This window comes from Pradoshia sp. D12 (genome assembly GCF_008935075.1).
Lineage (GTDB): Bacteria > Bacillota > Bacilli > Bacillales > Pradoshiaceae > Pradoshia.
In genome coordinates, this window is sequence record NZ_CP044545.1 from 242,501 (window position 1) to 300,171 (window position 57,671).

Consider the following 57,671-nt stretch of genomic DNA (forward strand, 5'->3'; position numbering starts at 1 on the left):
GGCACAAGGGAGCTTGACTGCGAGACCTACAAGTCGAGCAGGGACGAAAGTCGGGCTTAGTGATCCGGTGGTTCCGCATGGAAGGGCCATCGCTCAACGGATAAAAGCTACCCCGGGGATAACAGGCTTATCTCCCCCAAGAGTCCACATCGACGGGGAGGTTTGGCACCTCGATGTCGGCTCATCGCATCCTGGGGCTGTAGTCGGTCCCAAGGGTTGGGCTGTTCGCCCATTAAAGCGGTACGCGAGCTGGGTTCAGAACGTCGTGAGACAGTTCGGTCCCTATCCGTCGTGGGCGCAGGAAATTTGAGAGGAGCTGTCCTTAGTACGAGAGGACCGGGATGGACGCACCGCTGGTGTACCAGTTGTTCTGCCAAGAGCATAGCTGGGTAGCTACGTGCGGACGGGATAAGTGCTGAAAGCATCTAAGCATGAAGCCCCCCTCGAGATGAGATTTCCCATAGCGCAAGCTAGTAAGAACCCTGAAAGATGATCAGGTTGATAGGTCCGAGGTGGAAGTGTGGTGACACATGGAGCTGACGGATACTAATCGTTCGAGGACTTAACCAAATGATTCAAGCATACTTGCCAAACTTACATTATCCAGTTTTGAAGGAATGATTTCTTTCTAACCAAATAGTCTGGTAATGATGGCGAAGAGGCCACACCCGTTCCCATTCCGAACACGGAAGTTAAGCTCTTCAGCGCCGATGGTAGTTGGGACGCGAGTCCCTGTGAGAGTAGGACGTTGCCGGGCAATTTAAGAAACCAGTTCAGTTGATGAGCTGGTTTTTTTGTGCGTTTTTTAGGGAGCAAGGAGGATTTTGGATACTTGTTGGAGCTGGAGGAGTGAGGAGTCGGGATCAATCCACAGTCAATGGAATACCTTAAAGACGTGAATAAGGTATGGGAAAGGTGCGCTATTCTGGGTCTACCATCACCTATACTGCACTTAGCCCGGGCAAAGATTGGTTGAAAGGTAGGCGAAGTGTGGAGGAAAGCAGCTATGTTCCACCTATGGGACACCTATGCCCGACCTATACCCGGGCAAAGGTGGTTAAAAGGTAGGTGAAGTGTGTAGGAAAGCAGCTATGCTCCACCTATGAGGCACCTATGCCCGACCTATACTGGGGTAAAGGTGGTTGAAAGGTGGGTAAAGTATGGAGGAAAGCAGCTATGTTCCACCTATGGAACACCTATGCCCGACCTATACCGGGGTAAAGGTGGTTGAAAGGTAGGCGAAGTATGGAGGAAAGCAGCTATGCTCCACCTATGAGGCACCTATGCCCGATCTATACCGGGGTAAAGGTGGTTGAAAGGTAGGCGAAGTGTGTAGGAAAGCAGCTATGCTCCACCTATGAGGCACCTATGCCCCGCGGTGATCTATCCGCGTAGTCGTACCGAAGCCGTGTCACACTGTATTAAAGCTATGCGAAGTATACAGCAAATCTGTAGTAGCCAAGACCTCATCTCAAGCAATAAATCTATACGTAAAGAGTCAGATATTCCATTACCAAATTCATATTTCTAACCTTGCGCTAACCTAAAAAAACGAAATTGGATTTACACACTAAAATAATGTAAACTTTAATAATAAAATATAAAGCATGGTGAATGACTGTGACCGAATATATGAGAATTTGTAATAGTGAAGAAGAGACCAGGAAGCTGGCAGAGGAAATTGGAAGTCGCCTGATTCCCGGATCTGTAATTGCGCTTGAGGGAGACCTAGGTGCAGGCAAAACAACATTTAGCAAGGGAATTGCTAAAGCAATTGGTGTAACAAGAAATGTAAATAGCCCGACCTTTACCATTATGAAAGAATATAAAGGGAAATTTCCACTTTATCACATGGATGTTTATCGAATTGAAAATGAAGAGGAAGATTTCGGGTTTGAAGAATATTTTGAAGGTGAAGGAATTACGATCGTCGAGTGGGCTCATCTGATAAAAGGACAATTGCCGGAAGAGCTTTTGACCTTATATTTATATCATGATGGGAATGATAGACGGAGAATTGTAGCTGAACCAAAAGGTGAATTTTATGAAAAGCTATGTGAGGAGATATTTTAATGAATGTATTAGCAATTGATACATCTACGAATGTCCTGGGAGTGGCTGTTGCTAATGAAAAAGGGATTATCGGAGAGCAAATAACATTTACAAAACGAAACCATTCAGTACGGGCGATGCCTTCCATAGAAGCAATTTTGAAGGAATGTGGGCTTAAACCAGGAGACCTTGATAAAATAGTGGTGGCAAAGGGTCCTGGCTCTTATACTGGCGTAAGAATTGGCGTAACGATTGCCAAGTCTTTGGCCTGGAGTCTAGGCATTCAATTATCAGGCGTATCAAGTTTAGAGGCGCTTGCCCTGAATGGCAGATATTTCAATGGTTTGGTATGTCCACTGTTTGATGCAAGAAGGGGACAGATTTATACAAGTCTTTTTAAATGGGATAATGGAGAGTTGGTTAGATTGGAGGAAGACCAGAATGTGTTGGCCATTGAGTGGGCTGAGCATTTAAAATCACTCAATCAACCTATACTATTCATAGGCAATGATGTTCCTATTCATATTGAGGCCCTAACAGAAATTCTTGGAGATAAGGCTATTATGGCACCATTATCATTGCAGCAGGCTAGACCGGGTGAATTAGCAATGCATGGCATGAATCTACCTGATGATGATATCCACACCTTTGTCCCCAATTACGTACGTTTAGCAGAAGCTGAGGCGAAATGGTTAGAAGCTCAAGAGAAACAGAGGGAAGAGTAATGAATCAGACGATTACATTTCGTAAGATGACTATAGAGGATCTTGATAGTGTGATTGAGGTAGAGCATGCTTCTTTTACTTTGCCATGGAGCAAAGAAGCTTTTTATAATGAGCTGATGAACAATCAATATGCGTATTATTTGGTAGCAGAGGACCAGGGGAAAGTAATTGGTTATTGCGGTACATGGTTCATCCTCGATGAGGGCCATATCACGAATATTGCTGTATTGCCGGAATGGAGAGGCAAAAAAATCGGGGAAGAATTAATGGTGCGTATGTTGGGCAAAGCACAAAGCATGGGAGTGAAAAGAATGACTCTCGAGGTACGGATCGGAAACCAAACTGCTCAAAGTCTCTATCGAAAATTGGGCTTTAAAGATGGTGGCATAAGAAAGTTTTATTATACAGACAATATGGAAGATGCATTAGTAATGTGGGTGGAATTATGGTGAATAAAGAAAATCAAATCATATTAGGTATAGAAACCAGCTGTGATGAAACAGCAGCAGCAGTCATAAAAAATGGCCGAGAAATCCTTTCAAATGTTGTAGCTTCTCAAATCGAGAGCCATAAACGTTTTGGCGGAGTCGTTCCTGAAATTGCTTCAAGGCATCATGTTGAAGCAATTACCCTTGTAGTTGAAGAGGCATTGGAGAAGGCAGAAATCTCTTGGGATGATCTTGATGGAATTGCGGTTACTGAAGGTCCTGGGTTAGTGGGAGCTCTCTTAATAGGCGTAAATGCGGCAAAAGCATTGGCTTTTGCTCATGGAATTCCACTTATTAATGTACATCATATAGCTGGGCATATATATGCAAACAGAATTCTCACTGAGTTTTCTTTTCCCCTCCTTGCATTGGTTGTATCCGGTGGCCATACGGAGCTGGTGTTGATGAAGGAGCATGGAGCTTTTGACGTTATAGGGGAAACAAGAGATGATGCAGCCGGTGAAGCATATGATAAAGTAGCTCGTACGCTAAAGCTACCTTATCCGGGCGGCCCTCATATTGATCGACTGGCGCATGAAGGTCAGCCAACAGTTAAACTGCCTCGTGCATGGCTAGAAGAGGATTCATATGATTTCAGTTTCAGTGGATTAAAATCGGCTGTTATAAATACATTGCATAATGCCAACCAAAAAGGTGAAGTGATAGCTCCTGAGGATCTGGCCTGCAGCTTTCAGGAAAGTGTAATTGATGTCTTAGTAACTAAAACCGTAAAAGCAGCAGATGAGTTCCAGGTGAAACAAGTACTGTTAGCCGGTGGGGTTGCTGCCAATAAAGGATTAAGAACTAAATTAGAAGAAGCTTTTATAGACAAAAAGGAAGTAGAATTGATTATACCTCCACTTTATTTATGTACAGATAATGCAGCAATGATTGCTGTAGCAGGTAGTATTGCTTTTGAAAAAGGCAAACGAGCTGCCATGGACTTGAATGCAAATCCAGGATTGATATTGGAATAAAAAATAAGAGGGTTACTTGTATTAAGTAATCCTCTTATTTTATTGGTAAAAAAATTGATTGAAAAGTAAAAGCACTCGAATAATTGTGGATAACTACGTGTTATCAACAGATTCTGTGGATAAAAGATTTGAAATCTGTGGATAATGTGGAAAAATCAAAATAAACCTTATTTTATAACTTTTTTAATGTGGATAAAAATGTTGATAAAAACCAAGCCATCCCTAACTTGGTTTTTTATCTTGATTTATTCGTCTTGTAGAGAAGTCCACTCTTCCATTAATGCTTCCAATTCTTCTTCAGTTGCTGTAAGAGTTGTCTGGATTTCCAATGATTTCTCATGGTCCTGATAGATTTCCGGATCACATAATTGTGTATTTAAATCGGATATCCGTGTATCAAGTTCTTCAATGGTAGTTTCAATTTCTGCGATACGTCTTTGGCGTTGGCGCTCTTTCTTTTTAAGCTCCTTGTCCTCCTGATAAGTAGTTTTATCTGAAACAGGGCGATTGTTGGAGATAGAATCCGCTGGTTTTTCCAGTTCAGCGAGTTCCGCTTGTTCTTGTTTTTTCTGAATATAGTAGTCATAATCTCCCAAGTATTCAATTGTACCATCTGCTTTCATTTCCAATACTTTATCGGCAATTCGATTGATAAAGTAACGGTCATGGGATACAAAGAGGAGAGTGCCTGAATAATCAACCAGTGCATTTTCAAGCACTAATTTACTGTCCAAATCCAAGTGGTTGGTCGGCTCATCTAAAATTAAAAGGTTGGCTTTTTGCATCATTAATTTTGAAAGAGCCAGCCGTGCTTTTTCACCACCGCTCAAGGTAGAGACAGTTTTCATTACATCGTCTCCGCTGAATAGAAAGTTTCCTAATATGGATCGGATATCCTTTTCAGGTTGGTTAGGGAAGTCATCCCATAACTCATTTAGCACAGTTTTGTTGGACGATAGATTAGCCTGCTCTTGATCATAATATCCGAGTGTCACATTGGCACCGAGCTGAAAATCTCCATGCAAAGCCGGAATTCTGTTAATCAATGTTTTTAATAAAGTAGATTTCCCTACCCCATTAGGACCAATCAGTGCAATGCTTTCTCCTCTAGTGATTCTAAAGTTCAAGTGGCTGGCAACAGGTGCTTCATATCCAATAGACAAATCATTTGCCTGAAGAACTTCATTACCACTTTGCTTTTCAATCTCAAAGGTAAAATTAGCTGATTTTTCATCGCCCAAGGGCCGATCCATTACTTCCATACGCTGCAGGGCCTTTTGCCGGCTCTGGGCTCGTTTAGTTGTAGATGCTCTGGCCATGTTTCTTTGGACAAAATCTTTTAATTTTGCAATCTCATCCTGCTGTTTTTCATAAAGCTTTGCATTACGTTCGTATTCCTCTGCCTTTTGCTCTAAGTATCTGCTGTAATTCCCTGTATATTTCTTAATTGATGTTCGGGAAAGCTCCATTACTTGATGGACAACCTTATCAAGGAAATAACGATCATGGGAAACAATTAGGATAGCGCCAGGGTAAGATTGAAGATAGCCTTCGAGCCAGCTTAATGTATCGATATCAAGATGGTTGGTCGGCTCGTCTAGAATCAGTAAATCAGGTTTCGTTAATAATAATTTACCTAGTGCAAGCCTGGTTTTTTGGCCGCCGCTTAAGGAATTAATAGATGTAGTATAATCATAATCCGAGAAACGCAGACCGTGTAAGACAGAACGTACATCTGCTTCCATTTGGTAACCGCCAGAATTTTTAAATTGCTCCTGGAGACGATCGTAATCTTTTAATACCCGGTTATATTTTTGTTCATCATTGTAGACAGAAGGATCAGCCATAGATTTTTCCAATAATCTCAATTCATCTTCTTGTTTTTGTAAGCCTTCAAAAACAGAGATCATTTCATCCCAAATAGAGCGGTCTGATTGGAGACCGGTATTTTGAGCCAAATATCCAATCGAAACATCTTTTGGCTTATAGATCTCCCCACTGTCATGTGAAAGGTGACCTGCAATGATCTTAAGCAGGGTGGATTTTCCTGCACCGTTTCTGCCAACAAGTGCTATACGGTCTTTCGTTTGAACTTCGAGCTTAATAGTAGATAAAATTGCTTCAGCTCCATAATATTTGGATACATTATTAACTTGTAAAATAATCATATTCTCACCTCAAGAAGTACATACCTTAAGTGTAGCCTACTCTTGATAAGCACCGCAACTTAATAGAAAATTTGTGAATACTCACACAAAAATTACCAAAAATGATAGAAATATTATAGAATAGGAATAGGAGAATAAACTTTCAGTGAATTTACGTGCTTTATTAATCAGGAAAGATCCCATATGATTGGTACCGCGGAGGTAACCTGGAAACAATCAGAACCGCTAGTCCTAGTATTTTGCTCGAATATAAAATTAACGAATCATTGATAAAAAAGCGGCGTATTATACATAGCTAAGATAGTTAGAATTATGGTAGTGAAGAAAACTTCTGATATAATTTCTATGTGGTACCCGGGCACTCCAAGGATTAGATATTGATTTTATATGGAAAAAAGCTGAAAATATGAATAGATTAATTATTCGTATAATCTTAAAAACGAAAGTAAGAAATAACAGCTGTTTCAGCAATACTTGATTAACCTTATATGTTATGTGCAAAGCAATCGAAAAATCAATGGTTATTGAAGGAAACTATTTTCATTGGAAAACCGGGGGGGTAAAACCAGTCGGGATTATCAAAGGCAGTTTTGATATATGGAGTAACGATTGACAAGAAAGAATAGGGAGAAGGGAATTAATTTTGCAGGAAAATACTAAAATACCGCAGGCTACAGCCAAACGACTTCCATTATATTATCGTTTTATACAAAATCTACACGCGTCAGGAAAACTACGAGTTTCTTCCGCAGAACTAAGTGAAGCTGTTAAAGTAGATTCAGCTACTATACGAAGAGATTTCTCGTACTTTGGTGCTTTAGGTAAAAAAGGGTATGGTTACAATGTTAATTATCTATTATCCTTCTTTAGAAAAACTCTCGATCAAGATGAGATTACAAAGGTAGCTCTAATTGGAGTCGGGAATCTAGGTACAGCTTTCTTAAATTATAATTTTATGAAAAATAATAATACAAAGATTGAAATGGCGTTTGATGTTTCTCCTGATAAAGTAGGAACCCTTATAGGGGATGTTCCGCTCTATCATATGGATGAACTGGAGAAAAAACTTGAAAAGCAAGATATTAGTGTAGCTATTTTAACAGTTCCATCACAGGTTGCCCAATCTATTACAGATCGTTTAGTGGCTGCGAACATTAAGGCTATTTTAAACTTTACGCCGGCACGTCTGAATGTGCCAGACAGCATTCGTGTCCATCATATTGACCTTGCAGTCGAATTGCAATCATTAGTATATTTTCTTAAACATTATCCATCCGGAAATACGGAAGATACAGAATAAAAAATCTCGAAGGTTTTCCCTCCGAGATTTTTTTTGTTATTCTTTTGGTTTTTCACTTTTCATTTTCTTTATTTGCTTATGAATCATCACCAAGCGGATTCCTGAACCAACATCAAGTGTAGCCAGTATGATCAGGAAATAGGTAAAGAAATCCCAACCGCTGCGTGATACATTTTGAACAGCAAAAAATATAAAAATAGCACCTAAAATTAAGTAAGTCGTTGCCATATACAACGGTGAACGTCTCATAACAAACCTCCGATAAAGCTTTGAACTTTATTAAGCTCTTCCATATTTTTTAATATATCATCTTTGTAAAGTGATTGTACGATTACAACTAATGTATTCATAGTAATGTGGGCAAAAATAGGAACAAGGATTCTCTTTGTTTTAACATATAAATAAGCAAATGTGAATCCCATTGCTGTATAAAGCAGGATATGTACAAATTCCATGTGAGCAACGGCAAAGATCAGTGAACTGATTAACGCGCTCAGGAAGAAATTCAATCGCTTGTGTAATGTGCCAAAGATAATTTTCCTAAAGACAATCTCTTCTAAAAATGGCCCAAGTACAGAACTGACTACCATAACAAGCGGTACTGCCTCAATGAGACCGAGTATATTCTGTGTATTTTCAGACCCGGTAGGAATACCAATAATTCGTTCGATATTACCAGCTATAGATTGTGAAAACAAAGCAAGAAATACTCCGCCAATTGCCCAGCCGATCGAAGCTCCCACACTTGCCTGATCGCCTAAGCTTCTATTATTTTTTTCATATCTCAGTAGGACTAGAGTAATGATAGAAGCCAGAATAAAGCTTATAACAATCCAATACCCTGCAGCCAATACTTCTATCCGTTCCGCGGGGATATTCGTGTTCGATAAGAAAACCAGCATAATTGGGATACCAAGAATAGAAGAAAATTGCATGGCAATATAGGTAATGAGAATTGACCAGTAATATTTTTTCAAATAGAAAAACTCCCTTAATCTTTTATATAGATATTAGATTGCGTATATCTTTAATTTTAACCGTTTTTACCTCATAGTTACAATTGCGAAACATTTTCCTTCTCTTCATCTACCAAACTGAAATAAAAAGGATATTTAGACCTTATTTGGGTAAGATAAATAAATGGTGATAAAATTTAAAAATTTTAACTAATATTACTTGCAAATCATTGGTTCTTTATTTAAACTATAAATTGTGTTAGCACTCAACGATGATGAGTGCTAATAAAAATGGAGATAACTTTAAGGAGGTAGTTTTACTTGTTAAAGCCACTAGGAGATCGCGTTGTGATTGAACTTGTCGCACAAGAGGAAAAAACTGCAAGCGGCATCGTGTTACCAGACACTGCCAAAGAAAAACCATCTGAAGGCAAAATTGTAGCGGTAGGAACAGGCCGTGTCCTTGAGAATGGTGAGCGAGTAGGATTGGAAGTATCTGAAGGCGATCATATTATCTTCTCTAAATATTCAGGTACAGAAATTAAATACGAAGGTAAAGAATACTTAATTTTACGTGAAAGCGACATTTTGGCCGTTATTGCTTAACGAAAATGTCGATTAAAAAATAAGACATAACAAAAAAATCGAGGAGGTAATTTACGTATGGCAAAAGATATTAAATTTAGTGAAGAAGCTCGCCGCGCTATGTTACGTGGGGTAGATGCATTAGCTGATACAGTAAAAGTTACACTTGGACCAAAAGGACGTAACGTTGTTCTTGAAAAGAAATTCGGTTCCCCACTTATCACAAATGATGGTGTAACAATCGCAAAAGAAATCGAGCTTGAAGACGCGTTTGAAAACATGGGTGCTAAATTGGTTGCAGAAGTAGCAAGCAAAACAAATGAAATTGCTGGTGACGGTACAACTACTGCAACAGTTCTTGCCCAAGCTATGATTCGTGAAGGATTGAAAAACGTAACAGCTGGCGCTAACCCAATGGGCGTTCGTAAAGGGATTGAAAAAGCTGTTTCTGTTGCAATTGAAGAATTACAAGCAATCTCCAAACCAATCGAAGGCAAAGAATCCATTGCACAAGTTGCTGCGATTTCTTCTGCTGACGAAGAAGTTGGCGCTCTAATTGCTGAAGCAATGGAACGCGTTGGTAACGACGGAGTTATCACAATCGAAGAATCCAAAGGATTTACAACTGAACTAGATGTAGTAGAAGGTATGCAATTCGACCGTGGATATTCTTCTCCATACATGGTAACAGATTCCGATAAAATGGAAGCTGTACTAGAAAATCCATACATCTTGATCACAGATAAGAAAATCTCTAACATCCAGGAAGTACTTCCTGTCCTTGAACAAGTTGTTCAACAAGGTAAACCTTTATTGCTAATTGCTGAGGATGTTGAAGGTGAAGCACAAGCAACTCTAGTTGTGAACAAACTTCGCGGAACATTCAATGCAGTAGCTGTTAAAGCTCCTGGATTCGGTGACCGTCGTAAAGCTATGCTTGAAGACATCGCTGCATTAACTGGCGGTGAAGTAATCACTGAAGAACTAGGCCGTGACCTTAAATCTGCTACATTAACTTCTCTTGGACGCGCTGCGAAAGTTGTTGTTACAAAAGAAACAACTACAATCGTTGAAGGTGCTGGAGAAACTAGCGAAATCGGTGCACGTATCAATCAAATTCGTTCCCAATTAGAAGAAACTACTTCTGAATTTGATAAAGAAAAATTACAAGAGCGTCTTGCTAAACTTGCTGGCGGCGTAGCCGTTATCAAAGTAGGTGCAGCAACTGAAACAGAATTGAAAGAGCGCAAACTTCGCATTGAAGATGCTCTAAACTCCACTCGTGCTGCTGTTGAAGAAGGTATCGTAGCCGGTGGTGGTACTGCACTTGTAAGTGTGTACAATAAAGTGGCTGCTGTGGAACTTGAAGGCGATGCACAAACTGGTGTTAACATCGTACTTCGTGCTCTTGAAGAGCCAGTTCGCCAAATCGCTCACAACGCAGGCCTTGAAGGTTCTGTAGTTGTAGAACGTCTTAAAAAAGAAGAAATCGGCATTGGCTTCAATGCAGCTAATGGCCAATGGGTAAACATGATCGAATCCGGTATCGTGGATCCTACTAAAGTAACTCGTTCTGCACTTCAAAACGCAGCTTCTGTTGCAGCTATGTTCTTAACAACTGAAGCAGTTGTTGCTGACAAGCCAGAGCCAGCTGGTGCAGGCGGCGGAATGCCTGACATGGGTGGTATGGGCGGAATGGGCGGCATGATGTAATCAGCCCCAAACCCTTGATATATAAGGATTTTGAATAGGGGATAAGAGAGATGCTAACATTTCTCGCCCGATTAGAGGCTTCTCATTAATTTATGAGAAGCCTCTTTTTATTTCTTTAAATAGTTTGGTAAAAATGAATTCTTCTTTTAGGAATTACACCACCAGTACCTATGTTTTTCCATATATAACTGTCTTGGAATTAAAATAACGCTATCTCGATATATATTTAAAAGAAACCAACTAACATTTGTATAGTTGTTTTTTATATTACTTGTTAAAAGTTTGGAAGACTTAAGAATATAGATCTCTAAAACTTTTTTAATATAGTAAATAACAGAAGAGAAATCACCTTTTTTTGGAGGTGTGGATGATGAGAAGGTTAAAGGGAATCGTATATTTTAAAGATTAACAGGAGATAAAAAATTCATACAAAAATGTTAAGTTTGGTTTTTAAAAATTTTATTGCTATAAAAAATTATGTTGATATAATAATAAAAGATAAAGAAACTCCTGAAAAGATAGATTTTTCCGAGAGGAAGATATATTGGAGAAAATATAAAACTTTTACAATTAATAATATATAAAAAATAGGCTTTTTATGGAGATAGCAAGTAACATACGAGCTAGCATTAAATACCTGGTAAATTAATTGAAAAATGGACTGTACAAAATTAAAGGGTACTCTTTTGGAAAAAGAAATAACTGTCATTTTAATGTGTATTCCTTTAAAAGTGGAATGCATTTTTTATTACTAATGAAAAAAGGAACAAGGAGGAAGGTAGAGTGGAACGTGATAAAAAATACAAAAAGATAATTACCATCTTATTGATCCTACTATGCATAAGCCTTGTTGCTCTAATAGGAATAGGGATATATAAGCATTTTGCATCGAAAGAATCGACATCTGTCAGTGTGCCTGAAAATTATATTATCCCTGAAGATGGCGGTAATACAAACAATCAAACAGAGAATACGGAAAATAATACTGGAACAGATAACAGCAACTCTTCGAACGAAGACCATATTACTATAGAAAGTAATGGCACTAACGGTGGCTCCAACGATGGCTCCAACGGTGGCACCAACGGTGGCACTAACGGTGGCACTAACGGTGGCACTAACGGTGGCACTAACGGTGGCACTAACGGTGGCACTAACGGTGGCACTAACGGTGGCACTAACGGTGGCACTAACGATGGCACTAACGGTGGCACTAACGATGGCACTAACGGTGGCACTAACGATGGCACTAACGGTGGCACTAACGATGGCTCTAACGATAGCTCTAACAATGGTTCTAACGATAGCGATAGCGACAGTGATAGTAGTAAACCTACATCAACTGTTATATCACTCCATAAAGGACAATTCACTGACAATGAGCCTTTTAAGGTAATCAATATGTTGCCCGGTGATTCAGAAGTAAAGAATTTCTGTCTTAAGGTTTCATATAAAAACTCCGGTACAATTAAATTTTTGGTAGATATACATAACAAACCAGAAAAATTATTAGAAGTATTGAAGCTAAAAGTTGTTCTTCTTAATAGTGGAGATGTTCTCTATGACGGATTAATGAGAGATATGGGTGAATTAGAAACATATACGTTGGAAAAATCAGATACTGCAAAAACGGAAGAATTGTATTACGAAATATCCACCTATCTTGATACTTCGGTTGGGAATGAGTATATAGATAGTACGGAATTGAAGGCTGATTTTAAATGGTGGGTAGATGAAAAAGCTAATTTAGTTCGTGCACCTGGTAAGCTAGATTATTCAAATGTAGCCTTATCGCTTGGTTTAATAACAGGTTCACTGCTGATACTGAAACTCTCCTTCCGAAAAAACAAAAAAATAGGGGGCGAGCCGGATGCAAAATAATCAACAGACAGGCAAAAAGTTGAAAACAAGTGTTGCTGCAATTGTCATACTTTCTATTTGCCTTTGTATTACTACCTTTGCTCTTATATGGTCGATGGTGTGGGTAAATAACAATATTTTTAGTACAGGGGAAATAGATATTGATCTTAATGATGGTAAACCAGTCATTGAGGAACATGAGTATCTTTTTAAGCCAGGTATGACCGTTGCAAAGGAATTCTATATTCAAAATAACAGCACATGTGAAGCTTATTACAAGATATATTTTGACGACATAACAGGTGGACTTGCTGATGTAATGGAAGTGACCATCCGAGACGATAAACAAGTTTTATTCTTTGGAAAACCAAGTGAGCTCACAAAACAGATGGTATCTTCAGCTAAGGATCCGTTACATTTAAAAGAAAAAAAAGAATTGGAAATTGAGTTCCATTATCCAAAAGAAAGTAGTAGTACGAAAGATCCAACACTAACATTTACCCTTTGCGCAGATGCCGTACAGACGAAAAATAATCCGAATAGAGAATTTGACTAAGGAGGAAACAACAAGGACATGAAAAAGGCATTACATATTTTGAAAGCCATTGTGACGTGGCTCCTTGTGCTGGTGAGTATAGGAATTATGGTGTTTACCATTATCTCTGTAACGACCTTTGACCAGCCAGACCGAAATCTTTTCGGGTATAAACCCCTTATTGTACTATCTGATTCCATGAGTAAGACAGATTTTAATGCAGGGGATTTAGTTCTTATAAAAGATACCGATCCTTCGACTTTGAAGGAAGGAGATATTATTGCCTATACTTCTACAGGTACTGATAATTACGGAGAAATAGTTACACATAAAATCAGAAGATTAACGGCGGATGCGAATGGCGATCCCGGATTTATTACATACGGAACAACGACAAATACAGATGATGAAACAGTAGTCACATATGAATATGTGCTAGGGAAATACGAAACGCATATTCCAAAAATCGGTACATTTTTTCAGTTTTTAAAAACAGTACCAGGGTATATTTGTTGTATTTTCATTCCGTTCATGTTGTTAATAGTCATTCATTTAATGGATAGTATTCGGCTATTTAGAAAATACAAATCCGAACAAAAAGCCGAGCTGCAAGCAGAGAGAGACGAAATTGCAAAAGAACGAGCTGAATCTCAAAAGATGATGGAAGAGCTATTGAAATTGAAAGAACAGCTTAGAACGACTAACAATGGTGTAAACAGCAATGCTGCTGCTACATATACACAAGGTAACGGCGAAGAGGGGATTTTCTCGACCGATACCAAAAATGTTTTAGGAGGAGAAAGGATATGAAAAAAGGATCAACTAAAAGAGCATTAGTTACGAGCATCGTATCAACATGTGCGAGCGTAACAATGTTAGCCGGTGCAACATTTGCTTGGTTTACGGATACAGCAAGCACAGGTGTAAACGAAATTAAAGCAGGAACTCTAGACATTGCGCTTTTAGATGCAGAAGGTAAGAAGTCTGTTGAAGGTGATATTCTTAACTGGAAGACTGCTGATGGAAGAGAACAGGATAAAATCCTTTGGGAGCCAGGGGCTACATACGATTTAGAAACTGTAACTGTAAAGAATAATGGGAACCTAGCGGCCAAGTATAAAGTTCTCATTACTGGCATCAATGGTGATGAAGAGCTAAACGAAGCTATTGATTGGAAAATCGATGGCGCGGACATTGATAAAGAATACAAATTAGCTACTGGTGCTTCTGAAGAAATTACGATCAGCGGTACGATGAAAAGAACCGCTGGTAATGAATATCAGGGGAAATCAATTGAAGGTATTGGAATTACAGTAGTTGCAACTCAAGATACTGTAGAAAAAGATAGCAAAGATAACCAATATGATAAAGATGCAGCATATACATATCAAGTGGTTACAAACACTAAGGATACACAAGCTGCAGTTAAAGCAGGTAAAGATGTTATTTTTGATTCTGATATAGCCGTAAAGAAAGAAGAGCTTGGTAGTTCAGGATATGGTGCAACAGGTATTGCACAACATAATGGTGGTGTAATTGACGGTAACGGAAAAACTCTTTCTATTGAAGGTGCAAACGGTACCTGGGATAGTGCTATCTCTACTAAAGGTGGTACAATTAAAAATTTAACCATTGATAGTGGCTTCCGTGGTATTTTTATTGGTGGGGCTAAAAGTGACGTAATTGTTGATAATGTTATTATTGACGGAACTGTTTATACGATAAGCTGTGACGATGGTGGAGGCAAAAAGCTTATTGTTACTAATTCTACATTAAATGGTTGGACTTCTTATGCAGGTACCCTTTCAGAAGCTTCTTTCACAAATTGTAACTTCGGTGAAGGTAGTGGTTATGCGTTTATGCGTCCATATGCTAAAACAATTTTAACAGATTGTGAGTTCTCTGCAGGATTTGAACTTGATAGTAGACAGGCTGCAATCACATTAAAAAACTGTAAAGTTAACGGCGAATTGGTTACTGCAGATAACGTTACAGATCTATTAGGTGAAGATGCTCAATATGTAACTATCAAAAATTCTTAAAGTTAAGTCCTCTCCCGTATCCCTTCACGGGAGGGGCAATCAAAGGGCATAAACCGTATTTGTGCCTTTTGATTGCTCAATTACTGCGTATTTTAAGGGGCGATAAAATTTGAAATTATTATATAAATATAAATTAGTAAAAGAGAGTAGTAGTACAGTTAAAATGCTTATGCTCTCCTTGTTGGGAATAATTTTATGCATAACCTGTTTAATGGGTACAACGTGGTCTTGGTTTAACGACAACGTTACCACTTCTATTCAAAGTATAAAAGCAGCCAATTACAGTATTACCGTTGATATTCAAGACAGAGAAGCACTGGAAGACGGCAAATATAACCTTTCTGAAATGATAGAGGGAAAAGGTTATATGGTTACTGTAAAGGCAAGCGGTTCGGCAAGTACAGGGTATTTTAGAATATCCGGGCCGGATGGTTTTGCTCCATTATATAGTACTCAGTTAGCACCAGGAGAAGATATTACTTTTACATTTTATCCTAGTATAACGGGGGAATACTCTTTTGAAAGTGCATGGGGAACTTATATTGGAGAAAATACAATTAAAGATTCTGATATAATAGGAACACCAAAACAATCAGAAGAGAACATTGAGGCTATGGAAGAATTGGGTGACACAGAAATATCGAATGATCCGGTAGATTCTCCATCTGTGCCTGAAACAAATGAAGAAGAAAATTTAGATAAAGATTTAAATGAAGATTCAGAGGAAGAAATAAATAAAGATTTAGATGGAGAATTAGACGAAATAACTTCTACTGTTCAGCCATCTGAAGTTCCTGATGATACAGAAGAAACGTTTGGAAATACTGAGCAGAACCAAGAATAATCAAACAGAAACCCGGCATTCATATGTTTGAGTGTCGGGTTTTTGGTTGAACAAAAAGTGAAATACTCACATTTTGTTCGCATCGCTTTTAGAAAGGTGAAACCGTCTATATTTATTTGCTAACCAAATGCTAACATTTTGCTAACGAAACCTAATAAATCATAGTAAATCTATGTTAAAGATATTACACCTAAGACGAGTGAAACATTGATTTGATGCAGTTTCGTTCCACTATGGGGATATATATTACACTTCAAAACCATATGGGCGGCATGATGTAATCTGCTTCCCCCATTTAAAGAAGTATCCTACAAGTTGAAAAACTTGCGGGATGCTTCTTTTTTTGGTTTTTAATGGTGAAAAAAGGATGTACAGACACCATTTAAAAATACATAAGTTAACTTGCACTATAGCAAACAGCATTAGCGACGATATCTTAGAAACTAACAATGAATATTGTAGTCCCTTTTATAAAGGATGAATTCAACAAGAACTTTCCATTAACTATTAATCATCGAATTTTCTCCACTTAGGCACCAATAGGTATATAAAAAAATAAAATGGAGTTGAGTAAACAATTTCAACATATTCTTTGCGAAAAGGAGCTATCAACTTGGAAAAGAAGTCAAGTACAACAAAGATGGTTATTGTGATGAGAAAAGATTTACAAATGACAAAAGGGAAATATGTAGCCCAAGGAAGTCATGCTTCTTTAGGGGTTGTGAAGTGGATTGAATATAATGGAACTGAAAATCACAAACAAATTTTAAACAAATGGTTTAATGAAACATTTGTAAAAGTGACTGTTTATGTAGAAAGTTTGGATGAATTATATTCGATTTATCACCTTGCGAAAGAAAAAGAATTACCTGTAAGACTTATCACCGATAACGGATTGACCATGTTCAACGGTGTTAAAACAGATACGTGTCTTGCTATACTTGGCGAGAGAGGGAAAGTGGATGACGTAACTGGTCATTTAAAATTATTATAAATCTTGTAATGATATAGTTTTTGCTTACGTAATCCCATACAATACTGAAAATCACCGTTAAAGATGTTGTACCTCAAATATAGCGAAACCTCAATAGAAGGTACTTTTCGCGCACTTCATTAAAGATTTTACACAATTTCATTCTTAGGGCGGCCATTATGATGTTTAGAATCCGACGTTCGTTAAATAGTAGAATAGGATGATATAAAAAAAGCGCTCCTAGTGTAGCGATGCAGTCCTAACTTACGGATCCAATACACTAGGTACGCTTCTTTTTCTTTATATACATTACGTATATTAAAAATATTAAGAACATTGATGTTGGTTTAAATGGCCTTCTAATAGTTGTTTATAATGCTTTGCTTTCTTATATTGAGTAACTTTGTATAGATATTCAGCTGGATGCTTAGCACTGCTAACAGCGTATACAGCGTTCATATATTCTATGTTAAGTTGTGATTTAGTTTTATTGTCAATTTTGATTGTATTCATGGTAACACCTCATAAACTATTAATTAACTATAACGGAGTATACACCAAATTTTTATCGATTTTTTATATCTAACAGCCTTGTTAGGATGCGAAAAGTCTTTGTTATTTTCCAGAGTTGTGGTTGTTTTTTGAATTTTTAATTATAAAAAAGGATGCAGTACAAGCAATCTTTAATAGTTATGATAAAAGTATTTTCGACTAGAGTCCTCCTTTATTTAGAGATGACTATTAGGTTCAAGTTGTATTACCTATTAAGTTGAAACAGTCCTCTGGGTTACTCCTCAATATTTCTATATTTTACATATCGCCCAGCTCAGCAGTTTCCTGTTACCCTAAGATAATGTGGATTATTTTCGTTAACAAACTAACGACGGCGTTTATTGAATTATTTTTTCATTTAATCTTAATAATCCATGTAATCATTAGGAAGATAGGAAGATGTCAATGGAACAAAAATATTTAAAAAAGGGCGGGCTTATTGCTTTCATCGCGCTATTATCGATGACGCCTCCTCTGGCAACAGACTTATATATGCCTTCGTTGCCTGAAATGACAAACTATTATCAAACAACCTCGTCAGTTACAAGCTATACAATGACGATATTCTTTATTTTTATGGCAATTGGTATCCTCATTCTTGGCCCGATGAGTGATAAGTACGGACGAAAGCCAGTCCTGTTGGGCAGTATCCTTGTGGCACTGACCTTTAGTATCATCTGTGCAATTTCACCGTCGATTTGGATCTTGATTGCAGCCCGGGCAATTCAGGCATTTGGTGCAGGAGGGATGGTTGCCATCTCTACAGCTTTGATTAAAGACAGCTTCGAAGGAAAAGAGATGTCTAATGTTTTGTCAATCACGCAGGCGATCGTTCTGCTTGCTCCAATGCTAGCGCCTATTTTGGGCGCGGTTATTTTAGCCTTTTTCAGCTGGAAGATGACATTTGTTGCTCTAGCTGCTCTATTCCTAGTATCACTTATAGGAGGATTTCTTTTAGAAGAAACTTTGCCGCAGGAAAAGCGAGTATCTGGCAGTACATTTAAATCTATCTTAGGGCTTACAAGTATTGTGAAGGATAAGAAGTTTACCAGCCTATTGCTTGTTGTTGCTCTCTTAATGGCACCGTTTATGGCATATCTAACACTCGCTTCATACATTTATATAGATGGATTTGGCATCTCGGAATCTGCCTTCAGCCTTTACTTTGCCGGTGCAGCTTGTATAGGTTTGATTGGACCATTTCTTTATATGCGTGTTGGTGGCGGTTCGATAAAAAAATCGATCAATATCGCCTTTGTAATTGTCACAATATCTATCTGCCTGCTCTTCTTAGTAGGTTCCATCAGCCCATTTGTATTTCTTGTATGCTATGTGCCCTTCACGGTTATCACGACATATCTCAGACCGATGGTGTCAAATACGCTATTATCTATGCAAAAGTCAAATGTCGGAGCAGCTTCAAGTCTAATGAACTTTGGCTTTACAGTGATCGGCAGTGTAGGGATGATGGTTGGGTCACTCCAGTGGGGAGATTATATTAATGGCTTGAGCATGACAATGCTGATTTTCCTCGTTTTATCCTTGTTATTATGGATCTATTGTTTGCAAAAAAAAATTATTACGGATTAAAGGCTTGATTTTAATAAAAGAGTTGCCACAGGATGATGTCTTGTCGGCAACTTTTTTTTATTTGGATTATTGGCCATCTCAAAAACCTAATTTATTTTCCGCTGTACTTAGTCTTTGGATAATTTAAATTGGGTCAAGGTGAAAATTTCCGGGCTTCTTCTGCTGTCTTTTTTGCATAAATCCATATTTCTGTAAAAGACTAATTCTGATAAGAAAGGGGAGAAGATTGAATGCATTATGGATATATTGGTCCTGGTACACACTCTGGCCAGCTCGTACAAAAAAAAGGACGCTATATAACAGGATTTTCTGTGGGGATTTTATACCTAGATGAAGATTCCTATCCGGTTATTCCCGGCAATGTCGCAAATTATTCAACCTACCCTTTTCCCGTCCATTATAAACTGGTTCCGGGCTGTACGGGTCAGCGTCTTTTAAATAATGATCGAACACTGGAAAAAGGGATTATTGATGCAGCTATGCAACTTCAAAGTGAAGGAGCAAAAGTTATTTCAAGTGCGTGTGGGTTCTTTGGAAACTTTCATAAGCAAATAGCAAATGCATTAGAAATTCCTGTCTATCTGTCTAGCCTCGTTCAACTGTCTATGATTCAGGTTGGATTAAAGCCAGGACAAAAAATTGGTATATTAACAGCCTATGAAAAAGGATTGACGGATTCCCTTTTGAAAACGTGCGGAGTTACAAACAGATCTAATTTGATCATTGGTGATTTGAGCCAGGGAGAAGAGTTTTCATCCATTTCGAATGGAGCAGGTACGTTTAATAATGAAAAGCTGAGGGATGAGGTTGTTAAAAAAGCAATTGAGATAAAGGAAAAGCATCCTGAAGTCGGAGCCATCTTATTAGAATGCAGTGACCTGCCTCCCTATGCATTTGATATCCAGCAAGCAGTGCAGCTGCCTGTGTATGATTTTATTACACTCATTAACTGGGCACATTATGCAAATAGCCAAAGCCCATATTATGGATTTATTTAATAAAGTGAATGAGTGAAGACAAACACAAGTCCAAAGAGCTTGTGTTTTTTAATATTTATCTTTGCTGGCCTTATAAAATTATATTATTTTTCTGTATCTTATGGCAAACAAGAGAGAGCAATATGAGTCAAAAAAATGGAAGTAGAAAGCACTTTCATGAAATGATTTTTTCTTGTTAGTATACTAGTATAATAAAAGGTGTTCCAAAAAGATTCCTCTAGAACACTGACTTCCGGGAGTGTGAACAGTAGTGAAAAATAGGGCGAGGGATTTTTATCAACCTAAAGTGTTGAATGAATCCATCTTGGCTTTTTATCGTCTTCAAGGATTGAATAAACATATGACTGGGTTTCATCAATTCGAATCACACAGTACATATGAGATTTATGTACTTGAAGAAGGGCAATGCAATTATTTTATTCATAATAAAATATATGATCTGCAGCCAGGAGATATCATTCTTTTGGATGGATTAACTTTGCATAAGTCAAATACCACATCTCCTGATACCTATGTACGGAGTATGGTTCATTTTTCTCCAGTGTGGTTGGAGAGTATGTTGTCTGTAATAGGAATGCCAAATCTTTTGGATCCTTTTCAAAAGCTGAATAACTGTATACTGCGGACAGGATTTGATTCCTCAGGTCAGTATGTGGCTGAGAAAATTAAGTGGCTTGAAAAGCAGTTGGAAGCTATAGACGAGGAATATAAATGTACAGGTAAAATCAATGTCCTATTGGAAACTGAACTGAAGGTTGAATTTCTTCAACTGTTGATAAAAATTTATAAAATGAGCGAATGTCAACAACTCCGAGTCGTACAGAAGAAAACGGAAAAAAAGCGACATGCTGAAAACATTGCCTCGTGGATTAATCAACACTACTGTGAAAAAGTCAGCTTGGAACGTATTGCTAAAGAGTTAAATTTAAATAAGTACTACGTTTCTCATGTTTTTAAAGAGGTTACCGGATATACAGTCATGCAATATGTAATGGAATGATTAGAAGCAAAATGTAATTTAGTATGCTCACAATTGAGCAATATCTGTTAGATTTTAGAAGATTATAATAAGGATGGGAACATAGCATTCTTATAAGAGAAATAATGTGTAAATAAGGAATTTTTTCACTAAATATGCTCAAAGATGAGCAAACTTTAATGGATTAAGGAGGAAAACAAATGAGTATGAGAGAACCAGCACTCCAACAGGAGGAACAAGTTGAATCTAATTCAGTAAGACCATTCGGATTACGAGATAAAGTCGGTTATTTGCTGGGTGATTTTGGAAACGACTTCTTTTTCTTGCTTGCCAGCACATTCTTAATGGTATTTTATACAGATATTTTCCATATTAATGCTGCAACAGTCGGGGTATTATTTATGGTTGCCCGACTTTGGGATGCATTTGCTGATGTGGCTTGGGGCCGATTCATTGATACAAGACCAGCGACGAAACATGGAAAGTATAAACCATGGGTTCTGCGCATGTCTTTCCCACTAGTATTCACAGGTGTTTTAATGTTCACGACAATACCTGGTATGTCTGATGGTTTCTACCTGGCATGGGCATTTGTGACTTACATTGTATGGGGTACATTGTATGCGACTGTTAGTATTCCATATGGATCAATGGCATCCGTTATGACAGCTGATTCTGTAGAACGTACTTCATTATCAACATGGCGTACAGTAGGGGCAAGCTTAGCAGGTTTAATTATCAATGTTTTGGGACCAGTGATTGTGTTTGTAGACAATAAAATTGATGCAAACCGTATGTTCATGGCTGCGGCTGTGTTTGGCGTTTTGGCAATTGCATGTTATTTCGGTTGTTATAAACTCTCTACAGAACGTATCGTGGCACCGACAAAAGAAGTGGAAAAAGGTGCTTTCCTTCGCTCCATGAAAAGCTTAATGACTAATAAACCATTTGTTTGGGTCTTGTCAGCTTCGCTTATAGCTATGTTAGTACAATACCTACTAACTACTGTTAATATTTATTTGTTTAAAGATTATTTCGGAGATGCATCTGCTTTAAGTTTGATTGGGGCAATACAAATGGTATCTATGTTTTTATGTCTTCCATTAGTAAAGCCGTTAGTTGCGAAATTTGGTAAAAAAGAAACAGCTTTAATCGGTATGTCAATTACTACTATTGTCTATACACTATTATTTTTCTTAAAAGGTCTGTCAGCAATTCAATTTGTGGCCTTTGCGGCAGTGGGTACATTTAGTATGTATCTCTATAACTTTGTGACTTGGGCCTTCATTACTGACGTTACGGATTACCATGAATATAAAACTTCAATGAGAGAAGATGCGACCGTTTACTCTGTCATTGCAATGGCAAGAAAAGTAGGTCTTGCTTTAGCTGGCGGTATCGGCGGTGCTGCAATTGCCGCTGTTGGTTATGATGCAACACGTGGAACACAAACACAAGAAGTGCTAGATGGAATCTATGCGTTAGGTACAATCGTACCAGCCATTCTTTATGGTCTAGTTGTTTTAGTCTTGTTTATGTATCCATTAAATAAAAAGAAAACAGCTCAACTTGCTGAAGATTTAGCAGCGAAAAGAGCAAACAATTAATCAGTTGAATCATCTAGGATAAAAGATTGGACCGAATTACTCCATTCGGTCCAATCTTAAATATTTTTATTGCGGAGGATCCAATAATGATAGAGTTAAAGGAAAGAGCGGTAACGGTAGATTTAAAAGCAAAACCTTTTAATTTAACAGATGAAGCTATTAAATGGGTTGAAGAAACCATTGCTAATATGACAATTGAGGAGAAAATCGGTCAGTTATTCGTAAACATGGGTGCTAGCCGTGATGAAGAGTACTTAAAAGGAGTATTAGATAGCTACCATATCGGTGCGGTTCGTTACAACCCGGCTACAGCTGAGCAAGTATACGATCAAAATAAAATCTTACAAGAAAATAGTAAAATACCTTTATTAATCGCTGCAAACACGGAGAACGGCGGAAATGGCGCTTGTATAGATGGCACATATGTAGCAAACCAAGTTAAAATTGGTGCTACAAATGATCCTAAGTATGCTTATGAATTGGGTAGAGTATCTGGTGAAGAAGCAGCTGCTATCGGATGTAACTGGAGTTTTGCACCAGTTGTTGATATCGACATGAACTGGAGAAACCCAGTAATCTCTACTCGTTGCTATTCCAATAAAGCAGAGCAAGTTTTAGAATACTCTTTAGAATATATGAGAGGAATTATGGAAAGTGGTGTAGCTCCGGCTGCTAAGCACTTCCCAGGGGATGGTGTAGATGAAAGGGACCATCACTTATCATTTGCTCCAAACACATTAACAGTAGAAGAGTGGGATAACACATTCGGAAAAGTTTATGGAGGATTAATAGAAGCTGGACTACCGTCTATCATGACAGGACATATGGCTTTACCGGAATATGTACGTCATTTCAAACCAGATGCGACTATTGAAGAGTTAGCAACACCAGCAAGTTTAAGTAATATCGTATTACAAAATCTATTAAGAGATAAATTAAACTTCAATGGTGTAATCGTATCTGATGCTTCCCATATGGTAGCTATGACATCTGCTATGAAGCGGAAAGACATGCTTCCTACAGCAATAGCTGCTGGTTGTGATTTATTCTTATTCTTCAATGACCCAGAAGAAGACTTCAAGTGGATGATGGAAGGATATGAAAAAGGAATTATCACTGAACAAAGACTTGAAGAAGCATTAACTCGTATTTTAGGATTGAAAGCTTCTTTAGGATTGCATGCAAAAGCTAAGACTGAAATTTTACAGCCAAAAGAAGTAGCAATGGCTAAAATGAGAACAGAAAAAAATATGGCTATTGCACCGGAAATTTCAGATAAAGCGATCACATTAGTGAAGAATAAACAGGAATTATTACCAATCAATCCAGAAAAGAATAAGAAGGTTTTACTTGTTGAAGTAAAAGGACCAGAATCCGCATATGGTAAGTTAATGGCTGCTATGACAGCTGGTAAGAAGAAACCAATCGAATTAATGAAGGAACTGCTTGAGAAAGCAGGATTCGAAGTTGAAATCTACGAATCACCAATCGATAAGCTGATGAAACTTCCTCCACAAGAAATGATGGGTGCAATCATGAACGTATACGCTCAAAAACGCCCAATTGCTGAACTGACAAATAATTATGATTTAATCATCAACATAGCAGATGTAGCACCGACTACAGACCAACGTATACAATGGGCTCCTCTGAAGGGAACTCCAGATATACCGTTCTATGTAAATGAAGTACCGACTATCTTTATTTCTTTACAATGCCCGTTCCACTTGGCAGATGTACCGCAAATTAAGACATATATTAATGCATATGATAGTCATGATCATACGGTGACTGCGATCGTTGATAAATTATTGGGACGTTCAGAATTCAAAGGTGTAAGCCCTGTTGATGCATTCTGTGGATTTATCGATGCACAACTTTAATTAGAATTTTTTATAAAAATTCGTTGATTGTGCGATTTAAATCATAATCTTTAAATAAGAAGGTAGTTAGAGCGAGGTTAACTTAACTGAACTTAACTATCTTCTTTACTTTTTATAAAGAGTGAATAGTGTACTAGTAGAGAGGAGTGATAATGAAATATGGTAAAAATGGTATCCAGATTATCTGGTGAGAACAATAATAGCTATGCATACAGAGCCATAAAAGAAGGAATCGTATCATTGAATTTACTGCCTGGACAATTATTGAGTTTGGGAGAACTAACAGAGGCTCTTAACGTCTCAAGTACACCTATTAAAATTGCTATATGGAAGCTTCAGCAGGAACACCTCGTAGATGTAATCCCCCAAGTAGGATCCTATGTTTCAAGAATCAATTTGGAATTAGTTGAGGAAGCAGCATATATGTGGTTCGACTTAGAAAAAGAATACTTGAAATCAGCTTGTCATTCTTTTTCTAAAGAACATATGAATCAGTTGAAGATGAATCTTATTCTTCAAGAGACGCTGTTGGGTCAAAAGGACATAATGAATCAAAAAGAGCTGGCCAGGAAATTTAATGAGTTGGATGATCAGTTTCATTCGATTATCTTTCATGCACATCATAGAACTAATACATGGAAAGCAATTTCTCATATGACGCTGGATTATCACCGAATGATTAGCTTTAGCCAACATCCTTTTGAACAAATGATTGCCGAACACAAAGAAATTATTTCCATAATCGAAAATAAAGAGATAGAAAGAGTAGAAAGAGCTCTTGAAAAACATATATTTAAACCAATAGATGATTGGAGAAATGTATATAAAGAGGAAGTATGTTAGAAAAGTGTTAGTGAAATGAGAAAGAAAGCATTACACAACTGAAAAAGCCTCAAAACAAAGATATCCAAATATAAATGGATGATATATCGATTTAATCATGTTGAAGCTACCCAAAAGTTTCGAAAGGTTAATCTAACCAATAAAAAGAGTTGCCAGAAGAATATTTCCTGACGGTAACTCTTTTTATATTTGATGGGTTTTCCAACATGCTTAGATTATACAATCAAGTCTATGTTTCAATGTCTAACCTTTAACGGGATTGTGTAAAATAAATATTTCCTATATCAATATAATTTTAGGTCTCAATACGTATTAGCAAAATAAATCAAAAAACTTAAAAAAGTAAGCACTTTCATGTAATGAATTTTATTTATTGATATACTAGTATAATAAGTAGGTGTTCTAAAGAATGCCCTTTAAGAACGCTGACTTCCGGGAGTGTGAAAAGTAGTGAATAAATGGGCAAAGGATATTTATCAACCTAAAGTTTTAGATGGATCTATTTTGGCTTCTTATCGTCTTCAAGGATTAAATACAGATGTGACTGGATTTAATCAATTTGAAACACATGGTACATATGAGATTTATGTCTTTGAAGAGGGGCAGTGTAATTATTTTATTCATAATAAAATGTATGACTTACAACCAGGAGATATCATTCTTTTGGACAGATTTACTTTACATAAGACAAATACTGTTTCTCCTGATACCTATGTAAGGAGTACCATTCATTTTTCACCAGCTTGGTTAGGGAGGTTATTTCCTGTTTTGGGCATGCCAAATCTTTTGGACCCTTTTCAAAAGCTGAATAACTGTATTTTGCGAACTGGATTTGATGCTTCGGGTAAATATGTTGCAGAGAAAATTAAATGGTTCGCAAAGCAACTGGAGATAATCGATCAGGAGTTTCAATCTACAGGTAAAATAAATTCGATATTAGAAACAGAACTGAAAATAGAATTTCTCCAACTATTGATGAAGATTTATAAAATGAGCCAATGTTCACAGCTGCACGTCGAACAAAAGAAGACAGAAAAGAAACAGCATGCTGAGAATATTCTCTCATGGATTAATCAGCACTATTGCGAAAAAATCAGCTTAGAACGTATTGCAAAAGAGTTTAATCTAAATAAATACTATGTATCCCATGTCTTTAAAGAGGTTACTGGCTATACGGTCATGGAATATGTAATGGAATGCAGACTGATTCAGGTAAAGTATTTATTGGAAATGAAGCTTGATCAATCACTGGAAGACATATTCCGCTCGACGGGTTTTGGAAGTGCCGCCCACTTCAGTCGCTTTTTTAAAGAGAGAATTGGGATGACACCAACTAGTTATCGGAAAATGAAAGGAAGACAAACTTTTGGTTAATTATGCTCAGTACTGAGCAATCTAAATTTTCTATATCAAAAAGTTAGAAAACAACACTCATACCAATTTATAAGTAACTTTGATTGAATATGCTCAATATTGAGCAATATCTCGATTTATGTAACAAAGAAAGAAGAACACAATATACATACCAAATTATAAATAAAACTTTAATAAATTATGCTCAATATTGAGCAAATGTAAGGCTGTTCCGTTCATAAGAGTAAACACCCTTCTATCTTAAGAAAAAGAAGGTATATGTTTAGTTAATTATGCTCAATACTGAGCAAATTATATTTGTTGGATAGATTAAGGAGGATAACTAAATGAGCATGAGAGAACCAGTACTCCAGCAGGAGGAACAACTTAACTCTAGTACGGTAAGACCATTCGGCTTACGAGATAAAGTAGGCTATTTACTAGGTGACTTTGGAAACGATTTCTTTTTCTTATTAACTAGTACATTTTTAATGGTATTTTATACAGATATTTTCCATATTAGTGCTGCAACAGTAGGGGTATTATTTATGGTCGCTCGACTATGGGACGCATTTGCTGATGTAGCTTGGGGACGTTTTATTGATACACGACCAACAACAAAAAATGGAAAGTTTAAGCCTTGGATATTGCGTATGTCATTCCCATTAGTATTTACAGGTGTTTTAATGTTCACAACCATTCCTGGAATGTCAGATGGATTCTATCTAGCATGGGCATTTGTGACATATATTGTTTGGGGTACATTATACAGTACAGTTAATATTCCTTATGGATCAATGGCTTCTGTTATTACAGCTGATCCAGTTGAAAGAACAACATTGTCTACATGGCGTACAGTAGGTGCTAGCTTAGCAGGTCTTATTATTAATGTTCTTGGACCAATGATTGTATTTATTGATAACAAAATTAGTGCAGATCGCATGTTCATGACAGCTTGTATCTTCGGTGTGTTAGCAATTGCTTGTTATATTGGTTGCTACAAACTTTCAACAGAACGTATTGAGGCACCAGCAAAAGAAGTGAAGAAGGGTGATTTCCTGCGTTCTTTGAAAAGCTTAGTGAAAAATAAACCATTCCTATGGGTACTAACAGCATCACTCATGACTATGTTAACATCTTTTATTGTTATGGCAGTTAATACGTACTTGTTCAAAGATTATTTCGGTAATGCAGCAGCGCTAAGTATAATTGGACTTGTTCAAATGGCGTCAATGTTCATTACAGTTCCATTAGTTAAGCCACTAGTTGCAAAGTTTGGTAAAAAGGAAATCTCAATTGTCGGAATGGCATTTGCAAGTGTTATATACATTGCGCTATTCTTCTTAAAAGGTATTGAAACAATGCCGTTTATCGCTATTGTAGCACTAGCTATGATGGGCATGAGTTTCTATAGTTTTATTACTTATGCATTCATTTCAGATGTTATTGACTATCATGAATACCTAACATCATTACGAGAAGATGCAACGGTTTATTCTATTGTTTCTATGTCTAGAAAAATAGGACAAGCAGTAGCTGGTGGTATCGGTGGGGTGGCAATCGCCGCTGTTGGTTATAATGCTACATTAGGTACGCAACCACAAGAAGTATTAGATGGTATTTACATGCTAGGTACATTAGTGCCGGGTGTATTATACGGAATCATTGCAGTTGTTTTATTCATGTATCCTTTAAACAAGCAAAAAACAATTGAATTAAGTAAAGAATTAGAAGCAAAACGTAATGCAAATAGTTAATGAATTGAAGATTAAGGATGAATTATTGGCTCTAATTGGTATGAATAATCATTAGAGCCAATTCTAGATATTTTACGGTGGAGGATTTAGTTAATGATCGACTTAAAGGAAAAAACAATGATGGTAGATTTAAAAGCAAAACCGTTTAATTTAACAGATAAAGATATTAAATGGGTAGAAGATACAATTGCAGAGATGACAATCGAGGAAAAAATCGGTCAGTTATTCGTAAACATGGGAGCCAGCCGCGATGAAGAGTACTTAAAAGGAATGTTAGCTACTTATCATATCGGTGCCGTTCGTTACAATCCAGCTACAGCTGAACAAGTATATGACCAAAATAAAATCTTACAAGAAAATAGTAAGGTTCCTCTATTAATAGCTGCAAATACAGAGTGCGGTGGAAATGGTGCTTGTATAGATGGTACATATGTAGGTCATCAAGTAAAAATAGGTGCTACAAATGATCCTAAGTATGCTTATGAATTGGGGAGAGTATCCGGAGAGGAAGCTGCTGCTATCGGGTGTAACTGGAGCTTTGCACCAGTTGTTGATATCGATATGAACTGGAGAAACCCAGTAATATCTACTCGTTGCTACTCCAATAAAGCAGAGCAAGTTTTAGAATACTCTTTAGAATATATGAGAGGAATAATGGAAAGTGGTATAGCTCCAGCTGCTAAGCACTTCCCTGGAGATGGCGTAGATGAAAGGGATCATCACTTATCATTTGCTCCAAACACGTTAACAGTAGAAGAGTGGGATAATACATTCGGAAAAGTATATGGAGGATTAATAGAAGCGGGATTACCTTCTATCATGTCAGGACACATCGCTTTACCGGAATATGTACGTCACTTTAAACCAGATGCAACGATTGAAGAGTTAGCAACACCATCAAGTTTAAGTAATATCGTCTTACAAAATCTATTAAGAGATAAATTGAACTTTAATGGTGTAATCGTAACGGATGCTTCTCACATGGTAGCGATGACATCTGCTATGAAGCGCAGTGAGATGTTACCTACAGCTATAGCTGCTGGTTGTGACTTATTCTTATTCTTCAATGACCCGGAGGAAGACTTCAACTGGATGATGGAAGGCTATAAAAAAGGAATCATCACTGAAGAAAGACTTGAAGAGGCATTAACTCGTATATTAGGATTGAAAGCATCTTTAGGATTACACACAAAAGCTAAAACTGAAATTTTACAGCCAAAAGAAGAAGCCATGGCTAAAATCGGAACAGAAGCAAATAAGGCTGTTGCACCAGAAATATCAGATAAAGCGATCACATTAGTGAAGAATAAGCAGGAATTATTACCAATCAATCCAGAAAAGAATAAGAGGGTTTTACTTGTTGATGTAAAAGGACCAGAATCTGCTTATGGTAAAATCATGGCTGCTATGTCGGTTGGTAAGAAAAAGCCAATCGAATTAATGAAGGAATTACTTGAAAAAGCAGGTTTTGAAGTTGAAATATATGAATCTGCAATAGATAAGATATTAAAACTTCCACCACAAGAAATGTTAGGTGCAGTCATGAACGTATATGCTCAAAAACGTCCAATATCTGATTTAACAAGTAAGTATGATTTAATCATAAACATAGCAGACGTACCACCAAGCACAGATCAGCGTATTCAATGGAATCCTTCAAAGGGAACTCCAGATATACCGTTCTATGTAAATGAAGTACCGACAATATTTATATCTTTACAATGTCCATTCCATTTAGCAGATGTACCGCAAGTTAAGACATACATAAATGCCTATGATAGTCATGAACATACATTATCTGCAATAGTTGATAAATTGTTAGGACGTTCAGAATTTAAAGGTGTAAGCCCTGTCGATGCATTTTGTGGATTTATCGATACAAGAATTTAATGAAGTGTTTATATAAATAATAGGTTTTTAGATTATGTAATTTAAAACATCATTTCATTTCTGCCGTAGGTAAGAAGATAGTTAGACGGAATTTAACTATCTTCTTTACTTATATAAAGCTTTGAACAGAGACTAGCAGTGTTTTCTCTAATAGGAGTGAGACTAAGTATGGTGAAAATGTTATCAAGGTTACCAGGTGAGAATAATAATAACTACTCGTATAGAGCAATTAAAGAAGGGATATTATCATTAGAATTACTGCCTGGACAGTTATTGAGTGTTGGAGAACTGACTGAGGCATTAAAAGTATCAAGTACGCCTATAAAAAGTGCGTTATGGAAACTACATCAAGAGCATCTTGTAGATGTTATTCCACAAGTTGGGTCATATGTTTCAAGAATAAATTTGGAATTGGTTGAAGAAGCGTCGTTTATGTGGTTTGACTTAGAAAAGAAATATTTAAAATCAGCATGTAATTATTTTTCTGAAGAGAATGTTGATCAGTTAAGGAGAAATCTTGATCTTCAAGAAATACTGTTGATTCAACAAAACACACTGAGTCCAAAAAAGATGACTAGACAATTTAATGAATTAGATGATGGCTTTCATTCGATTATCTTCCGAGGCCATCATAGGGATAATACTTGGAAAGCAATTTCACGTATGAATATGGATTATCACCGAATGATTAACTTTAGCCAACATCATTTTGAACAGATGATTGCTGAACATAGAAATATACTTTCTATAATTGAGAATAAAGAGATGGAACGAGTGGAAGATACTCTTAAAAAACATATATTCAAACCACTAGATTATTGGAGAAGGTATAAAGAAGAAATCTGCGAGAAGAATGAGCGCAAAATATTCATGGCTACAACATGATCTTACGTTAACGTAATAAAAATTACAAAGAAGCCTCTCAAAAGCTACGCACTTTTAAGGGACTTCTTTTTAAGTTATTAACATAAAAATGTCGATTGTAATTTTTATAATATTAAAGAGTCTTTAGTGTCTTTAATGCACGATGAATTATTAATCAGTAAGATCTACAACAACTTTAATCGTTTCATTGGCAGCGATAGCTGTGTCAAAAGCCTTTGAAAGGTCGTCTAATTTATAGACTTGCGTTACCATTGTTGCGATTGGTGTTTTTTTCTTCTCAATATGATCAACAACACGTACGATATCTTCATGTGTATATCCGCTTGCACCAATAATTTTTACTTCTTTACTCATAATATCCGAGAAACTTACTGGTACGTCTTGTTTGTACACGGCAACAATGGCAAAACGAGCATCAGGTTTTGCCATTTTGAATGCTTGTTCAAATAATGGAGGAGCACCGGCAGCATCAATAAAAGCATCCACATTTGGAAGTGGAAAACCATAGTATTCAGCTGTGCCGAAATATTCAACAAGTGTTGTGGCTAGATCCTGTTTAGTGGTATTGATTGTTTTCGCACCTAATTCTTGAGCTTTAGCTAAACGCCAATCATTGATATCTACTACAACCACATCTTTAATACCTTCTCCGATCAAGCCGGCAGCAGCTGATAATCCGATCGGACCGGCACCAAGTACTACGATATGTTCACCTGGTTTAGGGTTAGTTGAGAAAGCACCATGAAAACCAACGCTCATCGGCTCCATTAATGCCGCTTCTTCAGGTGTTACTTCATCTGAGAAAGTGTATAAGTTATGATTTAAGGCTGCATCTTCGATGACCACAAATTGAGAAAATCCGCCTGCTTCACAAGAAAGTGCCTTACCAACTCGTTTAGCGGTAATCGGATTCACCCCAACGCGCATTCCAACTTGAATGTCCTTTACCTCTGAACCAACCTCTGCGACTTCACCGAAAAATTCATGCCCAAATTCTTTTTCATAACGGATGCCCATATTTCCGGCACCAGCTTTTACAATATTTATATCTGTACCGCAAATACCACAACGCAATGTACGCAATAATACATCCTTCGGTCCGATTGTTGGCATTGGTAACTCTTCAACTCGTACATCATTTAAGCCATGATAAACTCCTGCTTTCATCTCATTCACCCCAATTTTTATAAGTATACTTAATTTTATGACAATTAATATACCAGAGCAATTTGGAACCTTTTATATGAACAATAAAAATGTTACTAATCTCCCAAAGATATTTATTATAGGTGGTAATATATGTATATAGTATTTGAAATCTATATATCTGTAATTTCTATTAATTATTGACAAGTAATCAGTATTGCTATTGGTATTGTTTGTAAACGGATTTATCTCAAAATTATTAATGAGACCGACAGACTCTCCGAAACCTGAGTAACTGAAAGAAACTTTATTTTAAAAAATTAAAACCGGAAACGGAATAGCCTCGTCAATATTTAGGAAGGGGGAGAAATAGTGGATGAAATAACAATGGAACACCTCGTTATTGAGGAAAAGGAGATCATCATCGACGAACTGATGGACCAATATGGGCAAGAAATTTTACAACTCTCCTATTCTTATGTGAAGAATCGTGAACTTGCTGAGGACCTTACCCAAGATATCTTTGTAAAATGCTATCAATCCCTTCATACATATAAGGGGAAATCAAAAATTAGGACATGGTTGTGGAGAATAGCTATTAATCATTGCAAGGATTATTTGAAAAGCTGGTACAAAAACCATGTCTTCCTCTCAAGTGATGAATACATTTATTCTGGTGAAAGTGGGCATAGCACTGAACAAGCGGTTATTCGGCAAGATGAAGAAGAACGTCTGGTGCATTCTGTTATGCATCTGCCGATTAAATATCGGGAAGTCATCTATCTTCATTATTTTGAGGAGATGCCCATTCGTGAAATGGCGCAGGTACTATATATTAATAACAATACAGTGAAAACGAGACTCCGCAGGGCGAAGACACTTTTAAAGGATAGTTGGGAGGGATATAGCGAATGGAAGAACGGTTGAAGGGTCTTAAAAAGGCTATGAAGGAAACTTGCATGCGGGAGCTAGATTTCTCAGAAACTATGAAAAAGCGCATTCATAAGTCCATCGCAAAAGAATCATTCAGCGAGCAGGATATGTTCATTAACCTCCTCCAGCTTCTTTTAAAGGAAAGGACAGGCTTTGAATTAACAAGGCTTCTTGCAGTAAGAGGCATAAGAAAGTATGAGGACCAGGAAGGTTCTATATATGCGTTTTTGCATGAACAGGAGCTAGCGGGAATCATTACGGCTTCATGGGGATCATCAGGAGAAAAAAAGTATCAGCTGACCGACAAGGGGAGACGTGCGCTTGAAAAGTCTGATGAACGAGTATGGCTAGCTAGTCTTACCTTGAGAGGACAGGCGGAGAGGTGATCAGAATGGTCAATGATAGAGAACGCTTTTTGGGAGAAGTTATCGGGCAAATTCGCTCAAAGGAAGCGAAGGTAAGTGTTGAAAAAGAATTGAATTATCATCTTAAGGAAGCAAAGGAATATTGGCTGGGGAAAGGGCTGTCGGCTACGGAGGCACAGGAGAAGGCGATTAAGCAAATGGGAGATCCGTATAAGCTTGGTGAGAAGATGAACAAGCTATACCGACCGAAAGTGGATTGGCTGCTTCTTTCCCTGTTAGCAGCAGTGATGATGCTTGGATTTCTCCCGATTTTATCAATGGATTCGTCACAAGTGGAAATACAGGATTCATTTATGCGGAATAGAGTGATTTTTGGTCTGCTAGGCATAGCGCTGGCAATTGGGATTATGTACTTTGACTATCGGAAGCTGCAAAGATGGGGTTGGGCCTTTTATCTGGTTGGTGTAGCTATACTCTATGGGTTACGGCTAATTCCGTCTTATACAATCAATGGGGAACCTTATTTTGGTATACCAATGCTTGGTTCATTCAATTGTTGGATTGCATTGCCGTTCTTTTTCCTGGCTTGGGCTCAATTTTTTCAGAATAAGAAATTGAAAGTTTGGCAGCTTTTTCTTTTGTTTATCTACTCCTTTTATCTTTTCTTAATGGTTCCAGATCTAGCAATCTCATTTATCTATGGAATGACAGTTTTGATTATGTTATGGTGGAGCCATTTAAGTAAGAAAACTGCATTATTTATAACCGCAAGTACGATTACAGCATTCATAATTGGGTTGGTAGCCGTTTTGCCTTCTTTAAAAGGTTATCAGAATGAGCGGATAGCAGCCTATATAAATCCCGAGAAGTATGCAGATGGTTCAGGGTATATGTATGTGCAACTAAGGGAGCTGATGACCGAAGCAAAATGGTATGGAAGCTCTGCTGGCCAGGGTAATGTTCTTCCAGGAACATATTCCGATTATGCATTGGCGGGTCTGACCTCTCATTTCGGGTATGTTGTCACCGTGGCAGTTCTGATTATTCTCCTATTATTTGTGATTCGAATGGGGTATATTGCGATAGGAGCACGCAATAGATATGGAAAGTTACTTGTTATCGGAGCTCTGGCCCTGTTTTCTTTACAATTTTTCTATAATATTGCGATGATATTCGGGTTTGTCCCGATTATGACAATCTACTTACCGTTTATCAGCTATGGCTGGATGTCGACGATTTTGAATGCGTTTTTAATAGGAATTGTACTTAGTGTTTACAGGCGTAAGCATTATGGTGTAATGACAGAAAGAGAGTGCGAGGTCAATTAGGCCTAGCATCCTTTTTAAGCGAGGTTCGGACCAAACCAATTAACATCATCTTCCATAGGCAGAAAATAAGAGTGGGAAATCACGAAAAGGATTTCAGGCTATATTAACGGACAAATCATCGCGGTTAATGGCGGACGTAATATGCTTAGAGGATAATGATATAATCCCATCTGTTAAACACAGGTGGGATTTTTATGTTAAGGTTAACTTATCCCTCGTTATAGTGGGATTTTGGAGCAATGAGCTAATAGGAGTGTTTAATCATGCAACATTTGCAGTTCGAAAAATCGTGGGATAAAGCGTTATCTGCCCAGGACCGAAGCTATATAGAAAAAGTATTTGTAGAGACAAAGCATCTAAACGGCACAGGTGTAATTTTCTCTCCTATCCGGGAAGCCATCAACCACAAAGAGGCACTGCTTGTGACCGTATTAGTCCATAATTTCACGGATCAGCCGCTTACATTTAATAACACAAGATTACGATACAAAATTCAGGGAGAGGTTATTGCGGAAAATGAATTTACCTTACCTAAGCTTGTGATTCCAAATGAAGTGAGTATGCCATGGACATTTATATTTCCAAAGGAAAGCTACAAACCACAGATTCCTATTAAGAATGGACGATTAGAGGTAGTGTGATTTTCAACTGGAAAAAGAGCCGAAATCAGTTGAATAATATTATATCAAAATTAGTAAAAGTTATTTTAATATAAATAAATTTTATGAAATGTATAAACTTCCAACGGTAATATAAAACGGCTTGATTCAAGTAGGAGTCATCAAGCCGTTTTTATTATCAGGAAGATTTAGCATGAAGTATGACGAGGAATTTTCCATCCTGGACTTCATTAGAGTAACGTTGAGCGTCCTCTTCAGAAAGTCCGATATTCATAAGAGAGTTCAATAATCCTCCTTCACTAGATCGGGCTCCAACTAGTGCACCGCCGAGCATGGTTAAAACAGGACCTGCAGCTAAAATTGCTCCCAAACCTGGGACCAATACAGCCGGTAATCCTGCGAGTGCGCCGGCAATGCCGAGTGCCCCTCCTGTAGCAGCTCCCGCAATAGCTCCATCCATAGTAGACGTTTTTACTTCCTGCGACATCTTGGATAAATCATTTGCTTGGTTAGCAATTACAGATATTTCATCAGTAGTATAGCCTTCCTTTTTAAACTCCTCAATAGCATCTGCTGCTTGTTGTTCGTTCTCATATACGTGAATCACATAATCTCCCATTCTATACCTCCCAATTTCATTAATATGGGTTATTTACCCGTTTTAATATCTTTAGACACTTTTTCCTGGGTGTGCTGGATAGATCGATTAAATTAGAGAGTTCTATTTGTTAAATAAATATATTCAAGCCAGACAAACATTCATATGTAAACAGCTTTTTATCTCTTTAAAATTACGAAAAATAAAATTTAATTCTTAATAAAACAATGAATAACTGAGTAATTTAAAGGTTTTGTATCATCTGTAAACCTAAATGGTTATATTTAACTGTTTTTTTGCATTTTCAGAAGAATTTGAGGTTTCAATGCTCTTTACAACTGGAAAATACCGGAGTAGTATTACTCTCATAATTAAATCATTCTTAATCGCTGAATCTTGAAAGAGCGGGGGAACCACTTTTGTGACAATGTCACTTGGGGTGAATCCTTAACAAGGTAGGGCTACTCTTTTGGCCCGAATCCGACAGCTAACCTCGTAAGCGTTAAGGGAGAGGATGGTGTAACTGGGGAGTCGAAGAAGTTATTTCGACCACAGGGTAGACCTCTGTGGTCTTTTTTGAAATTTAACAATTTAATACGTTAATATCTTAAATCGCTGAGTCTTTTAAAGAGCGGGGGAACCACTTTTGTGACAATGTCACTTGGGGTGAATCCTTAACAAGGTAGGGCTACTCTTTTGGCCCGAATCCGACAGCTAACCTCGTAAGCGTTAAGAGAGAAGGTATTACCTTTGGATTAAAGCCCACTGTGTAATACAGAGGGCTTTTTTGCGCTTTTTAAATGGTAAAATTTAACAAAAATTAAGGGGGAACCAACCAAATGTTACGTATGAGTTATCTGGATATTAAGCTGCTCGAGGAAAAAGCAAAAATAGAGGATGAGAATGCAAGAAGAGCTAGTTCAATCGTTTACCAGAATAACCAGATGAATATTTCATTTTATCCGAAGGTTTCTCTAAAGTTAGATAAAAGGGCAATAAGGCGTGTCCTTTCTATCATTCGATAAACAAATATGGGATATAGAAAGGACAGCTTTATCCTTCAATGAGATTTAAGGGGGATTTAAAAGTGGGAAACGTGCTGATTATCGGCAAAGGCAATCTTTATACATCAGTGATTTCTAGTAATAGCTTCAGAACAAGGGCATTTGATGTATTGTCATATAAGCAATATTTTAAATCTCTTTACAACACGGAAAATGGAAACAGGAGAATAGATAACCAAATTGAAATGGAAAAGGAACTTTTGGTATATAACAAGGTTTATATTATTTCAGATTCCATCAATGAAGGGTTCGAATTGATTACCTTCTTTTCTAAATTGGGTACGAGAAAAATCATTGTTGCGACACAATGCAGCAGGGATTATCAGCTTTACAAGAAGCTCGGCGCCAAACTTGTTTATATAAGTAAACCTGGAAGCAGCTCATATAGTTGGTTAACCAATCACCTTTAACCTTTAGCTGTGGATTAAAAAATTAATTTTATGAAAGGAAGGTTCTTGTGGATTTTATTTCAATTGGATTAGCAGTAGGTTCATTTCTACTATTTTGGGGATTTATCAAATTTTGTGACAATGTGATTGAGGAACGAGGGGTAGAAAAATGATCTTTATAGGAATTGTTGTAGGTGGACTTGCGATTTACTTGGTTGATGCCTTAATTCATCCAGAGAGATATTAATTTATTAAAACACTATGGGGGAAAGAATAATGGATTTTATACAAATAGCATTGGTATTAGCAGTTCTTTTATTGCTTGCTATACCTATGGGGCGCTACATAGCCCGTGCTTTCTCTTTGGAAGAGACAAAGCTTGATCGAGCATTTGGCGGAATAGAGAAAATAATTTATAAGCTGTCAGGAATTTCGCAAGGGAATATGAAATGGAAGCAATACGCAAAGGCTTTATTGGTTAGTAATATAGCAATGTTTGCTATATGTTATATAATCGTTCGTCTACAAGGTGTTTTACCGGGAAATCCAAGTGGGATTGCTTCAATGGATCCGTTCTTATCTTTTAATACAGTAGCGAGTTTTTTAACCAATACTAATTTACAACACTATAGCGGAGAATCAGGATTATCTTATTTATCACAAATGATGGTTATTATCTTTCTGATGTTTACAACACCAGCGACAGGAATTGCTTTATGTATCGCCTTTATGAGAGGCCTGACAGGGCAAAAAAGCATAGGTAACTTTTATGTGGATTTAATCCGTGCCCATACACGTATTCTGATCCCGCTTTCCATCCTGGTTGGAATCGTGCTAGTAGGTCAGGGAGTTCCGCAAACAATAGGGCCGACGATTACAGCTACGACCCTGGAGGGTGCCGAACAGCAGATTGCGCGTGGACCTGTTGCAGCTTTGGAATCTATTAAGCATTTAGGGACTAATGGCGGGGGATTTTTCGGTGTAAACTCTGCACATCCATTTGAGAATCCAACACCACTCACGAACGTTATTGAAATCTTATCCATGTTTTTACTACCAGCTTCACTGCCAATCGCTTTTGGACATATGGCTAGAAGCCGTAAGCAAGGTTGGATTTTATTCAGCGCGATGGGAATTATGTTTCTTGCGTTCTTATCATTAGCCTATTTTAGTGAAGCAAATGGAAATCCAGCGCTTCGAGAAATCGGCCTATCCCAATCAGATGGAAGTATGGAAGGGAAGGAAGTGAGGTTTGGAATTGCCCAAAGTGCTCTATTTACAACAGTTACAACAGCTGCAACGACAGGCACAGTAAACAATATGCATGATACGTTAACCCCGCTTGGAGGGTTGGTTCCATTGGGAGAAATGATGTTGAATTGTGTATTTGGCGGGGACGGTGTTGGAACTGTAAATATTTTAATGTATGCCATTCTTGCTGTTTTCTTAGCAGGATTAATGGTTGGGCGAACACCAGAATTTTTAGGGCGTAAAATCGAAGCGAAAGAAATGAAATTAATAGCCATTACCATTTTAATACATCCATTAATCATTCTGGCTCCATCGGCCATTGCGCTGGCAACAGAAATGGGGTCATCAGCGATTTCAAATTCAGGGTTCCATGGAATCACTCAAGTCATCTATGAATTCACTTCATCTGCAGCGAACAATGGATCAGGATTTGAAGGCTTAGGTGATAATACACCGTTTTGGAATATATCTACAGGGTTAGTTATGTTATTTGGCCGCTATTTCTCCATGATTGCCATGCTTGCAGTAGCTGGATCGTTACTAAATAAAAAACCTGTTCCGGAAACGATTGGTACGTTTAAATCAGATAACATCACATTCATCGTTCTTCTGGTGACTACGGTTTTAATCGTAGGGGCATTAACATTCTTCCCAGTTATCACGCTCGGACCAATTGCGGAGTATTTATCGATTCGCTAATAAAGAAAAAAGAAGGTAAAGGAGTATTCTAATGAACACAAAGCGTAAAGCGGCGATTAATAACGCTATAGTCAAGCGTGCTTTAATAGATGCTTTTAAAAAGCTGGACCCGCGTCTGATGGCTAAAAATCCAGTCATGTTTGTAGTAGAGGTTGGGTTTGTTATCACCCTAATCCTGACCATTTTCCCCACCCTATTTGGAGGGGGAGCGAGTTCAATTTACAACGGGAGTGTAAGTGCAATCTTACTTCTTACCATTCTATTCGCTAACTTTGCGGAATCTTTAGCAGAAGGAAGAGGTAAGGCACAAGCTGAAAGCTTGAAAAAGACAAAACAAGATACAAGTGCCAGATTGCTTTTGAAAGATGGATCAACCAAAATGGTCCAATCAACTGAATTGAGAAAAGGGGATATAGTTGTTGTCAAAGCAACTGAATTGATTCCTGGTGATGGGGAAATTGTAGAAGGGGTAGCCTCTGTTGATGAATCAGCAATAACAGGTGAATCTGCACCGGTTATTAAAGAATCTGGTGGAGATTTCAGCTCAGTCACCGGCGGTACACGAGTAATTAGTGACAGGCTAAAGATTCGAGTGACGACGGATCCAGGTGAATCCTTCCTTGATCGTATGATTCATTTGGTTGAAGGAGCTAAGCGCCAAAAAACACCGAATGAAATTGCATTAAATACATTGCTCGTCAGCTTAACGTTGATATTCTTAATTGTTTGTACGACCCTGGTTCCAATCGCCTCCTATGTTGGAGTGACTATACCAATCGCAACTTTGGTAGCCTTACTTGTTTGTTTGATTCCTACGACGATTGGGGGACTGCTTTCAGCGATTGGAGTCGCCGGGATGGACCGAGTTACTCAATTTAATGTAATTGCTATGTCAGGTAAAGCAGTGGAGGCGGCTGGGGATATTAATACGATAATTCTCGATAAAACAGGAACGATAACCTATGGGAACCGGATGGCTACAGCATTTGTGTCCGTTGGAAAAGCAGATCAAATAGAGCTGAATAAAGCCGCACAAGCTAGCTCTCTTCATGATGAGACTCCTGAGGGACGCTCGATCATTGAGCTGGCAAAAAAATCAGGTGTTTTAGAAACTGTGGGCCATGAAATTGATTCCGAAGGCGTTGAATTTAAAGCGGAAACACGGATGAGCGGAACGGACTTTGCGGATGGAGGGAGAATTAGAAAAGGGGCCGTAGATGCTATTAAAGAATATGTGACCGCTCAGGGAGGGACTGTACCAAAGGATCTTGATAGTAAAACAAAAACAATCGCAATGGAAGGTGGCACACCGCTTGCAGTAGCAGAAGGTAATAAAATTCTAGGCTTAATATATTTAAAAGATACCGTCAAACCGGGAATGAAAGAACGATTTGACGAATTACGAAAAATGGGGATAAGAACGGTCATGTGTACAGGGGATAACCCACTGACCGCCGCAACGATCGCTCGTGAGGCGGGGGTGGATGATTTTATCTCTGAGGCAAAACCCGAAGATAAGATTTCCGTTATTAAAAAGGAACAAGCCGAAGGAAAGCTGGTAGCGATGACAGGAGACGGAACGAATGATGCACCGGCACTCGCGCAGGCTGATGTTGGCCTTGCGATGAATAGCGGAACGATTGCGGCAAAAGAGGCGGCGAACATGGTTGACTTAGATTCTGACCCAACGAAGATCATTGAAGTAGTAGCCATCGGTAAGCAACTGTTAATGACAAGAGGTGCTTTGACTACGTTCAGTATTGCTAATGATGTTGCGAAATACTTTGCGATTATCCCAGCTATGTTTATGGTAGCAATCCCGCAAATAGGGGCACTAAATATTATGAATCTAAATACACCACAAAGCGCGATTCTATCCGCTCTCATCTTTAACGCAATTATCATCCCATTGCTTATACCACTGGCAATGAAGGGTGTTAAATATGTGCCGATGAGTTCTACAAAACTATTAAATCGTAACCTCACGATTTTTGGATTCGGGGGAGTCATTGTTCCGTTTATCGGTATTAAGGTAATCGATTCTCTGCTTATGGTCATGAATTTTGTTTAAAAATAACTAATAAAGTAAAGGTGACGTATACATGTTGAAAAATTTGAGGGTAAGTCTGGTACTACTTCTTATATGCGGGATCATGTATCCTTTGGCGATGACAGGGGTATCACAGCTGATTTTCCCAGCTAAAGCCGATGGCAGTGTGATCGAAGCTAAAGACGGGGATGTGGTAGGTTCTGAATTGATTGGGCAGAGTTTTAAGGATGCGAAATACTTCATGAGCCGTGTATCTTCTATTGAATATAATGCTTCTGGATCAGGGTCAGGAAATTATGCACCATCTAATGAGGATATGATTGAGCGGACTAAAAACGATATAAAGGCATTTTTAGAAAATAACCCTGATGTGCAAAAAGAAGATATTCCGGCAGATCTTTTAACAAATTCAGGTTCAGGTTTGGATCCGCATATTTCACCGATGGCAGCGAAGATTCAAGTACCGAGAATTGCTGATGTCAGGGACATGGATGAAGAGCAATTAGAGTCCCTTATTATAAAAAATACGGATGGAAGGCAATATGGGATATTAGGAGAACCGCGGGTAAATGTATTACAGCTAAATATGGAGCTTGATAGATTGAAATAAGGAAGAAGGAGAAAGGGAGAGTATCGTATACCAGCTCTCCTTTTCTTGTCTGTAGAAAGATAGGGGTGAAAGCATGGTCGAATTTCGCAGAAAAACTCCCGAAGAATTTTTACAATCGATTTATGAAGTGAAACGAGGAAGGCTGAAAATTATTCTCGGGGCGGTTTCTGGATCGGGAAAGACCTATCATATGTTATTGGATGGGAATGTATTGAAGAAGAGATCGATTGATGTTGTGATTGGAATAATCAGTCCATCCAATCGTCCTAAAACAATTGAACAAATCGGGGATTTGGAGACGATTCGACCAATTGAATGGGTGGAGAACGGAAAAGTAAAACAGGATTTAGATATTGAAGCCATTAAAGAAAGAAATCCAGAAGTTGTTCTTGTTGATATCTTGTCACATCGCAACCGCTCAGATGCACCGCATAAGTCAAGACTTGAAGATGTAGTAGAGCTAATGAACCACAATATTAGTGTAATTACAACGATGAACATTTACGAATTAAATGGAGTTAGAGAGATTGTTGAAAAACTGTTAGGCATTAAAGTACAGGTGGATCATTGTGTACCGGATGACACCCTTGCGATGGCAGATGAGGTTAAGCTTTTGGATGTAACGCCTGACCAAATTCTTAATCGTTTACAGGATGGCAACATAGACCGGGTATTAAAAGAGAAATTATTTAAACGAGCAAATTTGGCAGTATTACGCGAGCTTGCCTTACGCCATTTAGCAGGTGAAGTAAATGACGAACTGGATGAATATCGAGAACAGCAAGGATTGATAGGACCATCCGGAGCATCGGAGAGAATTCTTGTTACCGTTCAATATCACTGGAATGGCTCAATTTTAGTACGTAGAGGACAACAAGTTGCCAAACGTTTGGGTGGTGAGCTATTAGTCGTATGTTTCCTTTCACAGGATAGAAAGCTTTCAAAGGAGGAGCAAACCTTTAGAAGATCTATTAAAAAGTTAGTTCATAAAGTTGGAGGTGAGTTTGAAGAATTTTCTATTGCTCGAACGGATGCAGCCGAGGAAATCGTCACCTATGCAACTGACAAGAAAATTACCAAAATTGTAATAGGCCATTCTAAAAGAAGCCGTCTGGAAGAAATCATAAACGGCTCGGTCATTAATAAAATTCTGCGAAGTACGCAAAACATAGATATTTTGGTTGTAGCTGACCGAACAGATAAAAGCGGGAAAAGGGTAATACCTGCTAAATTGGGAGACGACAATAAAACCAATCCATACCGTCGCTTATCAAATCGAGAAGTGGAAGAGCGGATTGGAAAAATGAAGCGTGGACAATTAAAGGTTTATATTGGGGCAGCTCCAGGTGTCGGGAAGACGTATACGATGCTGCGTGAGGCTAACGAGTTGAAGAAAAACGGAATAGATGTCGTAATTGGTTTGCTTGAAACACATGGTAGGAAAGAAACACTTGATCAAGTCGGAAGCTTGGAAATGATGCCACGAATGAAAATTAACTATAAAAATGTTGTGATTGAAGAAATGGATGTAGATGCCATTATAAAGAGAAATCCCGAGGTGGTACTAGTTGATGAATTGGCTCATACCAACGTACCAGGCAGCAATCATAAAAAACGTTATGAAGATGTTGAAGAGATTATAAAATCAGGGATTTCGGTCATCTCAACCATGAACATTCAGCATTTAGAAAGTTTAAATGACAGTATTGAACAAATTACAGGAGTGCGGGTACGGGAAACAGTACCCGATCAAGTTCTCCGAATGGCAGATGAGATTGAGCTTATTGATATTTCTCCAAAGGAGTTGCAGCAACGTATGCTGGAGGGGAATATATACGCAAAGGAAAAAGTAGAACAGGCACTGAATCATTTTTTTAAAACGTATAATTTAATCGCATTAAGAGAACTCGCCCTTCGTGAAGTCGCTGATGATGTTGATGAGAGACTAGAATTATTGGAACGTAACCGTACTTTAAGAGGACCGTGGCGAAAACAAGAGGTTATCTTTGTTTGTGTAAATTTACGCGGGAACAGTGAGCGTTTAATTCGACGTGGTTTTCGAACTGCTTATCGGTTGAAGGCTAACTGGTATGTGGGTTATGTAAAGGAGCATTCTGTTCTAACAGACGAAGAACAATCCAAAATAAAGAACTTGCAGTTTTTAACCGAAAGACTGGGCGGGCTTTTTGAACTATACGAAACTTCCCATCGAAGAAAAGTTGTTGAAGAATTGGTAGAACGATTAAATGACAAAGAGGCAACTCAAGTGTTTATAGGACAATCGACACAGACAAGAATGGAAGAGATCGTAAGAGGTTCGGTTGTCCAAAAGCTATTGCGTTTAGTCCGTCATTTAGATGTATTAATCATTGCAGATCAAAAACCTGATAAAAAGATGGACTAAGTTAACCGCCAAATTTAGAAAAGCATATAAACTAATCGGTCGGGCATTCTAAAGCAGAGCAGGAAGTATGAATAACTGATGAGGGGGTAAGCGGTGAATATAGCCTTTTTTCTAATCCCAAAAAGAGAAGTAGCCTTCGTTAAATATGAGTCCACGATGAGACAAGCGTTGGAAAAAATGGAGTTTCACAAATACTCTGCAGTTCCCATTATCGATAACCATGGAAGATATGTTGGCACCTTAACAGAGGGGGACTTACTCTGGAAAATGAAAAACACCCCTGACTTATCATTCGAAAACACCCATAAAACGAAACTGAAAGACATAAAACCAAAGCGTTATAATGAACCGATTCATATTGATGCTGATATGGAAAGTATTCTTTTAAGGGCAATGGAGCAGAATTTTGTCCCTGTTATTGATGACGCGGGCATTTTTATTGGAATTATTAGAAGAAGAGAAATCATAGAATACTGTGCTAAGGGGATTTTCGAGAAAAAAGCATAAAATTAATAGTAATAGTGTACTGTTTAACTTTTATTACCTTTCGCAAGGAATTATTTTATTACCATACAATAAGAGAGTCAAAAGTTAATGTTCAGTATAATCAGCAGTCACATAAGCTTTCTAACACGACTGCCTTGATTATAAGGTAATCTTTTAGAATTGACGGTTTAACAGCCCTATATTCTATAAAAAGTTCATACATACATAAAAAGGTGAATTTAAAAGATTGTTTCCTGTAAAAAAGGGAGCAGTCTTTTTTTATCAATAAGATGTAGTCGGTGTTTCTCGAGGTAAATAATAATTCGGTAATTTCTGAAAAAATAGATTGACAAAAGTAGGAAAAGAAATTATATTTAACTACGTATTGATAATCATTATCAATTAAATTGGGCTATATATCCTTTTAAGGAGGTTTACTATGAATCGCCTCTATACAGATCGTTTGAACATTGGGTACGGGGAAGAATTAATTGTAAAGGATCTCAGTGTAGAAATACCTGACCGGAAAATAACGACAATCATTGGCTCTAATGGGTGTGGGAAATCAACTTTATTGAAAGCCATTACACGCATTATATCTCATCAATCAGGCGACGTCGTTTTGGATGGGAAAAGTATCTTAAGTAATAATACAAAGATTCTTGCACAAAAAATGGCCATCCTTCCTCAGTCACCAGAAAGTGCAAGCGGACTTACAGTAGGTGAACTAGTTTCCTATGGAAGGTTTCCTTATCAAAAGGGATTTGGTCGTTTAACTAAAAAAGATTATGAGGTAATTGACTGGGCACTTGAGGTTACTGGAACGATAGATTACAAGTTTCGTCCGGTAGATGCCCTATCAGGCGGTCAGCGCCAACGTGTTTGGATTGCCATGGCACTAGCCCAGGAGACAGAAATCATCTTTCTCGACGAGCCAACCACCTATTTAGACATGGCTCATCAGTTAGAGGTCTTAGAGCTTTTACAAAAACTGAATCAAGAACAAGCACGTACCATTGTGATGGTCTTGCATGATTTAAACCAGGCAGCACGTTTTGCTGATTATATGATTGCCTTAAAAGATGGCCGAGTTGTAAAAGCCGGGTCCTGCGAGGAAGTGATTACTCCCGCTGTACTCAGAAAAGTATTCCATATTGATGCCCAAATAGGGAGAGATCCACGAACAAATAAACCAATGTGCCTTACTTATAACTTATTAAAAGGAGAACCCAAACATGAAAAAATGGATATTCCCGTTTATGCTGCTCTCAGTGTTAATTATTAGTGCATGCAGCAATAGTTCATCTACAGAGAAGGAAAATGATACAAAAAAAGAAGAAGCGCCAAAAACATTTACATATGAATCAGAAACAGGGCCAGTCGAAGTACCAACAGATCCGCAGCGTGTTGTCATGCTATCAGGATTCACTGGGAACGTGATTGAACTGGATGTGAATTTAGTTGGTGTTGACGTTTGGTCTAAAACAAACCCTACCTTTGAAAAGGAATTAAAGGATGTTGCCGAAGTTTCAGAGGATAATCTAGAAAAAATCATTGAATTGAATCCTGATCTCATTATTGCGTTATCTACTGTTAAAAACGTTGATAAATTAAAGGAGATTGCTCCTACTGTAACCTATACTTGGGGCAAATTGGATTACTTAGCTCAGCATGTGGAAATTGGAAAACTATTAGGTAAAGAGAAAGAAGCAGAGGACTGGGTTGATGACTTCCAAACACGTGCTGCGGAAGCCGGAGAAGAGATTCGCGCCAAAATCGGTGAGGATGCAACAGTATCTGTAATAGAAGCTTTTGATAAAAATTTATATGTATACGGTGATAATTGGGCACGCGGAACAGAAATCCTTTACCAAGCTATGAAATTGAAAATGCCTGATAAAGTAAAAGAGATGACATCTAAGGATGGATACTATACTCTTTCTACGGAAGTACTCTCTGAATACGCAGGAGATTATGTGATTTTAAGTAAATACGCAGCTGCTGATGTATCATTCCAGGAAACTGAAACCTATAAAAATATACCTGCCGTTAAAAATGGACATGTATATGAAATGGAAGGAGACGGTGCTTCCTTTAGTGACCCAGTTACATTAGAGAAGCATTTAGCTTTTTTCAAGAAATCATTTCTTGGTGAATAATTTTCGGGTGGAGGGATTCTAATTGGAATCCCTTTTCCCCTATTCTGACGAAAGAGAAGATGAGTAACTGATGACAAAAGAAATGAAACGTTCTGTCCCCTTTGTCTATAAAATGATTGCCAGTTTGCTTGTTCTTGCTGGGATGTTTGTGGCGGCCATGGTTTTTGGTGCTGCAGATACGACTGTCAAAGATGTATGGCTCGCTCTTACCTCTAACGTGAAAACGGATGAAACTCTTGTTCTGCGAGAGATTCGTTTTCCAAGAGAAGTTGCAGCCATTTTTGTAGGAGCAGCTTTAGCTGTTGCCGGCGCTATTATGCAAGGGTTGACGAGAAATCCGCTTGCTGATCCAGGTTTACTAGGATTGACTGCCGGCGCAAATGCGGCGCTGGCAATTACGCTGGTTGTTTTCCCATCTATTAATTATTTTGGGTTGATGATTGGCTGTTTTATTGGAGCAGCTGTTGGTACAATCATGGTATTTAGTATGGGGTTTATGAAAAAAGGAGGGTTTTCTCCGCTTCGAATCGTATTAGCAGGTGCTGCTGTATCTGCTTTCCTTTATGCGGTTGCGGATGGGGTAAGTATTTACTTTAAGGTATCTAAAAATGTTTCAGCATGGACTTCAGGAGGGTTAGTTGGAACTAGTTGGGACCAGCTCCAGATCATTGTTCCTTTTATTATAGTTGGCATTCTAGTGGCGCTCATTTTAGCAAGACAGCTGACGATTCTTAGTTTAAATGAAGAAGTTGCTGTTGGCTTGGGGCAAAACACGGCACAAGTAAAATTCATCCTTTATGTTGTCATTATCCTTCTGGCGGGTGCATCTGTTGCCCTTGTCGGGAATATGACCTTTATTGGCTTAATGATCCCGCATATTGTACGGGCCATCGTCGGAACGGATTACCGATTTATTATCCCAATGTCTGCCATTGCAGGAGCTGTTTTTATGCTTTTTGCGGATACGCTTGGACGGACCATAAATGCACCATTTGAAACTCCGGTAGCAGCTATTGTAGCTACAATAGGGTTGCCATTTTTCTTGATAATTGTTCGTAAAGGAGGGAAAGCATTCTCATGATTCATCCTCCTTTACTAAAAAAACAACGACTATTTCTTGTTGTTTTATTGACTCTCATTATTGCTACAGCGGTTGTCAGCATGGGGATGGGAGCAGCTGCTTTATCTTATGACCGGCTCATTCCAACACTACTTGGAGAGGGCACGTTTAAAGAAGAGTTTGTTTTATTTTCGATTCGTTTACCAAGAATACTGATTACAGTGTTGGCTGGAATGGCGCTTGCATTATCGGGTGCTATTTTACAAGGTATTACACGGAATGATTTAGCGGATCCTGGCATTATTGGGATTAATTCTGGAGCGGGTGTGGCTGTAGCTATCTTCTTTCTATTTTTTCCGATTGAACCAGGTTCATTTGTTTATATGCTGCCTCTTGTCGCGTTTTTCGGTGCGATCCTCACCGTATGTTTCATCTATTTATTTTCATATACGAAAAACTCAGGGTTGGAGCCGGTAAGGCTCGTGTTAGTAGGCATAGGTTTTTCGATGGCCCTCTCCGGTGCCATGATTGTCCTTATTTCATCGGCAGAACGAGAAAAAGTAGATTTTATTGCTCAATGGTTAGCAGGGAATATATGGGGAACAGATTGGCCTTTTATTTGGGCGTTGCTCCCTTGGTTAGTCATCCTTATTCCGTTTACTTTATTCAAAGCCAATCGTTTAAACCTTCTCGGGATTAGTGAACCTGCAGCTATTAGTGTAGGTGTGTCGATTGAGAAGGAAAGAATCATTTTACTGATCACAGCTGTTGCCCTGGCTGCCTCCGCTGTCTCGGTTACAGGGGGGATCTCCTTCATCGGTTTAATGGCACCGCATATAGCCAAAACTCTAGTAGGACCACGAAACCAATTATTTATCCCACTTGCCATTTTGATTGGGGGATGGTTATTATTATTCGCTGATACAATCGGCCGAAATCTAATTGAGCCTAACGGACTCCCGGCAGGTATTATGGTTGCCCTTATCGGTGCCCCTTATTTTATGTATTTATTATTGAAAAAATAAGCGAATATCCCTTGGGAATCTGCTTATTATCAAAGGTTTCTACTGTTTTGTTATCGGGATGGAAATGATAGCGTTCATTAACTGTGTGTAAATATTAATTCAGAAAATAAAGCTACTGTTCCCTGTAGCAAAAAGAATCAAGAATGCTAATTAACGGCATTCTTGCTTCTTTTTATTTGGTTATTCCAAATGCCCTTTTCCTCTACTAACTGGATGTTTAACTCGTCAGAAGAACTGGTAGGATGTAAAGCAAATGAACATTTACTCTCATTACTGTTTTAATTACGGAAGTTGATTCAGAAACGATCATTATGATGTCTAAAAATAGATGTGTTGTTGTGCCTTTAGTGAATATATGTAAAATTGATACAATGATTTAGTTTCAAAAAAGGGATGGCTATTGTCATCCTCATTTTAGGTGGGGATATTGATAAAAGTCTAAATAAAGCCGATAAAATTACGTATTTACCAGCTTTATGTATGGTTAAATGTTAAATTCCAGAATAGATTCTGTATTAAATTCCAAGCTCTTCTTTTAATAATAATTCGTTCCGTTCTTTGAATACTTCATTATGTGATGAGACCATTGCAGTATCGTATGCTGAAGGTTCAATAAAAACTTTGGCACTGTTGACAGCATTGAGAGCATCCTGGAAGGCACCGACCAATAAATTTACTTTTCCTTCGTAAGATATAATATCCCCGGCTGCAAAGATTCCTTCTGTGGAAAGAACGCCTTTGGGTGTACCGATATAATAGTAATCATCCTTCATCTCCGGCTGCAAGCCATCTTCAAATTCGAGAGAAGCTTCGCGATTATAGCCATGATTAATTAAAACTTCATCAACAGCAATCGCTCTATTATCACCATTAATCTCTAAAATCACTTGATCAATCGCATGGTTTTCCTTATTTGCTACTAAAGAAGTAATGGTAGCATTGAGGATGATTTCTACATGGTTCTCCTGCAAGTTTTTGATTTGAGCCTCGTGTGCAGTCAGTTCATCTTTACGGTAAATAACCGTCACACTCTCTGCGACATGCAGTAATTCTGCAGCCCAATCAATAGCAGCATTTCCTCCACCGGAAATTAAGACATGCTTATCCTTAAAACGCTCTATTCGCTGAACGGTGTAGTGTAAATTAGTAAGCTCGTACTTTGATGCACCTTCTATATCCAGCTTTTGTGGAGAGATAATTCCTCCGCCATTTGCCATAATAACGGTTTTTGATATATGCTTCTCGCCATTATCTGTTATAAGAGTAAATAATCCATTTTCTTTAGTAATATATTCAACTTTAGTATTCAAACATACGGTAGGTTCAAAGGTTAATCCTTGTGATATCAAATCCTTAACGAATTCCTCCCCACGCATAGGACGCAATCCCCCGACATCCCAAATCATCTTTTCAGGATAGATATTAACTTTTCCTCCCAGCATTGTCTGAGATTCAATAATCTTTGTTTTCATGGTTCGTAAACCGCTGTAAAACGCACTGTACAAACCCGCTGGTCCTCCGCCAACAATCGTTACATCATAAATATCCGGCATTAAAAACCCTCCTTTATTACAAAAGATGGAACTAGTAGTTAAGTACATTATATTGATAATAATTCTCATTATCAATGAGAATTTATAATTTGATCAAGCCATAGATGTACGACAGGGAAGTTAGAGGAGTAGGAAAGCAGCTATTCAATGGCTGTCCTACACCTATGCCAGAAGATAGAATCCTAAAATTAATAAACATTTTTCCTCACATGTAAATCACATAATGAATAATGATTCATTATGTGATAATATTTAACGAATAATCGCGGTAAGGAGGAGTGGGATGATAGCTAAAAAGAGCTTTACAACAGAGATGGTAAATGGAGTGCAGACGGGGAATGGAACCATTTCGTTACTTAATGTACATATGAATGTGTATGTTTTTTGTGTGGATGGAGTTTTAATTGATACGGGTGCTCAATCAATTGAAAAGGAATTTTGGCCATTTTTTAATGATTTGGAGATAGATCAGGTTGTTGTAACACATTATCATGAAGACCATACAGGTTGTGCAGCTTTTTTACAGCAGAAGTATCAAGTACCCATTCTTATGAATAAGATGATGATTGATTATTGCCGCAAAAAAGCAGATTATCCATTGTATCGCAAACTTTTTTGGGGTAGACGAAAACCATTTGAGGGTACGGAAATCGGTAAAACATTTGCCTCTCGTCATGCTATATGGGACGTGATTGAGACTCCAGGCCATTCAAAGGATCACCTATCTTTTTTAAATCGGCAAACCGGACAGTTGTTTACAGGGGATTTATATTGTCAGCCTCGGACAAAGGTTGTGTTACGGGAGGAAAGTGTACCGGCTATCATTCATTCATTAAAGCATGTCTTAACCTATGATTTTGAAGAGGTGTATTGCTGTCACTCAGGCTTTTTAAAGAAAGGGCGTATCGCATTACAAAGAAAACTGGACTATTTGTTGGAGATTCAGGAAAAAGTGATTACACAGTATAAAGAGGGGAAAACACCATATCAAATCAAAGAATCCCTGTTCCCAAGAAACTATCCTATTACGAAATTTTCACAAGGAGAATGGGATTCCATTCATATTATAAATTCGGTTCTTTTAAAGTATGATGAAGAAAATATCGCTTTAAAATAAAGTAATTTAACATAGATAAATCTTGGGTCTTGAGCATAGTTCCACAGATTCGGATTTTTTAATGTAAGTCCTCTATAGGATATGATGTATTGCCCTGCCATCAACTATTTGAAACCCAGAGTCATTAATAGGTGGTAAATTACAGGTTAAATACCAATATCACGATTAAAAGGTTAGTGGAAGGGTAAAATACCTATAAAATCCAAAGAGGTGATTTCATGTCAAATGTTCAAAATGAGAACAAACAAGAGTTGGAGAAATTAAGAGAGTTAATTAAAGATGTAGATACTGCAATGCTCACCACACAGACTAGTGAAGGATTGATTTCTCGTCCAATGAAAACTCAGGAAGTCGAATTTGATGGGGATCTATGGTTTTTTACAAAGAAAGAAACAGATAAATATAAAGAGGTGCTGGAACGTCCGGAAGTCAATGTAGCGTATGCCGGTAGATCCTATGTTTCTATTCGAGGTAAAGCTGAAATTGTAAATGACATTAACAAGAAAAAAGAACTCTGGAATGCAGCCTATGAAAAGCTACTGGAAACAAGTGTGGATGACCCAAATATCATTTTAATTAAGGTAGAAGCAGAAGCAGCAGAATATTGGGAAACCGGAAATCTCACTAAAAACATTGTTAATTTATATAAGAAGCTAACAAAGAATGAATCAGATACAGAGAATATAAATGAAACAATTGAATTAAAATAGAAAATACTAAATATTGCATAGAAAAAGGGCATGCCTAAAGTAGGTATGCCCTTTTTCTATACCTTTTTTCTTGGATAATTGTAAAGGAATCTTAAAGGCGATGTTCGTTATTTTATTAGATTGCTGTTCAACAATATGCACTTTAATTCAGGTACTTTCACTCATTAATAGCTCATCTTATATCATTCAGAGTGAACATTCTGTGAATTTAGTAGTATAGAAATTTCATAAAATTTATTCATTTTTTATCAAATGACTAGACATTTAAATCTAACTGTCTATAATAGTAAATGTAAGCGGTTTTACCATATTACTATAAAGGGAGTTTTAAATATGAGAAAAATTTTATTAGCTTGCAGTTCAGGTATGTCAACTAGTTTACTGGTTACTAAAATGGAGCAGCATGCCAAATCAATTGGTGAGGATGCAAAAATTTGGGCAGTAGGTCAGGATAAGGCAAAAGCTGAAATGGCAGATGCAGACGTCGTATTAATTGGCCCTCAAATGAGTTTCCTTAAAGCTGACCTGCAAAAAGAAGCAGACAAACATGGCATTAGAGTGGATGTAATCGATATGATGGCGTATGGAATGGCAGATGGTAAAAAAGCATATGAACAAGCGATTTCCCTTATAGGTGATAAGTAATGGAAAAATTGCAAATTGAACAACTAACAGAAGAACAGGTTAGCTTTCAGCTTATCTTACACAGCGGTAATGCAAGGAGTAAGATTATTCAGTCGTTAAGGGTTTACCGGGAAGGTAATGTTGAAGAAGCGGATGACTTATTAAAGCAGGCTGAGGCAGATCTTAGTATCTCTCATGATATTCATTTCCAAATGGTCCAAAAGGAAGCATCAGGAGAAAAAACGAAATTCTCTATGCTGTTAATGCATGCGGAAGATCATTTGATGTCTACTTTAACGATGAAAGAGTTAGTAAAAGAAATACTGGAAATTTTTAAGGCTAAAGGCTAAAAAGTTTTAGGTTATTACTATTATTCCTAAATTGAGGGGGAAGACCCGTGTTTGAAAAAATTAGTCAATTTCTTATGCCAATCGCAGGTAAACTGAATAACAACCGGTACTTAGGTGTCCTACGTGACGCTTTTATGTTAGCGTTTCCACTGACCGTGTTCGGTTCCATCGTAGTCGTTCTATTAAACCTACCATTCTTGGATTCATTTTTAAGTGACGGCACGATTACAACACTCCGCGATACTTTTGGTGTGGCAAGCAGTGCAACCATGAATATTATGTCTGTGTTTGTTGTATTCGGTATCGGATATTATCTATCAAAAAGCTATGATGTTGAGGCTGTATTTGGAGGAGTAGTTGCTCTTGCATCCTTTTTATTCCTGACTCCGTTTGTGGTTGAAACACAAGGGGGAGAAACAATTACAGGCGTTCTCTCACTAGATCGTCTTGGAGCAAAAGGAATGTTCCTTGGTATGATTTCTGCTTTTGTAGCAGGTGAAATTTACCGAAAAGCTGTTCAAAAAGATATTACGATTAAAATGCCAGCAGGTGTACCACCGGCAGTAGCCAAATCTTTTGCGGCATTGATTCCAGCACTTATTACATTAACTTTCTTCCTAGCGATACAAGGAATCGTAACTTTAGCATTTAATACAAATCTTCATGATGTTATTTATAAGATTATTCAAGAACCACTTACTGGCTTAGGCAGTGGCATTATTCCAACCCTAGTTGTTGTATTCTTTATTCAAATTCTTTGGTTCTTTGGGCTCCACGGTCAAATTATCATGAACTCCGTCATGGATCCTATCTGGAATACATTGGCTTTAGAGAATGTAGCTGCATTTAATGCAGGTAAAGAGTTACCACATATTATTTCGAAGCCATTTATGGATACGTTTACAGTAGGGATGGGCGGAACAGGTATGACCTTGGCAGTAGTATTGGCCATTCTCGTCTTTGTTAAATCCAAACAAATGAAACAGGTAGCTAAATTAGGCGGTTTGCCTGGTGTATTCAATGTCAATGAACCAATTATCTTCGGTCTTCCAATTGTTATGAATCCATTGATCTTAATCCCTTGGGTTCTTGCACCAATGATTGTGACAGCTGTTACCTATTTTGCCATGAGTACTGGTCTTGTACCACCGCCGACAGGCGTAACGGTTCCATGGACTGTACCAATTGGATTCAGCGGATATTTAGCAACTAACTCGATTGCGGGTTCTATTTTACAGCTAGTAAACTTCGCTATTGTATTTGCGATATGGCTTCCATTCCTGAAAGTCATTGACCGCGTTAACGTGAAAAAAGAACAAGAGGCAGAAGCGGAAGCGGCAGCATCTGCACAAAAATAAAAAATATCATTGAATAGAAGACTAGTAGTGAAGGGAGATATCTTTTACTGCTAGTCTCCTTACTCATTAAGCTACACAGACGAATCAACTTTGAGACGAGAGGATGGATTTTTTTGAAAACTACTAACGATCAAATAGACTATCAATTTCCTGAAGGATTCTGGTGGGGGTCAGCTGCTTCTGCTACTCAAACTGAAGGTGCGGCTGATGTAGATGGAAAAGGTAAAAATATTTGGGACCATTGGTATGAAGTTGAGCCAAATCGCTTCTTTAATGGAGTTGGACCTGAAAAGACATCCCAATTTTATTATAAATATAAGGAAGATATCGCATTAATGAAAGAAATTGGGCACAACTCCTTCCGGATGTCTATTTCCTGGTCACGAATGTTTCCGAATGGGACAGGCCAAGTAAATGAAAAAGCAGTAGAATTTTATAACAATGTTATTAATGAACTGATTGCAAATGATATTGAGCCATTTGTTGGGCTATTCCATTTTGATATGCCAATGGCTATGCAGGAGATTGGCGGATGGACAAATCGGAAAGTAGTTGATGCTTATGAACAATATGCAATTACTTGTTTCGAAACATTTGGTGATCGCGTTAAGAAATGGTTTACGCATAACGAGCCGATCGTACCTGTAGAAGGCGGATACCTGTATGATTTCCACTATCCTAATGAAGTGAATTTTCGAAATGCTGTACAAGTCGCATATCATACCATTCTTTCAAATGCCAAAGCAATTGCAGCCTATAAGAAGCTTGGTCTGGATGGAAAAGTTGGGATCGTTTTGAATTTGACCCCATCCTATCCGAGAAGTCAGCATCCAGCAGATGTAAAAGCTTCTGTTATTTGTGACGCATTCTTTAACCGGTCATTCCTTGAACCAACAGTTAAAGGTGAATTCCCTGCAGAGTTGGTTGAAATTCTGAAGGAAAAAGATTTCATGCCAGTCATTGAAGAAGGGGATTTGGAGTTAATTAAGAATAATACAGTATCCTTGCTTGGAGTCAATTACTATCAGCCGCGCCGTGTGAAGGCAAAAGAACATATGCCGAATCCTGATGGTCCATTTATGCCGGATCACTATTTTGATAATTATGTTATGCCTGGACGTAAAATGAATCCTCATCGTGGATGGGAAATCTATGAAAAAGGAATATACGATATTCTAATTAATTTGAAAGATAACTACGGTAATATCGAATGCTTCATTTCTGAAAATGGAATGGGTGTAGAGGGAGAAGAAAAATTCCGTAATGCTGACGGAATGATTGAGGATGATTACCGAATTGATTTTATCAAGGGCCATCTTCAATGGGTTCATGCTGCAATCCAGGAAGGCTCCAATGTAAAAGGATATCATTTATGGACGTTCATGGATAACTGGTCCTGGTCAAATGCCTATAAAAATCGTTATGGTTTTGTTTCCGTAAACTTAGATAAAGGTGGTGAAAGAACCATTAAGAAAAGTGGATATTGGTATAAAGAGGTAGCTAAAAATAATGGTTTTTAAGTAAGATAGTTGAAGATAGTCTTGTTTGGCTATCTTCTTCTTTTTATAATGAAAGAGAGAATGTTATAAAAAGACAAGTTTAGAAAAAGAAGGGTGTAGCATGTCCAAGTATATTACTATATCAGATGAAATTAGAGAGCGAATTAAAAGTGGATATTATCCGGTTGATAAAATGATGCCGGATGAGCATAGTTTATGCCGCGAATTTAATTGCAGCAGAATGACAATGAAAAGAGCATTAGATATCTTGGCACAGGGAGGGATGATTTATCGGAAACGTGGCCACGGTACATTTATCATCCAATCTTCTATGCAGAATCACAATGTAAATGTCCTCAGTGATGAGACTGTTGGGTTATCCAATTTAATGAAGGATCGAAAAATAGTCAGCAAAGTAATTGAGTTTAATATCCAGTTCCCCTCTGAAGAAATCGCCAAAAACCTTTCAGTCAGCATGAATACACCTGTTTATCATATTATCCGTTTACGAATAGTGGAGGATGAGCCGTATGTGCTTGAAGAAACGTATATGCCCTCCAACTTGATTCCTGATATCAATGAAGAAGTACTGCATGATTCTATTTATCATCACATTGAAAATAAGTTGAATTTAAAGATAGGTGGAGCTCACAGGAAGATAAGAGCCTCTAAATCTAATGAGTTGGATCAAAAATATCTCCATTGTGGTGAACATGAT

The 57,671-nt window shown here is 37.8% G+C and carries 53 protein-coding genes, 2 rRNA genes and 2 riboswitches (2 of these 57 running past the window's edge); of the genes, 48 read left to right on the plus strand and 7 right to left on the minus strand.

The features are described from left to right. The 6 genes from F7984_RS01385 to tsaD form a co-directional block, all read left to right on the plus strand. Positions 1-570 (plus strand): 23S ribosomal RNA (locus tag F7984_RS01385); it begins 2,366 nt to the left of the window's first position. 70 nt (positions 571-640) lie between these two features. Then, positions 641-757: ribosomal RNA gene (rrf, locus tag F7984_RS01390) — 5S ribosomal RNA — on the plus strand. A gap of 857 nt (positions 758-1,614) precedes the next feature. Next, on the plus strand, positions 1,615-2,073 hold the full coding sequence (tsaE, locus tag F7984_RS01395; protein WP_066110012.1) for a tRNA (adenosine(37)-N6)-threonylcarbamoyltransferase complex ATPase subunit type 1 TsaE: 459 nt from the start codon (positions 1,615-1,617) through the stop codon (positions 2,071-2,073). After that, positions 2,073-2,777, plus strand: coding sequence for a tRNA (adenosine(37)-N6)-threonylcarbamoyltransferase complex dimerization subunit type 1 TsaB (tsaB, locus tag F7984_RS01400; RefSeq protein WP_140462252.1), 705 nt, complete (start codon positions 2,073-2,075; stop codon positions 2,775-2,777). Before tsaE ends, tsaB begins: the two co-directional genes overlap by 1 nt. Beyond that, the gene (gene rimI, locus F7984_RS01405) at positions 2,777-3,229 is read left to right on the plus strand and encodes a ribosomal protein S18-alanine N-acetyltransferase (protein ID WP_140462253.1); all 453 of its coding nucleotides are present in this window, start codon (positions 2,777-2,779) and stop codon (positions 3,227-3,229) included. Before tsaB ends, rimI begins: the two co-directional genes overlap by 1 nt. Further along, complete coding sequence (tsaD, locus tag F7984_RS01410) at positions 3,226-4,242, plus strand: tRNA (adenosine(37)-N6)-threonylcarbamoyltransferase complex transferase subunit TsaD (protein WP_225983641.1); 1,017 nt, start codon at positions 3,226-3,228, stop codon at positions 4,240-4,242. Before rimI ends, tsaD begins: the two co-directional genes overlap by 4 nt. A 245-nt stretch (positions 4,243-4,487) precedes the next feature. Here the strand turns inward: tsaD and F7984_RS01415 are convergent, their stop codons facing one another. After that, on the minus strand, positions 4,488-6,410 hold the full coding sequence (locus F7984_RS01415; RefSeq protein ID WP_066110000.1) for an ABC-F family ATP-binding cassette domain-containing protein: 1,923 nt from the start codon (positions 6,408-6,410) through the stop codon (positions 4,488-4,490). 640 nt (positions 6,411-7,050) lie between these two features. Here F7984_RS01415 and F7984_RS01420 point away from each other — a divergent pair. Continuing rightward, positions 7,051-7,710 (plus strand): redox-sensing transcriptional repressor Rex, encoded by a 660-nt coding sequence (locus F7984_RS01420; RefSeq protein ID WP_066109997.1) that lies wholly within the window; start codon positions 7,051-7,053, stop codon positions 7,708-7,710. 36 nt (positions 7,711-7,746) lie between these two features. Here F7984_RS01420 and F7984_RS01425 read toward each other — a convergent pair whose 3' ends face one another. Next, the gene (locus F7984_RS01425) at positions 7,747-7,959 is read right to left on the minus strand and encodes a YdiK family protein (RefSeq protein ID WP_066109994.1); all 213 of its coding nucleotides are present in this window, start codon (positions 7,957-7,959) and stop codon (positions 7,747-7,749) included. Then, a complete protein-coding gene (locus F7984_RS01430; RefSeq protein ID WP_066109993.1) occupies positions 7,956-8,687 on the minus strand; it encodes a CPBP family intramembrane glutamic endopeptidase in 732 nt (243 codons plus the stop codon). Before F7984_RS01430 ends, F7984_RS01425 begins: the two co-directional genes overlap by 4 nt. A 300-nt stretch (positions 8,688-8,987) precedes the next feature. Here F7984_RS01430 and groES point away from each other — a divergent pair, with 300 nt between their 5' ends. The 8 genes from groES to pth2 all read left to right on the plus strand — a co-directional run bounded on the left by groES (position 8,988) and on the right by pth2 (position 17,239). After that, positions 8,988-9,272 carry a co-chaperone GroES gene (gene groES / locus F7984_RS01435; protein ID WP_066109990.1) on the plus strand — a complete coding sequence of 95 codons (285 nt, stop codon included), beginning with the start codon at positions 8,988-8,990 and terminating at the stop codon, positions 9,270-9,272. A gap of 57 nt (positions 9,273-9,329) precedes the next feature. Beyond that, positions 9,330-10,964 (plus strand): chaperonin GroEL, encoded by a 1,635-nt coding sequence (gene groL / locus F7984_RS01440; protein WP_066109987.1) that lies wholly within the window; start codon positions 9,330-9,332, stop codon positions 10,962-10,964. Positions 10,965-11,747: 783 nt separating this feature from the next. Next, positions 11,748-12,845, plus strand: a complete 1,098-nt coding sequence (locus tag F7984_RS01445; RefSeq protein WP_140462255.1) for a hypothetical protein — start codon at positions 11,748-11,750, stop codon at positions 12,843-12,845. After that, the gene (locus F7984_RS01450) at positions 12,835-13,380 is read left to right on the plus strand and encodes a TasA family protein (RefSeq protein WP_140462256.1); all 546 of its coding nucleotides are present in this window, start codon (positions 12,835-12,837) and stop codon (positions 13,378-13,380) included. Before F7984_RS01445 ends, F7984_RS01450 begins: the two co-directional genes overlap by 11 nt. A gap of 18 nt (positions 13,381-13,398) precedes the next feature. Beyond that, positions 13,399-14,169 (plus strand): signal peptidase I, encoded by a 771-nt coding sequence (locus tag F7984_RS01455; protein ID WP_140462257.1) that lies wholly within the window; start codon positions 13,399-13,401, stop codon positions 14,167-14,169. Next, the gene (locus F7984_RS01460) at positions 14,166-15,401 is read left to right on the plus strand and encodes a TasA family protein (RefSeq protein WP_140462258.1); all 1,236 of its coding nucleotides are present in this window, start codon (positions 14,166-14,168) and stop codon (positions 15,399-15,401) included. Before F7984_RS01455 ends, F7984_RS01460 begins: the two co-directional genes overlap by 4 nt. Positions 15,402-15,510: 109 nt before the next feature. Beyond that, the gene (locus F7984_RS01465; RefSeq protein ID WP_140462259.1) at positions 15,511-16,245 is read left to right on the plus strand and encodes a hypothetical protein; all 735 of its coding nucleotides are present in this window, start codon (positions 15,511-15,513) and stop codon (positions 16,243-16,245) included. A gap of 613 nt (positions 16,246-16,858) precedes the next feature. Continuing rightward, positions 16,859-17,239 (plus strand): aminoacyl-tRNA hydrolase, encoded by a 381-nt coding sequence (gene pth2 / locus F7984_RS01470; protein ID WP_217491090.1) that lies wholly within the window; start codon positions 16,859-16,861, stop codon positions 17,237-17,239. Between the two features lie 306 nt (positions 17,240-17,545). Here the strand turns inward: pth2 and F7984_RS01475 are convergent, their stop codons facing one another. Next, on the minus strand, positions 17,546-17,731 hold the full coding sequence (locus F7984_RS01475) for a hypothetical protein (protein ID WP_066109956.1): 186 nt from the start codon (positions 17,729-17,731) through the stop codon (positions 17,546-17,548). Between the two features lie 444 nt (positions 17,732-18,175). On the opposite strand from F7984_RS01475, the gene F7984_RS01480 reads away from it, so the two are divergent. The 10 genes from F7984_RS01480 (at position 18,176) to F7984_RS01525 (ending at position 31,555) form a co-directional block, all read left to right on the plus strand. Continuing rightward, on the plus strand, positions 18,176-19,360 hold the full coding sequence (locus F7984_RS01480) for a Bcr/CflA family efflux MFS transporter (RefSeq protein WP_181162054.1): 1,185 nt from the start codon (positions 18,176-18,178) through the stop codon (positions 19,358-19,360). Positions 19,361-19,590: 230 nt separating this feature from the next. Then, a complete protein-coding gene (locus F7984_RS01485; RefSeq protein ID WP_140462261.1) occupies positions 19,591-20,358 on the plus strand; it encodes an aspartate/glutamate racemase family protein in 768 nt (255 codons plus the stop codon). A gap of 250 nt (positions 20,359-20,608) precedes the next feature. Then, positions 20,609-21,358: an AraC family ligand binding domain-containing protein gene (locus F7984_RS01490; RefSeq protein ID WP_140462262.1), complete on the plus strand. Its 750-nt coding sequence runs from the start codon at positions 20,609-20,611 to the stop codon at positions 21,356-21,358. Positions 21,359-21,537: 179 nt separating this feature from the next. Further along, positions 21,538-22,944 carry an MFS transporter gene (locus F7984_RS01495; RefSeq protein ID WP_308810556.1) on the plus strand — a complete coding sequence of 469 codons (1,407 nt, stop codon included), beginning with the start codon at positions 21,538-21,540 and terminating at the stop codon, positions 22,942-22,944. Positions 22,945-23,030: 86 nt separating this feature from the next. Then, complete coding sequence (locus F7984_RS01500) at positions 23,031-24,827, plus strand: glycoside hydrolase family 3 protein (RefSeq protein ID WP_066109952.1); 1,797 nt, start codon at positions 23,031-23,033, stop codon at positions 24,825-24,827. A gap of 159 nt (positions 24,828-24,986) precedes the next feature. Then, positions 24,987-25,670 carry a GntR family transcriptional regulator gene (locus F7984_RS01505; protein ID WP_066109948.1) on the plus strand — a complete coding sequence of 228 codons (684 nt, stop codon included), beginning with the start codon at positions 24,987-24,989 and terminating at the stop codon, positions 25,668-25,670. A gap of 450 nt (positions 25,671-26,120) precedes the next feature. Continuing rightward, entirely contained in the window at positions 26,121-27,044 is a 924-nt protein-coding gene (locus F7984_RS01510; RefSeq protein WP_066109945.1) for an AraC family transcriptional regulator, read from the plus strand. 326 nt (positions 27,045-27,370) lie between these two features. Beyond that, positions 27,371-28,780 (plus strand): MFS transporter, encoded by a 1,410-nt coding sequence (locus F7984_RS01515; RefSeq protein WP_066109943.1) that lies wholly within the window; start codon positions 27,371-27,373, stop codon positions 28,778-28,780. 93 nt (positions 28,781-28,873) lie between these two features. Next, positions 28,874-30,670, plus strand: coding sequence for a glycoside hydrolase family 3 protein (locus F7984_RS01520; RefSeq protein ID WP_217491089.1), 1,797 nt, complete (start codon positions 28,874-28,876; stop codon positions 30,668-30,670). A gap of 168 nt (positions 30,671-30,838) precedes the next feature. After that, on the plus strand, positions 30,839-31,555 hold the full coding sequence (locus F7984_RS01525; protein ID WP_066109938.1) for a GntR family transcriptional regulator: 717 nt from the start codon (positions 30,839-30,841) through the stop codon (positions 31,553-31,555). A gap of 150 nt (positions 31,556-31,705) precedes the next feature. Here F7984_RS01525 and F7984_RS01530 read toward each other — a convergent pair whose 3' ends face one another. Beyond that, positions 31,706-32,722: a zinc-dependent alcohol dehydrogenase gene (locus F7984_RS01530; RefSeq protein WP_066109935.1), complete on the minus strand. Its 1,017-nt coding sequence runs from the start codon at positions 32,720-32,722 to the stop codon at positions 31,706-31,708. A 351-nt stretch (positions 32,723-33,073) separates the two neighbouring features. Here F7984_RS01530 and F7984_RS01535 point away from each other — a divergent pair, with 351 nt between their 5' ends. The 4 genes from F7984_RS01535 (at position 33,074) to F7984_RS01550 (ending at position 35,968) form a co-directional block, all read left to right on the plus strand. Beyond that, the gene (locus tag F7984_RS01535) at positions 33,074-33,628 is read left to right on the plus strand and encodes a sigma-70 family RNA polymerase sigma factor (protein WP_140462263.1); all 555 of its coding nucleotides are present in this window, start codon (positions 33,074-33,076) and stop codon (positions 33,626-33,628) included. Further along, a complete protein-coding gene (locus tag F7984_RS01540) occupies positions 33,613-34,020 on the plus strand; it encodes a PadR family transcriptional regulator (protein WP_140462264.1) in 408 nt (135 codons plus the stop codon). Before F7984_RS01535 ends, F7984_RS01540 begins: the two co-directional genes overlap by 16 nt. Before the next feature lie 5 nt (positions 34,021-34,025). Then, positions 34,026-35,327: an FtsW/RodA/SpoVE family cell cycle protein gene (locus F7984_RS01545; protein WP_140462265.1), complete on the plus strand. Its 1,302-nt coding sequence runs from the start codon at positions 34,026-34,028 to the stop codon at positions 35,325-35,327. Between the two features lie 263 nt (positions 35,328-35,590). Then, on the plus strand, positions 35,591-35,968 hold the full coding sequence (locus F7984_RS01550; RefSeq protein WP_140462266.1) for an SLAP domain-containing protein: 378 nt from the start codon (positions 35,591-35,593) through the stop codon (positions 35,966-35,968). A 157-nt stretch (positions 35,969-36,125) separates the two neighbouring features. On the opposite strand, the gene F7984_RS01555 is transcribed toward F7984_RS01550, so the two are convergent. Further along, complete coding sequence (locus F7984_RS01555) at positions 36,126-36,566, minus strand: general stress protein (RefSeq protein ID WP_066109924.1); 441 nt, start codon at positions 36,564-36,566, stop codon at positions 36,126-36,128. A gap of 356 nt (positions 36,567-36,922) precedes the next feature. Then, positions 36,923-37,063, plus strand: a riboswitch (cyclic di-AMP (ydaO/yuaA leader). Positions 37,064-37,148: 85 nt separating this feature from the next. Beyond that, positions 37,149-37,288, plus strand: a riboswitch (cyclic di-AMP (ydaO/yuaA leader). 96 nt (positions 37,289-37,384) lie between these two features. Here F7984_RS01555 and F7984_RS01560 point away from each other — a divergent pair. From F7984_RS01560 to F7984_RS01615, 12 genes are all read left to right on the plus strand, one after another. Then, a complete protein-coding gene (locus F7984_RS01560) occupies positions 37,385-37,570 on the plus strand; it encodes a hypothetical protein (RefSeq protein WP_066109921.1) in 186 nt (61 codons plus the stop codon). 62 nt (positions 37,571-37,632) lie between these two features. Then, the gene (locus tag F7984_RS01565; protein ID WP_066109918.1) at positions 37,633-38,019 is read left to right on the plus strand and encodes a hypothetical protein; all 387 of its coding nucleotides are present in this window, start codon (positions 37,633-37,635) and stop codon (positions 38,017-38,019) included. Between the two features lie 148 nt (positions 38,020-38,167). Then, positions 38,168-38,245 carry a potassium-transporting ATPase subunit F gene (locus tag F7984_RS19665; RefSeq protein WP_077248205.1) on the plus strand — a complete coding sequence of 26 codons (78 nt, stop codon included), beginning with the start codon at positions 38,168-38,170 and terminating at the stop codon, positions 38,243-38,245. 29 nt (positions 38,246-38,274) lie between these two features. Further along, a complete protein-coding gene (gene kdpA / locus F7984_RS01575; RefSeq protein ID WP_140462267.1) occupies positions 38,275-39,948 on the plus strand; it encodes a potassium-transporting ATPase subunit KdpA in 1,674 nt (557 codons plus the stop codon). A 31-nt stretch (positions 39,949-39,979) separates the two neighbouring features. After that, entirely contained in the window at positions 39,980-42,019 is a 2,040-nt protein-coding gene (gene kdpB / locus F7984_RS01580; protein WP_140462268.1) for a potassium-transporting ATPase subunit KdpB, read from the plus strand. A 31-nt stretch (positions 42,020-42,050) separates the two neighbouring features. Continuing rightward, the gene (gene kdpC, locus F7984_RS01585; protein ID WP_140462269.1) at positions 42,051-42,608 is read left to right on the plus strand and encodes a potassium-transporting ATPase subunit KdpC; all 558 of its coding nucleotides are present in this window, start codon (positions 42,051-42,053) and stop codon (positions 42,606-42,608) included. 73 nt (positions 42,609-42,681) lie between these two features. Beyond that, complete coding sequence (locus tag F7984_RS01590) at positions 42,682-45,012, plus strand: universal stress protein (protein ID WP_140462270.1); 2,331 nt, start codon at positions 42,682-42,684, stop codon at positions 45,010-45,012. A gap of 93 nt (positions 45,013-45,105) precedes the next feature. Then, positions 45,106-45,519 carry a CBS domain-containing protein gene (locus F7984_RS01595; RefSeq protein ID WP_066109903.1) on the plus strand — a complete coding sequence of 138 codons (414 nt, stop codon included), beginning with the start codon at positions 45,106-45,108 and terminating at the stop codon, positions 45,517-45,519. 418 nt (positions 45,520-45,937) lie between these two features. Further along, positions 45,938-46,783, plus strand: coding sequence for an ABC transporter ATP-binding protein (locus F7984_RS01600; RefSeq protein ID WP_066109900.1), 846 nt, complete (start codon positions 45,938-45,940; stop codon positions 46,781-46,783). Then, positions 46,734-47,657, plus strand: a complete 924-nt coding sequence (locus F7984_RS01605; protein ID WP_066109895.1) for an iron-hydroxamate ABC transporter substrate-binding protein — start codon at positions 46,734-46,736, stop codon at positions 47,655-47,657. The genes F7984_RS01600 and F7984_RS01605 overlap by 50 nt, the downstream gene beginning before the upstream one ends. Before the next feature lie 70 nt (positions 47,658-47,727). Then, positions 47,728-48,738, plus strand: coding sequence for a FecCD family ABC transporter permease (locus tag F7984_RS01610; RefSeq protein WP_140462271.1), 1,011 nt, complete (start codon positions 47,728-47,730; stop codon positions 48,736-48,738). Then, on the plus strand, positions 48,735-49,742 hold the full coding sequence (locus tag F7984_RS01615) for a FecCD family ABC transporter permease (RefSeq protein ID WP_066109889.1): 1,008 nt from the start codon (positions 48,735-48,737) through the stop codon (positions 49,740-49,742). Before F7984_RS01610 ends, F7984_RS01615 begins: the two co-directional genes overlap by 4 nt. Positions 49,743-50,257: 515 nt before the next feature. Here the strand turns inward: F7984_RS01615 and F7984_RS01620 are convergent. Beyond that, positions 50,258-51,295, minus strand: coding sequence for an NAD(P)/FAD-dependent oxidoreductase (locus F7984_RS01620; RefSeq protein ID WP_140462272.1), 1,038 nt, complete (start codon positions 51,293-51,295; stop codon positions 50,258-50,260). A gap of 283 nt (positions 51,296-51,578) precedes the next feature. Between F7984_RS01620 and F7984_RS01625 the strand changes: the two genes are divergently transcribed. From F7984_RS01625 to F7984_RS01655, 7 genes are all read left to right on the plus strand, one after another. Then, entirely contained in the window at positions 51,579-52,412 is an 834-nt protein-coding gene (locus F7984_RS01625) for an MBL fold metallo-hydrolase (protein ID WP_140462273.1), read from the plus strand. A gap of 218 nt (positions 52,413-52,630) precedes the next feature. Continuing rightward, a complete protein-coding gene (locus F7984_RS01630) occupies positions 52,631-53,122 on the plus strand; it encodes a pyridoxamine 5'-phosphate oxidase family protein (RefSeq protein ID WP_140462274.1) in 492 nt (163 codons plus the stop codon). Between the two features lie 333 nt (positions 53,123-53,455). Further along, positions 53,456-53,767 (plus strand): PTS sugar transporter subunit IIB, encoded by a 312-nt coding sequence (locus F7984_RS01635; protein ID WP_066109877.1) that lies wholly within the window; start codon positions 53,456-53,458, stop codon positions 53,765-53,767. Further along, positions 53,767-54,096 carry a PTS sugar transporter subunit IIA gene (locus F7984_RS01640; protein WP_066109874.1) on the plus strand — a complete coding sequence of 110 codons (330 nt, stop codon included), beginning with the start codon at positions 53,767-53,769 and terminating at the stop codon, positions 54,094-54,096. The genes F7984_RS01635 and F7984_RS01640 overlap by 1 nt, the downstream gene beginning before the upstream one ends. 47 nt (positions 54,097-54,143) lie before the next feature. Next, positions 54,144-55,454 carry a PTS cellobiose transporter subunit IIC gene (gene celB, locus F7984_RS01645; RefSeq protein ID WP_066109871.1) on the plus strand — a complete coding sequence of 437 codons (1,311 nt, stop codon included), beginning with the start codon at positions 54,144-54,146 and terminating at the stop codon, positions 55,452-55,454. A gap of 134 nt (positions 55,455-55,588) precedes the next feature. Beyond that, positions 55,589-56,974, plus strand: a complete 1,386-nt coding sequence (locus F7984_RS01650) for a glycoside hydrolase family 1 protein (protein ID WP_140462283.1) — start codon at positions 55,589-55,591, stop codon at positions 56,972-56,974. Positions 56,975-57,074: 100 nt separating this feature from the next. Continuing rightward, positions 57,075-57,671 carry the 5' portion of a GntR family transcriptional regulator gene (locus tag F7984_RS01655; RefSeq protein ID WP_066109866.1) on the plus strand. It continues 114 nt past the right edge of the window, so 597 of the gene's 711 nt are visible here — the first part of the coding sequence; it begins with the start codon at positions 57,075-57,077; the stop codon falls past the right edge of the window.

Coding starts and splice junctions, on each gene's coding strand:
- tsaE (WP_066110012.1), top strand. CDS start 1,615: ATGACTGTGACCGAATATATGAGAATTTGTAATAGTGAAGAAGAGACC.
- tsaB (WP_140462252.1), top strand. CDS start 2,073: ATGAATGTATTAGCAATTGATACATCTACGAATGTCCTGGGAGTGGCT.
- rimI (WP_140462253.1), top strand. CDS start 2,777: ATGAATCAGACGATTACATTTCGTAAGATGACTATAGAGGATCTTGAT.
- F7984_RS01415 (WP_066110000.1), bottom strand. CDS start 6,410: ATGATTATTTTACAAGTTAATAATGTATCCAAATATTATGGAGCTGAA.
- F7984_RS01425 (WP_066109994.1), bottom strand. CDS start 7,959: ATGAGACGTTCACCGTTGTATATGGCAACGACTTACTTAATTTTAGGT.
- groL (WP_066109987.1), top strand. CDS start 9,330: ATGGCAAAAGATATTAAATTTAGTGAAGAAGCTCGCCGCGCTATGTTA.
- F7984_RS01450 (WP_140462256.1), top strand. CDS start 12,835: ATGCAAAATAATCAACAGACAGGCAAAAAGTTGAAAACAAGTGTTGCT.
- F7984_RS01455 (WP_140462257.1), top strand. CDS start 13,399: ATGAAAAAGGCATTACATATTTTGAAAGCCATTGTGACGTGGCTCCTT.
- F7984_RS01460 (WP_140462258.1), top strand. CDS start 14,166: ATGAAAAAAGGATCAACTAAAAGAGCATTAGTTACGAGCATCGTATCA.
- F7984_RS01475 (WP_066109956.1), bottom strand. CDS start 17,731: ATGAATACAATCAAAATTGACAATAAAACTAAATCACAACTTAACATA.
- F7984_RS01480 (WP_181162054.1), top strand. CDS start 18,176: ATGGAACAAAAATATTTAAAAAAGGGCGGGCTTATTGCTTTCATCGCG.
- F7984_RS01485 (WP_140462261.1), top strand. CDS start 19,591: ATGCATTATGGATATATTGGTCCTGGTACACACTCTGGCCAGCTCGTA.
- F7984_RS01495 (WP_308810556.1), top strand. CDS start 21,538: ATGAGTATGAGAGAACCAGCACTCCAACAGGAGGAACAAGTTGAATCT.
- F7984_RS01500 (WP_066109952.1), top strand. CDS start 23,031: ATGATAGAGTTAAAGGAAAGAGCGGTAACGGTAGATTTAAAAGCAAAA.
- F7984_RS01505 (WP_066109948.1), top strand. CDS start 24,987: ATGGTAAAAATGGTATCCAGATTATCTGGTGAGAACAATAATAGCTAT.
- F7984_RS01515 (WP_066109943.1), top strand. CDS start 27,371: ATGAGCATGAGAGAACCAGTACTCCAGCAGGAGGAACAACTTAACTCT.
- F7984_RS01520 (WP_217491089.1), top strand. CDS start 28,874: ATGATCGACTTAAAGGAAAAAACAATGATGGTAGATTTAAAAGCAAAA.
- F7984_RS01525 (WP_066109938.1), top strand. CDS start 30,839: ATGGTGAAAATGTTATCAAGGTTACCAGGTGAGAATAATAATAACTAC.
- F7984_RS01530 (WP_066109935.1), bottom strand. CDS start 32,722: ATGAAAGCAGGAGTTTATCATGGCTTAAATGATGTACGAGTTGAAGAG.
- F7984_RS01540 (WP_140462264.1), top strand. CDS start 33,613: ATGGAAGAACGGTTGAAGGGTCTTAAAAAGGCTATGAAGGAAACTTGC.
- F7984_RS01545 (WP_140462265.1), top strand. CDS start 34,026: ATGGTCAATGATAGAGAACGCTTTTTGGGAGAAGTTATCGGGCAAATT.
- F7984_RS01550 (WP_140462266.1), top strand. CDS start 35,591: ATGCAACATTTGCAGTTCGAAAAATCGTGGGATAAAGCGTTATCTGCC.
- F7984_RS01555 (WP_066109924.1), bottom strand. CDS start 36,566: ATGGGAGATTATGTGATTCACGTATATGAGAACGAACAACAAGCAGCA.
- F7984_RS01560 (WP_066109921.1), top strand. CDS start 37,385: ATGTTACGTATGAGTTATCTGGATATTAAGCTGCTCGAGGAAAAAGCA.
- F7984_RS19665 (WP_077248205.1), top strand. CDS start 38,168: ATGATCTTTATAGGAATTGTTGTAGGTGGACTTGCGATTTACTTGGTT.
- kdpA (WP_140462267.1), top strand. CDS start 38,275: ATGGATTTTATACAAATAGCATTGGTATTAGCAGTTCTTTTATTGCTT.
- kdpB (WP_140462268.1), top strand. CDS start 39,980: ATGAACACAAAGCGTAAAGCGGCGATTAATAACGCTATAGTCAAGCGT.
- kdpC (WP_140462269.1), top strand. CDS start 42,051: ATGTTGAAAAATTTGAGGGTAAGTCTGGTACTACTTCTTATATGCGGG.
- F7984_RS01590 (WP_140462270.1), top strand. CDS start 42,682: ATGGTCGAATTTCGCAGAAAAACTCCCGAAGAATTTTTACAATCGATT.
- F7984_RS01600 (WP_066109900.1), top strand. CDS start 45,938: ATGAATCGCCTCTATACAGATCGTTTGAACATTGGGTACGGGGAAGAA.
- F7984_RS01605 (WP_066109895.1), top strand. CDS start 46,734: ATGAAAAAATGGATATTCCCGTTTATGCTGCTCTCAGTGTTAATTATT.
- F7984_RS01610 (WP_140462271.1), top strand. CDS start 47,728: ATGACAAAAGAAATGAAACGTTCTGTCCCCTTTGTCTATAAAATGATT.
- F7984_RS01615 (WP_066109889.1), top strand. CDS start 48,735: ATGATTCATCCTCCTTTACTAAAAAAACAACGACTATTTCTTGTTGTT.
- F7984_RS01620 (WP_140462272.1), bottom strand. CDS start 51,295: ATGCCGGATATTTATGATGTAACGATTGTTGGCGGAGGACCAGCGGGT.
- F7984_RS01625 (WP_140462273.1), top strand. CDS start 51,579: ATGATAGCTAAAAAGAGCTTTACAACAGAGATGGTAAATGGAGTGCAG.
- F7984_RS01630 (WP_140462274.1), top strand. CDS start 52,631: ATGTCAAATGTTCAAAATGAGAACAAACAAGAGTTGGAGAAATTAAGA.
- F7984_RS01635 (WP_066109877.1), top strand. CDS start 53,456: ATGAGAAAAATTTTATTAGCTTGCAGTTCAGGTATGTCAACTAGTTTA.
- F7984_RS01640 (WP_066109874.1), top strand. CDS start 53,767: ATGGAAAAATTGCAAATTGAACAACTAACAGAAGAACAGGTTAGCTTT.